The organism is Burkholderia sp. Bp8998 (genome assembly GCF_003854235.1).
Classification (GTDB): Bacteria; Pseudomonadota; Gammaproteobacteria; order Burkholderiales; family Burkholderiaceae; genus Burkholderia.
Map to the genome: position 1 here is coordinate 1 of NZ_QTQF01000038.1, position 56,852 is coordinate 56,852.

49 protein-coding genes, 2 tRNA genes and 3 pseudogenes (1 of these 54 running past the window's edge) are annotated in these 56,852 nt (G+C 67.1%); 35 read left to right on the forward strand and 19 right to left on the reverse strand.

Translation table 11 applies throughout. The features are described from left to right. From DIE06_RS29445 to phoR, 7 genes and pseudogenes are all read left to right on the forward strand, one after another. Positions 1-246, forward strand: a pseudogene (locus DIE06_RS29445) (phosphate ABC transporter substrate-binding protein PstS); the annotation flags it as partial. Between the two features lie 94 nt (positions 247-340). After that, positions 341-1,327 carry a phosphate ABC transporter permease PstC gene (gene pstC, locus DIE06_RS29450; RefSeq protein WP_124664425.1) on the forward strand — a complete coding sequence of 329 codons (987 nt, stop codon included), beginning with the start codon at positions 341-343 and terminating at the stop codon, positions 1,325-1,327. Beyond that, positions 1,324-2,217, forward strand: coding sequence for a phosphate ABC transporter permease PstA (gene pstA, locus DIE06_RS29455; protein WP_124664426.1), 894 nt, complete (start codon positions 1,324-1,326; stop codon positions 2,215-2,217). The genes pstC and pstA overlap by 4 nt, the downstream gene beginning before the upstream one ends. Positions 2,218-2,232: 15 nt before the next feature. After that, a complete protein-coding gene (gene pstB, locus DIE06_RS29460; protein WP_057927907.1) occupies positions 2,233-3,081 on the forward strand; it encodes a phosphate ABC transporter ATP-binding protein PstB in 849 nt (282 codons plus the stop codon). Between the two features lie 18 nt (positions 3,082-3,099). Beyond that, entirely contained in the window at positions 3,100-3,804 is a 705-nt protein-coding gene (phoU, locus tag DIE06_RS29465) for a phosphate signaling complex protein PhoU (RefSeq protein ID WP_124664427.1), read from the forward strand. 30 nt (positions 3,805-3,834) lie between these two features. Further along, positions 3,835-4,536: a phosphate regulon transcriptional regulator PhoB gene (gene phoB / locus DIE06_RS29470; RefSeq protein WP_006750313.1), complete on the forward strand. Its 702-nt coding sequence runs from the start codon at positions 3,835-3,837 to the stop codon at positions 4,534-4,536. Positions 4,537-4,593: 57 nt separating this feature from the next. Further along, on the forward strand, positions 4,594-5,913 hold the full coding sequence (phoR, locus tag DIE06_RS29475) for a phosphate regulon sensor histidine kinase PhoR (protein WP_124664428.1): 1,320 nt from the start codon (positions 4,594-4,596) through the stop codon (positions 5,911-5,913). 116 nt (positions 5,914-6,029) lie between these two features. On the opposite strand, the gene ppk1 is transcribed toward phoR, so the two are convergent. Next, entirely contained in the window at positions 6,030-8,093 is a 2,064-nt protein-coding gene (gene ppk1, locus DIE06_RS29480; protein ID WP_185733502.1) for a polyphosphate kinase 1, read from the reverse strand. Positions 8,094-8,372: 279 nt separating this feature from the next. Here ppk1 and ppx point away from each other — a divergent pair, with 279 nt between their 5' ends. After that, the gene (ppx, locus tag DIE06_RS29485; protein WP_124664430.1) at positions 8,373-9,887 is read left to right on the forward strand and encodes an exopolyphosphatase; all 1,515 of its coding nucleotides are present in this window, start codon (positions 8,373-8,375) and stop codon (positions 9,885-9,887) included. A gap of 53 nt (positions 9,888-9,940) precedes the next feature. On the opposite strand, the gene DIE06_RS29490 is transcribed toward ppx, so the two are convergent. Together DIE06_RS29490 and DIE06_RS29495 are read right to left on the reverse strand one after the other, a co-directional pair. Continuing rightward, positions 9,941-10,372 carry a hypothetical protein gene (locus tag DIE06_RS29490; RefSeq protein WP_124664431.1) on the reverse strand — a complete coding sequence of 144 codons (432 nt, stop codon included), beginning with the start codon at positions 10,370-10,372 and terminating at the stop codon, positions 9,941-9,943. A gap of 158 nt (positions 10,373-10,530) precedes the next feature. After that, positions 10,531-10,607, reverse strand: a tRNA-Pro gene (locus tag DIE06_RS29495). A 174-nt stretch (positions 10,608-10,781) separates the two neighbouring features. Here DIE06_RS29495 and sixA point away from each other — a divergent pair. Then, positions 10,782-11,243: a phosphohistidine phosphatase SixA gene (sixA, locus tag DIE06_RS29500; protein WP_124664432.1), complete on the forward strand. Its 462-nt coding sequence runs from the start codon at positions 10,782-10,784 to the stop codon at positions 11,241-11,243. 159 nt (positions 11,244-11,402) lie between these two features. Continuing rightward, a complete protein-coding gene (locus DIE06_RS29505; RefSeq protein ID WP_059449345.1) occupies positions 11,403-12,209 on the forward strand; it encodes a GNAT family N-acetyltransferase in 807 nt (268 codons plus the stop codon). 209 nt (positions 12,210-12,418) lie between these two features. Here the strand turns inward: DIE06_RS29505 and DIE06_RS38500 are convergent, their stop codons facing one another. Further along, positions 12,419-12,589 carry a hypothetical protein gene (locus tag DIE06_RS38500; RefSeq protein ID WP_162840567.1) on the reverse strand — a complete coding sequence of 57 codons (171 nt, stop codon included), beginning with the start codon at positions 12,587-12,589 and terminating at the stop codon, positions 12,419-12,421. 135 nt (positions 12,590-12,724) lie between these two features. Here DIE06_RS38500 and DIE06_RS29510 point away from each other — a divergent pair, with 135 nt between their 5' ends. Next, positions 12,725-12,916 (forward strand): hypothetical protein, encoded by a 192-nt coding sequence (locus DIE06_RS29510; RefSeq protein ID WP_124664433.1) that lies wholly within the window; start codon positions 12,725-12,727, stop codon positions 12,914-12,916. A 16-nt stretch (positions 12,917-12,932) separates the two neighbouring features. Here DIE06_RS29510 and DIE06_RS29515 read toward each other — a convergent pair whose 3' ends face one another. From DIE06_RS29515 to DIE06_RS29535, 5 genes are all read right to left on the reverse strand, one after another. After that, a complete protein-coding gene (locus DIE06_RS29515) occupies positions 12,933-14,303 on the reverse strand; it encodes an MATE family efflux transporter (protein WP_124664434.1) in 1,371 nt (456 codons plus the stop codon). A 10-nt stretch (positions 14,304-14,313) separates the two neighbouring features. Continuing rightward, positions 14,314-14,640 carry a DUF2288 domain-containing protein gene (locus tag DIE06_RS29520; RefSeq protein WP_059606389.1) on the reverse strand — a complete coding sequence of 109 codons (327 nt, stop codon included), beginning with the start codon at positions 14,638-14,640 and terminating at the stop codon, positions 14,314-14,316. An 84-nt stretch (positions 14,641-14,724) separates the two neighbouring features. Beyond that, positions 14,725-16,344, reverse strand: coding sequence for an acyl-CoA synthetase (locus tag DIE06_RS29525; protein ID WP_124664435.1), 1,620 nt, complete (start codon positions 16,342-16,344; stop codon positions 14,725-14,727). Positions 16,345-16,722: 378 nt separating this feature from the next. Continuing rightward, complete coding sequence (locus DIE06_RS29530) at positions 16,723-17,415, reverse strand: peptidoglycan DD-metalloendopeptidase family protein (RefSeq protein WP_185733503.1); 693 nt, start codon at positions 17,413-17,415, stop codon at positions 16,723-16,725. A 133-nt stretch (positions 17,416-17,548) separates the two neighbouring features. Next, on the reverse strand, positions 17,549-18,460 hold the full coding sequence (locus DIE06_RS29535) for an aldose epimerase (RefSeq protein WP_124664437.1): 912 nt from the start codon (positions 18,458-18,460) through the stop codon (positions 17,549-17,551). A 483-nt stretch (positions 18,461-18,943) separates the two neighbouring features. Between DIE06_RS29535 and DIE06_RS29540 the strand changes: the two genes are divergently transcribed. The 4 genes from DIE06_RS29540 to DIE06_RS29550 all read left to right on the forward strand — a co-directional run bounded on the left by DIE06_RS29540 (position 18,944) and on the right by DIE06_RS29550 (position 21,056). Then, positions 18,944-19,774, forward strand: coding sequence for an undecaprenyl-diphosphate phosphatase (locus DIE06_RS29540; protein ID WP_124664438.1), 831 nt, complete (start codon positions 18,944-18,946; stop codon positions 19,772-19,774). A 176-nt stretch (positions 19,775-19,950) separates the two neighbouring features. Next, positions 19,951-20,027, forward strand: a tRNA-Arg gene (locus tag DIE06_RS29545). A 165-nt stretch (positions 20,028-20,192) separates the two neighbouring features. Then, positions 20,193-20,321: a hypothetical protein gene (locus DIE06_RS39165; RefSeq protein ID WP_260433808.1), complete on the forward strand. Its 129-nt coding sequence runs from the start codon at positions 20,193-20,195 to the stop codon at positions 20,319-20,321. Between the two features lie 114 nt (positions 20,322-20,435). Then, a complete protein-coding gene (locus tag DIE06_RS29550; RefSeq protein WP_185733504.1) occupies positions 20,436-21,056 on the forward strand; it encodes a hypothetical protein in 621 nt (206 codons plus the stop codon). A 363-nt stretch (positions 21,057-21,419) separates the two neighbouring features. On the opposite strand, the gene DIE06_RS38505 is transcribed toward DIE06_RS29550, so the two are convergent. Then, positions 21,420-21,926: a hypothetical protein gene (locus DIE06_RS38505; protein WP_185733505.1), complete on the reverse strand. Its 507-nt coding sequence runs from the start codon at positions 21,924-21,926 to the stop codon at positions 21,420-21,422. A 401-nt stretch (positions 21,927-22,327) separates the two neighbouring features. Continuing rightward, entirely contained in the window at positions 22,328-22,522 is a 195-nt protein-coding gene (locus DIE06_RS29560; RefSeq protein WP_124664440.1) for a hypothetical protein, read from the reverse strand. A 569-nt stretch (positions 22,523-23,091) separates the two neighbouring features. Here DIE06_RS29560 and DIE06_RS29565 point away from each other — a divergent pair. The 8 genes and pseudogenes from DIE06_RS29565 to DIE06_RS39170 all read left to right on the forward strand — a co-directional run. Next, positions 23,092-23,553, forward strand: coding sequence for a (2Fe-2S)-binding protein (locus tag DIE06_RS29565; protein ID WP_124664441.1), 462 nt, complete (start codon positions 23,092-23,094; stop codon positions 23,551-23,553). Then, positions 23,550-25,874, forward strand: a complete 2,325-nt coding sequence (locus DIE06_RS29570; RefSeq protein ID WP_124664442.1) for a xanthine dehydrogenase family protein molybdopterin-binding subunit — start codon at positions 23,550-23,552, stop codon at positions 25,872-25,874. The genes DIE06_RS29565 and DIE06_RS29570 overlap by 4 nt, the downstream gene beginning before the upstream one ends. A 536-nt stretch (positions 25,875-26,410) precedes the next feature. Then, entirely contained in the window at positions 26,411-27,187 is a 777-nt protein-coding gene (locus DIE06_RS29575) for a Crp/Fnr family transcriptional regulator (RefSeq protein WP_124664476.1), read from the forward strand. Between the two features lie 140 nt (positions 27,188-27,327). Beyond that, positions 27,328-29,727, forward strand: a complete 2,400-nt coding sequence (locus DIE06_RS29580) for a bifunctional diguanylate cyclase/phosphodiesterase (protein ID WP_124664443.1) — start codon at positions 27,328-27,330, stop codon at positions 29,725-29,727. A gap of 19 nt (positions 29,728-29,746) precedes the next feature. Further along, on the forward strand, positions 29,747-30,484 hold the full coding sequence (locus DIE06_RS29585) for a TenA family transcriptional regulator (RefSeq protein ID WP_124664444.1): 738 nt from the start codon (positions 29,747-29,749) through the stop codon (positions 30,482-30,484). Between the two features lie 117 nt (positions 30,485-30,601). Continuing rightward, positions 30,602-31,351 (forward strand): winged helix-turn-helix domain-containing protein, encoded by a 750-nt coding sequence (locus DIE06_RS29590; protein ID WP_124664445.1) that lies wholly within the window; start codon positions 30,602-30,604, stop codon positions 31,349-31,351. A 417-nt stretch (positions 31,352-31,768) separates the two neighbouring features. Continuing rightward, the gene (locus DIE06_RS29595; RefSeq protein WP_124664446.1) at positions 31,769-32,749 is read left to right on the forward strand and encodes an NADPH:quinone oxidoreductase family protein; all 981 of its coding nucleotides are present in this window, start codon (positions 31,769-31,771) and stop codon (positions 32,747-32,749) included. A 96-nt stretch (positions 32,750-32,845) separates the two neighbouring features. Further along, positions 32,846-33,100, forward strand: a pseudogene (locus DIE06_RS39170) (nuclear transport factor 2 family protein); the annotation flags it as partial. Positions 33,101-33,128: 28 nt separating this feature from the next. Here the strand turns inward: DIE06_RS39170 and DIE06_RS29605 are convergent. Together DIE06_RS29605 and DIE06_RS29610 are read right to left on the reverse strand one after the other, a co-directional pair. Then, entirely contained in the window at positions 33,129-34,451 is a 1,323-nt protein-coding gene (locus DIE06_RS29605) for an ATP-binding protein (protein WP_124664447.1), read from the reverse strand. Next, positions 34,452-35,180, reverse strand: a complete 729-nt coding sequence (locus tag DIE06_RS29610; RefSeq protein ID WP_124664448.1) for a response regulator — start codon at positions 35,178-35,180, stop codon at positions 34,452-34,454. Between the two features lie 245 nt (positions 35,181-35,425). On the opposite strand from DIE06_RS29610, the gene DIE06_RS29615 reads away from it, so the two are divergent. After that, a complete protein-coding gene (locus DIE06_RS29615) occupies positions 35,426-36,172 on the forward strand; it encodes a MipA/OmpV family protein (protein WP_124664477.1) in 747 nt (248 codons plus the stop codon). 277 nt (positions 36,173-36,449) lie between these two features. Further along, complete coding sequence (locus DIE06_RS29620) at positions 36,450-36,785, forward strand: hypothetical protein (RefSeq protein ID WP_124664449.1); 336 nt, start codon at positions 36,450-36,452, stop codon at positions 36,783-36,785. 290 nt (positions 36,786-37,075) lie between these two features. Here DIE06_RS29620 and DIE06_RS29625 read toward each other — a convergent pair whose 3' ends face one another. Both DIE06_RS29625 and DIE06_RS29630 read right to left on the reverse strand, forming a co-directional pair. Then, positions 37,076-38,347 carry a transglycosylase SLT domain-containing protein gene (locus DIE06_RS29625; RefSeq protein ID WP_124664450.1) on the reverse strand — a complete coding sequence of 424 codons (1,272 nt, stop codon included), beginning with the start codon at positions 38,345-38,347 and terminating at the stop codon, positions 37,076-37,078. 422 nt (positions 38,348-38,769) lie between these two features. Continuing rightward, on the reverse strand, positions 38,770-39,930 hold the full coding sequence (locus DIE06_RS29630) for a porin (protein WP_124664451.1): 1,161 nt from the start codon (positions 39,928-39,930) through the stop codon (positions 38,770-38,772). A 436-nt stretch (positions 39,931-40,366) separates the two neighbouring features. Here DIE06_RS29630 and DIE06_RS29635 point away from each other — a divergent pair, with 436 nt between their 5' ends. Beyond that, complete coding sequence (locus DIE06_RS29635) at positions 40,367-40,960, forward strand: flavin reductase family protein (RefSeq protein ID WP_124664452.1); 594 nt, start codon at positions 40,367-40,369, stop codon at positions 40,958-40,960. Between the two features lie 47 nt (positions 40,961-41,007). Here the strand turns inward: DIE06_RS29635 and DIE06_RS29640 are convergent, their stop codons facing one another. After that, a complete protein-coding gene (locus DIE06_RS29640; protein ID WP_124664453.1) occupies positions 41,008-41,904 on the reverse strand; it encodes a LysR family transcriptional regulator in 897 nt (298 codons plus the stop codon). Positions 41,905-42,001: 97 nt separating this feature from the next. Here DIE06_RS29640 and DIE06_RS29645 point away from each other — a divergent pair, with 97 nt between their 5' ends. From DIE06_RS29645 to DIE06_RS29660, 4 genes are all read left to right on the forward strand, one after another. After that, a complete protein-coding gene (locus DIE06_RS29645) occupies positions 42,002-43,300 on the forward strand; it encodes a CitMHS family transporter (RefSeq protein WP_124664454.1) in 1,299 nt (432 codons plus the stop codon). Between the two features lie 37 nt (positions 43,301-43,337). After that, positions 43,338-44,699 (forward strand): acyclic terpene utilization AtuA family protein, encoded by a 1,362-nt coding sequence (locus DIE06_RS29650; protein ID WP_124664455.1) that lies wholly within the window; start codon positions 43,338-43,340, stop codon positions 44,697-44,699. Continuing rightward, positions 44,699-45,010 (forward strand): hypothetical protein, encoded by a 312-nt coding sequence (locus DIE06_RS29655; RefSeq protein ID WP_124664456.1) that lies wholly within the window; start codon positions 44,699-44,701, stop codon positions 45,008-45,010. The genes DIE06_RS29650 and DIE06_RS29655 overlap by 1 nt, the downstream gene beginning before the upstream one ends. A gap of 268 nt (positions 45,011-45,278) precedes the next feature. Then, entirely contained in the window at positions 45,279-47,108 is a 1,830-nt protein-coding gene (locus DIE06_RS29660; protein WP_124664457.1) for a methyl-accepting chemotaxis protein, read from the forward strand. A gap of 113 nt (positions 47,109-47,221) precedes the next feature. Here DIE06_RS29660 and DIE06_RS29665 read toward each other — a convergent pair whose 3' ends face one another. Together DIE06_RS29665 and DIE06_RS29670 are read right to left on the reverse strand one after the other, a co-directional pair. Continuing rightward, complete coding sequence (locus DIE06_RS29665; RefSeq protein WP_124664458.1) at positions 47,222-48,151, reverse strand: phosphatidate cytidylyltransferase; 930 nt, start codon at positions 48,149-48,151, stop codon at positions 47,222-47,224. A gap of 36 nt (positions 48,152-48,187) precedes the next feature. After that, positions 48,188-48,835, reverse strand: a complete 648-nt coding sequence (locus DIE06_RS29670) for a lysophospholipid acyltransferase family protein (RefSeq protein WP_124664459.1) — start codon at positions 48,833-48,835, stop codon at positions 48,188-48,190. Between the two features lie 449 nt (positions 48,836-49,284). Between DIE06_RS29670 and DIE06_RS29680 the strand changes: the two genes are divergently transcribed. The 3 genes and pseudogenes from DIE06_RS29680 to DIE06_RS29690 form a co-directional block, all read left to right on the forward strand. Then, a complete protein-coding gene (locus DIE06_RS29680) occupies positions 49,285-49,890 on the forward strand; it encodes a CDP-alcohol phosphatidyltransferase family protein (protein WP_124664460.1) in 606 nt (201 codons plus the stop codon). A gap of 77 nt (positions 49,891-49,967) precedes the next feature. Then, entirely contained in the window at positions 49,968-51,737 is a 1,770-nt protein-coding gene (locus DIE06_RS29685; protein ID WP_124664461.1) for a bifunctional alpha/beta hydrolase/class I SAM-dependent methyltransferase, read from the forward strand. Continuing rightward, positions 51,734-52,513, forward strand: a pseudogene (locus tag DIE06_RS29690) (phosphatase PAP2 family protein); the annotation flags it as partial. The gene DIE06_RS29685 and the pseudogene DIE06_RS29690, both read left to right, overlap by 4 nt. 260 nt (positions 52,514-52,773) lie before the next feature. Here the strand turns inward: DIE06_RS29690 and DIE06_RS29695 are convergent. Beyond that, positions 52,774-54,240 (reverse strand): sensor domain-containing diguanylate cyclase, encoded by a 1,467-nt coding sequence (locus DIE06_RS29695; RefSeq protein WP_260433809.1) that lies wholly within the window; start codon positions 54,238-54,240, stop codon positions 52,774-52,776. A 74-nt stretch (positions 54,241-54,314) separates the two neighbouring features. On the opposite strand from DIE06_RS29695, the gene bcsB reads away from it, so the two are divergent. Further along, positions 54,315-56,660, forward strand: coding sequence for a cellulose biosynthesis cyclic di-GMP-binding regulatory protein BcsB (bcsB, locus tag DIE06_RS29700; protein ID WP_124664462.1), 2,346 nt, complete (start codon positions 54,315-54,317; stop codon positions 56,658-56,660). Positions 56,661-56,663: 3 nt separating this feature from the next. Then, positions 56,664-56,852, forward strand: the beginning of a protein-coding gene (bcsZ, locus tag DIE06_RS29705; RefSeq protein WP_124664463.1) for a cellulose synthase complex periplasmic endoglucanase BcsZ. Its footprint extends 1,038 nt past the window's final position; 189 of the gene's 1,227 nt are visible here — the first part of the coding sequence; the start codon lies at positions 56,664-56,666; the stop codon falls past the right edge of the window.

The window sequence follows — 56,852 nt, forward strand, 5'->3', positions numbered from 1 at the left end:
AACCAGCCGGGCAAGGAAGCATGGCCGGTCGTCGGCGCGACGTTCGTGCTGCTGCACGCGAAGCAGGACAAGCCGGAGCAGGGCGCGGAAACGCTGAAGTTCTTCAGCTGGGCGTTCAAGAACGGCGAGAAGGCAGCGGACAGCCTCGACTACATCTCGCTGCCGGCATCGGTCGAGACGGAAATCCGCAAGCAGTGGAAGACGAAGGTGACGGACGCATCGGGCAAGCCGGTCGCCGCGGAGTAAGCAATACAGCGGTTCGCTGCCCGGCCGCGCCGGTCGGGCAGTGTGTGCGGTAAGGCCGGGCGTCACGGCGCCCGGCGATCCATAACAGGCAACCATGTCTGATATTTCCTACACGTCCTCCCGGTCCGCCGACGCCGCGTCGCAACGCGCGCCGAGCCGTCTCGGCGACGTTCTGTTCGGCGGCCTCGCACGGCTTGCCGCGATCGTGACCCTGCTGCTGCTGGGCGGGATCATCGTTTCCCTGATCATTGCGTCGATGCCGACCATCCAGAAGTTCGGCATCGCGTTCCTGTGGCAATCCGAGTGGGATCCGAACTCGGACGTCTACGGCGCGCTCGTGCCGATCTACGGCACGATCGTGACGTCGCTCATCGCACTCGTCATCGCGGTGCCGGTCAGCTTCGGCATCGCGCTGTTCCTCACCGAACTGTCGCCCGTGTGGCTGCGCCGCCCGCTCGGCATCGCGATCGAGCTGCTCGCCGCGATTCCGTCGATCGTGTACGGCATGTGGGGCCTGCTCGTGTTCGCGCCGATCTTCGCCCAGTATTTCCAGAAGCCGATCGGGCAGCTCTTCAAGGACGTCTGGGTGCTCGGCCCGCTGACGGCCGGCCCGCCGATCGGCATCGGCATCCTCGCGGCCGGCGTGATCCTCGCGATCATGATCATCCCGTACATCGCGTCGGTGATGCGCGACGTGTTCGAAGTCACGCCCGTGCTGCTGAAGGAATCGGCGTACGGGATCGGCTGCACGACGTGGGAAGTGATGTGGAAGGTCGTGCTGCCCTATACGAAGACCGGCGTGATCGGCGGCGTGATGCTCGGCCTCGGCCGCGCGCTCGGCGAAACGATGGCCGTGACCTTCGTGATCGGCAACACGAACCTGCTCGACAGCGTGTCGCTGTTCGCGCCGGGCAACAGCATCACGTCGGCGCTCGCGAACGAATTCGCGGAAGCGCAACCGGGCCTGCATACGTCCGCGCTGATGGAACTGGGCCTGATCCTGTTCGTGATCACGTTCATCGTGCTGTCGATCTCCAAACTGCTGCTGCTTCGTCTCGAGAAGGGAGAGGGCAAGAAATGAGCGAGCCCATCATGAATTTCCCGGGGCCGAACGGCGCCGTGCTCGATGCGATGCGCAACCGCCTGCAGCGCAAGCGCAAGGTGACCAACGCGATCGCGCTGACCGCGTCGCTCGGCGCGATGGCATTCGGCCTGCTGTGGCTCGTGTGGATTCTCTACACGACGGTGCATCTCGGTGTCGGCGGCCTGTCGCTGCAGCTGTTCACCGAATCGACGCCGGCACCGAACACGGAAGGCGGCGGCCTGGCGAACGCGATCGTCGGCAGCCTGCTGCTGTGCGGTTTCGGCACGCTGGTCGGCACGCCGATCGGCATCCTCGCGGGCGTCTACCTCGCCGAATACGGCCAGAAGAACCTGCTGGCGAGCACGATTCGCTTCATCAACGACATCCTGCTGTCGGCGCCGTCGATCGTCATCGGCCTGTTCGTGTACGCGATCGTCGTCGCGAAGTCGGGGCGCTTCTCGGGCTGGGCCGGCGTGATCGCGCTCGCGCTGCTGCAGATCCCGATCGTGATCCGCACGACCGAGAACATGCTGAAGCTCGTGCCGAACGCGCTGCGCGAAGCAGCCGTCGCGCTCGGCACGCCGAAGTGGCGGATGGTGCTGAAGATCACGCTGCGCGCGTCGATCGGCGGGATCGTGACGGGCGTGCTGCTCGCGGTTGCGCGGATCGCCGGCGAAACGGCGCCGCTGCTGTTCACGGCATTGTCGAACCAGTTCTTCTCGTGGGACATGAGCCAGCCGATGGCGAACCTGCCCGTCACGATCTACAAGTTCGCGATGAGCCCGTTCGCCGAATGGCAGTCGCTCGCATGGGCGGGCGTGTTCCTGATCACGCTTGGGGTGCTCGGACTCAACATCCTGGCGCGTTCGATCTTCTCGAAAAAGTAACGGCGGAGCAATCCGATGAATATGGCAGAAAGCCACCTGAATCCCGTCGAGCGCACCGCAGCGCCCGCAGGCACGCAAGACGCGGCGCATGGCCGTCCGCTGGCGCCGCTGAACGCGAAGATCGAGGTCAACAACCTCAACTTCTTCTACAACAAGTTCCACGCGCTGAAGAACATCAACCTGCGCATTCCCGAAGGGAAGGTGACGGCGTTCATCGGCCCGTCGGGTTGCGGCAAGTCGACGCTCCTGCGCACGTTCAACAAGATGTATGCGCTCTATCCGGAGCAGCGCGCGGAAGGCGAGATCCTGATGGACGGCGAGAACCTGCTGACCACCAAGCGCGATATCTCGCTGCTGCGCGCGCGCATTGGCATGGTGTTCCAGAAGCCGACCCCGTTCCCGATGTCGATCTACGACAACATCGCGTTCGGCGTGAAGATGTTCGAGAAGCTCACGCGCTCGGAGATGGACGACCGCGTCGAGTGGGCGCTGACGAAGGCCGCGCTGTGGAACGAAGTGAAGGACAAGCTGAACCAGAGCGGCTACGGGCTGTCCGGCGGCCAGCAGCAGCGTCTGTGCATCGCGCGCGGCATCGCGATCCGTCCGGAAGTGCTGCTGCTCGACGAGCCGTGCTCGGCACTCGACCCGATCTCGACGGGCCGCATCGAGGAGCTGATCGCGGAGCTGAAGAGCGACTACACGGTCGTGATCGTCACGCACAACATGCAGCAGGCCGCCCGCTGCTCGGACTTCACGGCCTACATGTACCTGGGCGAGCTGATCGAATTCGGCGAAACCGAAAAGATCTTCATCAAGCCGGTGCGCAAGGAAACGGAAGACTACATCACCGGCCGTTTCGGCTGATGACGGAGAACCACAACCATGTCGGATAAACATCTGTCGAGCCAGTTCGACGCGGACCTGAATGCCGTGTCGTCGAAGGTGCTGGAAATGGGCGGCCTCGTCGAGTCGCAGATCGTCGGCGCGATGCACGCGCTGAACGAATTCGACCGCGAGATGGCCGAAAAGGTGATCGCGGCCGAGGAAACGCTGAACGCGATGGAAGTCGACATCGACCAGGAGTGCGGCAACATCATCGCGCGGAGGCAGCCTGCCGCGCGCGACCTGCGCCTTCTGATGTCGATTTCGAAAACGATTACGAACCTCGAGCGCGCCGGCGACGAGGCCGAGAAGATCGCGAAGCGCGTGCGCCGCCTGATCGACGAGCCGGCCGCGCGCACGGTGAACATCGCCGAGATCAAGGTGTCGGGCGAGATGGCCGTGACGATCCTGCGCCGCGCGCTCGACGCGTTCGCGCGCCTCGATACGGTGGCGGCCGCGCAGATCGTCAAGGACGACAAGGAAATCGACCTGGAATTCCGCGCGTTCGTGCGCAAGCTCGTGTCGTACATGCAGGAAGATCCGCGCACGATCTCGGTCGGCCTCGAGTACCTGTTCATCGCGAAGGCGATCGAACGGATCGGCGACCACGCGAAGAACATCGCCGAATTCATCATCTACATCGTGAAGGGCACCGACGTGCGGCACCAGCCGCGCGACACGCTCGATCGCGAAGCCAACAGTTAATCGACTCCGTAAGGAAGAACAGAGGTGCCGATGCCCAGCAACATTCTCGTCGTTGAAGATGAGCCCGCGATTTCCGAACTGATCTCGGTGAATCTCCAGCATGCCGGTCACTGCCCGATCCGCGCGTACAACGCGGAGCAGGCGCAGAACCTGATCAGCGACGTGCTGCCCGATCTCGTGCTGCTCGACTGGATGCTGCCGGGCAAGTCCGGCATCGCGTTCGCGCGCGACCTGCGCAACAACGAACGGACCAAGCACATCCCGATCATCATGCTGACCGCGCGCGGCGACGAGCAGGACAAGGTGCTCGGCCTCGAGATCGGCGCGGACGACTACGTGACGAAGCCGTTCTCGCCGAAGGAACTGATGGCGCGCATCAAGGCCGTGCTGCGCCGCCGCGCGCCGCAGCTGACCGAGGACGTCGTGTCGATCAACGGGCTGCGCCTCGATCCGGCCACGCACCGGGTCGCCGCGCACGGCGACGGCAGCGAGATCAAGCTCGATCTCGGCCCGACCGAATTCCGCCTGCTGCATTTCTTCATGACGCATCCGGAGCGCGTGCACAGCCGCACGCAACTGCTCGACCAGGTCTGGGGCGATCACGTGTTCGTCGAAGAGCGCACCGTCGACGTCCACATCAAACGATTGCGCGCGGCCTTGAAACCGGCCGGCTGCGATGCGATGATCGAGACCGTGCGCGGCAGCGGCTACCGGCTCGCGAAGCACGCGTAACGTATCCGGACATGCCGTGTGCCACGGCATGCCGTTCATTCTTTCGGGCGCTGAATCATGAACATCATCTGGGCGCGCTTTCTCGTGTCGCTCGTGCTGCTCGTGCTGATCAGCGTATTGGTCGGCGTCTTCGCCGGCCCGGCCGCGGGCTTCGGGTTCGCGGCCGTGATGCTGGTCGCGCAGGGCTTCTTCAGCACCTTCCATACGCAACGCCTGTGGCGTCTGCTCGATGCGCCCGTCTACGGCGAGGTGCCGAGCGCGCCGGGCATCTGGGGTGAAATCTACTACCGGCTGCACAAGCTCGCGAAGCAGTGGCATGCGCAGGTCCGGCAGGTCGAGCAACAGCATTCGCGCTTCATCCAGGCGATCCAGGCGTCGCCGAACGGCGTCGCGATGCTCGACGACCATGACCAGATCGAGTGGTGCAACGCGATCGCCGAGGTGCATTTCGGCCTCGATGCGAAACGCGACCTGCGCCAGCACATCACGAACCTGGTGCGTCATCCTGAGTTCGTCCGCTACCTGAACGCGCAGCATTACGACGAGACGCTCGTGATGCGCGGAATGGGCGACGCGCGGCAGAACGTGCTGGAAGTGCAGGTGTTTCCGTACGGCGAGAACCGCAAGCTGCTGCTCACGCAGGACATCACGGAAATCGAGCGGACCGACGCGATGCGGCGCGACTTCGTCGCGAACGTGTCGCACGAACTGAAGACGCCGCTCACCGTGCTGTCGGGTTTCCTCGAGACGATGCGCGAACTGCCGCTGAACGAGGAAGATCGCGCGCGCTATCTCGAGATGATGGAGCAGCAGGCGTCGCGGATGCGGCACATCGTTACCGATCTGCTGGTGCTCGCGAAACTCGAGGGCGAAAGCAAGCCGCCGATGGATCACGCGATCGACATGCGCGCCGTGTTCGACCATCTGAAGGAGGATGCGCAGACGCTGTCGAACGGGCATCACGAGATCGCGTTCGCGATCGACGAGACGCTCGGCGTCACGGGGGCGCAGACCGAGGTGTTCAGTGCGTTCGCGAATCTCGTCACGAACGCGATCCGCTACACGCCGGATGGCGGCAAGATCCTGGTGTCGTGGCGGCGCGAGGGTACGCAGGGCGTGTTCTCCGTCACCGACAGCGGCCTTGGCATTCCGGCCGCCGACCTGCCGCGGCTGACCGAGCGCTTCTACCGCGTCGACCGCAGCCGCTCGCGCGATACGGGCGGCACGGGGCTCGGTCTCGCGATCGTCAAGCACGTGCTGCAGCGGCACGACTCGCACCTGTACGTGCAGAGCGAGGAAGGGCGCGGCAGCACGTTCACCGCACGCTTCCCGGCCTCGCGGATCATCGCGATCCGGCCGGCCGCGTTCGAGGCGTGAGCGCATAACGCGAATCGGCTGCCTCGCGTCGGCATCCCGCCGGAAACAAAAACGCACAGCCCGAGGGCTGTGCGTTTTTGTTTGTCGTATGACACGCGAAACCGCGCGCCGCGTGCCTACGAACAGAACTTCGCGAGCAGCCCGAGCTGTGCGTTGCGGATCGTCTTGCCCGCTCGGCGCCGGCGGTAGTGTCCGTCGCTGAGCATCTGCCAGGCCGACTGGTTGTCGCCGAGGCAGACCGACAGCCCTTCGGCGATCACGCGGCGCTTCAGCTTGCGCTCGCGGATCGGGAACGCGACTTCGACGCGGCGGAACAGGTTGCGGTCCATCCAGTCGGCGCTCGACAGATAGACGTCCTCGGCGCCGCCCGCGTGGAAATAGTAGATGCGGTGGTGTTCGAGGAAGCGCCCGACGATCGAGCGCACCGTGATGTTCTCCGACAGCCCCGGCACGCCCGGCTTCAGCGCGCACACGCCGCGCACGATCAGGTCGACCTTGACGCCGGCTTGCGATGCTTCGTACAGCGCGGCGATCACCGACGGCTCCAGCAGCGCGTTCATCTTCGCGACCACGCGCGCGCGCTTGCCGGCACGCGCATTGTCGATCTCCGCACGGATCGATTCGATGATGCGCGGATGCAGCGTGAACGGCGACTGCCACAGCTCGTGCAGCGTGAGTTCGCCGCCGATCCCGGTCAGCTGCTGGAAGACGTGGTGCACGTCCTCGCAGATCTTCTGGTCGGCCGTCATCAGCCCGAAGTCGGTGTAGAGGCGGGCGGTGCGCGGGTGATAGTTGCCGGTGCCGAGGTGCACGTAGCGGCGCAGCGACGCCTTGCCATCCTGCACGACGCGCCGCACGATCAGCATCATCTTCGCGTGGCACTTGTGGCCGACCACGCCGTACACGACGTGCGCGCCGACGGCTTCGAGCTGCGACGCCCAGTTGATGTTGGTTTCCTCGTCGAAGCGCGCGAGCAGCTCGACGACGACGGTCACTTCCTTGCCGTTGCGCGCGGCTTCCATCAGCGCGTCCATCAGCGGCGAGTCGGTGCCAGTGCGGTAGATCGTCTGCTTGATCGCGACGACGCTCGGGTCCTTCGCGGCCTGCTGCAGCAGTTCGAGCACCGGCTGGAAACTTTCGTACGGGTGGTGCAGCAGGATGTCGCCGTCGTCGATCGCGTCGAACATCGTCGGCGCGTTGACGATCGCGGGCGGGATCGATGCGGTGAACGGCGCGAACTTCAGGTCGGGGCGATCGACGAGATCGGGGATCTGCATCAGCCGCACGAGGTTTACGGAGCCGGACACGCGATAACAGTCCTTGTCGCCGAGCACGCTTTCCTCGAGCAGGCGTTGCACGATATGCGCCGGCGTGTCGGCCGACACTTCGAGCCGCACCGCGTTGCCGAGGTGGCGCGCGGGCAGTTCGCCCTGCAGCGCGACGCGCAGGTTGGTGATTTCATCCTCGTCGACGAACAGCTCGCTGTTGCGCGTGATGCGGAACTGATTGCAGCTCTTCACGACCAGTTGCGGGAACAGTTCGCCGACGAAGCGCTGCATGAACGAGCTGAGCAGCACGAAGCCGTGCTCGAAGCCCGACAGCGCCTGCGGCATGCGCACGACGCGCGGCAGCGCGCGCGGCGCCTGCACGATGCCCATCACCGCCTGGCGGCCGAACGCGTCGCGGCCTTCGAGCTCGACGACGAAGTTCAGGCTCTTGTTCAGCACGCGCGGGAACGGATGCGCCGGATCGAGGCCGATCGGCGTCAGCACCGGCAGCAGTTCATCGAGGAAGTAGCGGCGCGCCCATTCGAGCTGCTCGTCGTTCCACGCGTCGCTCGCGTGGAAGTAGATGCCTTCCTGTTCGAGCGCGGGCAGCACGGTTTCGTGCAGCATCGTGTACTGGCGGTGCACGAGCCGTTGCGCGCGCTCGACGACGAGATCGTAAGCGTGCTGCAGCGACATGCCGTCGGGCGTCAGGGCGCCGGGGTTGTCGCGAATCTGTTCCTGAAGGCCGGCCATCCGGACTTCGAAAAATTCGTCGAGATTGCTGCTCGTAATGCAGATGAAGCGCAGTCGCTCGAGCAACGGAACGTGTGGATCGGCCGCCTGGGCCAGCACGCGCTCGTTGAAACCGAGGATGCCGAGTTCACGATTGAGAAGCGGATAACGGACGGACATCGGCAGAGTAGGGGGTAATTCAGGCGATGATTCGAAAGGACGCTCGGAAACTCTCACGGTACGATGACGTGCTGATGACGATGGTGTATTTATATCGGGAAATTCTACGCCGGAACCATTTCGTCGCATAAATGTTTCGGCCATATACAATCCACCCGTGTACATGCCCGTGAAGCGTGGCAACGGCAAGCGTTCCACGCTTAAAATGTCGCCTTTGATTGATCGTCCAGCGAGGCCGGAGCGGCTGCCGCGGGCGAACGCGCACGGAGCCCCCTTCTGATGGTTACATCCCCCCACTTGCTGGCTGCCGTCGATCTCGGCTCGAACAGCTTCCGGCTGATCGTCGGGCGCGTCGAGGAAACGCCGGCGGGCAGCCAGATCTATCCCGTCGATGCGCTGCGCGAGCCCGTTCGACTGGCCGCGGGCCTGTCGAGCGACAAGCTGCTCGACCGCGCGTCCCAGGAGCGTGGCTGGGAGGCGCTCAAGCGGTTCGGCGAGCGCCTGCGCGATTTCCATCCCGATCATGTGCGCGCGGTGGCGACCAACACGCTGCGCGTCGCGAAGAACGCGGGCGAATTTCTCGGCGAGGCCGAAGCGGCGCTCGGGTTTCCGATCGAAGTGATCGCGGGCCGCGAAGAGGCGCGCCTGATCTATGCAGGTGCCGCGCATTCGGTGCCGGCGAGCGCCGGCAAGCGGCTCGTCGTCGACATCGGCGGCGGCTCTACCGAGTTCATCATTGGCTCGCATTACACGCCGATCGTGATGGAGAGTCTCTATATCGGTTGCGTGAGCCATAGCCGTGCGTTCTTCCCGGCCGGCAATGTCGACGAATACACGATGCGGCAGGCCGAACTCGCGGCCAAGCGCGAGATCCAGATCATTTCCAGCGAGTACAAGAAAGCGGGGTGGGACCAGGCCATCGGTTCGTCCGGTACCGCACGTGCGCTCGCGGAGCTCGTCGAGGCGAACGGTTTCAATGACGCGGGCATCACGCACGGCATTTCGCGCGGCGGCCTCGAACGCCTGAAGCGCGCGCTGATCAAGGCCGAGAACGTGAACCGGCTGAAGCTGATCGCGCTGAAGCCCGATCGCGTGCCGGTGCTCGCCGGCGGCCTCGCGATCATGCTCGCGGTGTTCGAGGAACTGGGCGTCGACTATGTCGACACCACCGACGGCGCGCTGCGTCTCGGCGTGCTGTACGACCTGCTCGGCCGGGCCCAGCACGAGGACATGCGCGCGGTGACCGTCGAGGGCTTCACGCGCCGCTACGGCGTGGATCGTCCACAGGCCGAGCGGATCGCCGCACTGGCCGTGCGGTTTTACGACGAGCTCGACGAGTCCGACGACGAAGCACGCGAGGAAGGCCGGATGTTCCTCGGTTGGGCCGCCGCGTTGCACGAGATCGGCCTGTCGATCTCGCACAGCTCGTATCACAAGCATTCGGCGTATATCGCGAGCAATGCCGACATGCCGGGTTTCTCGCGCACCGACCAGGCGCGCCTGGCCGCGCTCGTGCTCGGTCATGCGGGCAAGCTCGGCAAGCTGTCGCAGGCGCGCGACGTCGAATGGCCGCTGCTGTTCTGCCTGCGACTCGCCGCGCTGCTGTGCCGGCGCCGGACCGATGCCGGGCTGCCGGACATTTCCGTGTCGCAGATGAAGAAGGGCGGGTATGAAGTGCGCCTGCCGGGCGCATGGGTCGAGCAGAACCCGCTGACCGACTACAGCCTCAGCCAGGAAGCGGCCGAGTGGGAGAAGGTCGGCATTCCGTACCGCGTGGTTTATACGGGCGCATAACGCGCCGGCACGGCGGCGGCGCGCTCGCGCCGCCCCGTCTTCTTGCGACGCGCTCAGTCCGAGCACACGATCGCGGTCAGGAACGGGAATGCCTGCTTGACGGTCGCCTCGCTGCCGGCCTTGCGCACGGCCTGCTCGACCGCGTTCTTCGTGCCGCGCACCACGACGCCGTACGCCCAGCTGCCGATCGGCGTGCCGTCGCCCGGCTGGAAGATCGGATCGTTCGCCTGGTAGCCGAGCACGACATAGACGCCGAAGCCGTAGGCGGTCAGAGGGCGGTTCGTGCGGAACGCGTTCACCGAATTCGATTCGACGTGCATCGGCTCCGACTGGATGTCTCCGGCCGCGAGCAGCGGCGCGACGAATTTGTGGCCATTCGAATGGCAGTCGAGCGCGTCGTCGAGCGACTTGGCCGACGCGGCGCCCGACGCGCCGAGTGCGAGCAGTGCGCCGAACAGGGCGGTCTTGAAAACGGGGTTTTTCATGCGCGGTTGCGGGTTGGTCGCGGACATTATCGCGTGTTCCCGCAAGTTTCGTGCGCGGGCGGCGGATGGCGCGGCAGCCGGTGGTGGACGCGGGTGGGGCGGACAAAACGAAAAAGGGCTGCAAGCGCGATGGCTTGCAACCCTTATCGTGTATATCGTGGTCGGAGCGATAGGATTCGAACCTACGACCCTCTGATCCCAAATCAGATGCGCTACCAGGCTGCGCTACGCTCCGACGAGCCAGAGATTCTATCGTCTAATGGGGGATCGGGTCAATCACGTTATGCATACGACATGCGTGATCATGAACTGGTCACGATTGGCGACAATTCCGAGGGTGACAATTCGACTAATGATCGTCCGGCCCGCATGGGCGACCGGATCGTTCGCCGAAGCATGGAGAGACATCATGATGAACCTGATCCTGTGGCGCCACGCCGAAGCCGAAGACTACGCGGCAAACGACCTCGCACGGCAATTGACCGCCCGCGGGCGCAAGGAGGCGCAGGCCATGGCCAAATGGCTGCGCAGCCGGCTCGAGTCGAGCAGCGTGATCCTCGTGAGTCCGGCGGCGCGCACCGTGCAGACCGTCGAGGCGCTGACCGACCAGTACCGGACCATCGATGCGCTCGCGCCGGGCGGCAGCGTCGACGACGTGCTGGCGGCCGCCGGCTGGCCCGACGGCATCGCACCGACGGTCGTGATCGTCGGACACCAGCCGACGCTCGGCAGCGTCGCCGCACAACTGATCGCCGGCAATGACGACAGCTGGAGCATCAAGAAGGGCGGTATCGTGTGGCTCGCGAGCCGCACGCGCGACGGCAACCGCCAGGCCGTGCTGCGCGCGCTACTCACGCCGGACCTTGTCTGACGGGGCTTGAGGGCATTGATCATACGGTTTCGCAGGCTTTCTGCTAAAGTCAATTCGGCGACACGTCATTGAATGGACACGGTCGTGCCACAGAACGGTAACGACCGGTTACTACATTGGCTGGCATGTCGTCCTATTCCTTACGACCAGGAAAGCCTAATGCGAGAACTGCCGACGCCTACGCTCCCTTTTGCCTCGCTTCCCCTCGATACGTCGCGGCGGCACCTGCCGCGCGCTGCTGAAACCGTCACATCCGAGTACCGTCTGCGTGCCGCCTGGGCGCGCACGGAAGACGAACTGCGCGAGGCCCAGCGCCTGCGCTACACCGTGTTCGCCGAAGAGATGGGCGCGCAGGTCAGCGGTCCGTCCGGTCTCGACGTCGATCCGTTCGATGCCTATTGCGACCACCTGCTGGTGCGCGATCTCGACACGCTGAAGGTGGTCGGCACGTACCGCGTGCTGCCGCCGCACCAGGCCGCGCGTGTCGGCCGTCTGTATGCGGAAGGCGAATTCGACCTGTCGCGCCTCACGCACCTGCGCGGCAAGATGGTCGAGGTCGGCCGCTCGTGCGTGCACAGCGACTACCGCAGCGGCGCCGTCATCATGGCGCTGTGGGGCGGTCTCGGCGCATACATGATGCAGAACGGCTACGAGACGATGCTCGGCTGCGCGAGCGTGTCGATGGCCGACGGCGGCCACTACGCGGCAAACCTGTATCAGTCGCTGCCGGCCAACTCGCTGACGGCGCCGGAATACCGTGCGTTCCCGCATACGGCACTGCCGGTCGACGAACTGCAGACGGGCACCGTCGTCGCGCCGCCGCCGCTGATCAAGGGCTACCTGCGCCTCGGCGCGAAGATTTGCGGCGCGCCGGCGTGGGATCCCGACTTCAACTGCGCGGACTTCCTGACGCTGTTCCGGCTGTCGGACATCAACGCCCGCTACGCCCGGCATTTCCTGGGCTGAGCCATCCCGAGCGCGGCTGCCTTCTGGGCGCGCACGCAAGCAAACGCCGTCGCACGGCAGTCTGCCGCGCGACGGCGTTTGGCCATTCCAAGGATCGTGTCGTTCCGGCCCTGTTAATTCGAACGATACGCGCTGACCACCGTGCGGGCGGACGCACGTTCTCGGCGGGCTGCGCAGGCGGCGGCCCGGACGACAGGGCGGGCGCTTGCCTAGTGCTTGCGCCGCCAGTCGAGCAGGTGGTGTTCGGCCATCCAGTGATGGATCATCCCTTCGCCGCCGTGGCTGCGCTTGTATTCGCGCGACTCGAAATAGGACAGGGCGACGAGCACCATCAGGCCGATGAACAGGCCGATCAGGCCGGCAATCTCTTCAGACGACATGGCAGCCTCCTTTCAACGGCACAGCGCCATCGCTACATGGTAGGACATGCGCGGGACGACCCCCAACCCGGAATTCCGCTAGACTCGGCGCGGTCCTGGCGCGCGATGGGCGCGCCGCTTTACGGAGCCTTCCCGATGACCCGTTTCATGCTGGCCGTGCTGGCCGCGTCTCTTCTTGCCGGCTGCGCCAGCGATCCCCGTCAGGCCCGTCGCGGCCACCCGCCGCAAGATCCGGCCGATTACCACGGTGTGCCGACCGACATGACGCCGCCGTCAATGCTCGGCGAACCTGCGCCGTCGGCGCCCGCAGCTGCGCCCGCGCAGTAACGACGCGGATCGCGCGTCAGGCGCCGGTCGTGGAGGCGTCGGCGCCGATTCGCCGCATCAGCGCGGGCAGGTAGCGCGCGAGCGTTGCGCCGCGCGCGACCATGAACAGCAGTAGCGCGAACCACAGACCGTGATTGCCGAACGGGCCGACGGCCGCCAGCGTCGCGGCGATGAAGATCGCGAACGACGCGACCATCGCGCGCATCAGCGATTGCGTCTGCGTCGCGCCGATGAACACGCCGTCGAGCAGGAACCCCCACACGGACACGATCGGCGAGATCGCCGCCCACGGCAGGTATTGCAGCGCGACGGCGCGGATCTCGGCCTGGTCGGTCAGCCGCGCGACGATCCAGCCGCCGGTCGCCCAATAGACGAGCGCGAACAGCAGCGCGCCGAGCGCGGACCACAGCAGCGTCACGCGCACGGCCTGCCGGAAGGCGCTGCGGTCGCGCGCGCCGGCTGCGGCGCCGACGAGCGCCTCGGCCGCATGCGCGAAGCCGTCGAGCCCGTACGCCATGAAGGTCTGGAAATTCAGCAGCAATGCGTTGGCCGCGAGCGTCGCGTCGCCCTGTCTGGCGCCGAGGTGCGCAAACCAGCCGAACGCACCGAGCAGGCACAGCGTGCGCAGGAAGATGTCGCGATTGAGCGCGATCAGCCGCTTGAGCGCCGCACGGTCCGCCAGCGCCCGGGCGGCCAGCGGCGCGAGACCGCGCGGCCGTAGCCGCCACAGCATCCAGGCGCCGAGCGCGAAGCCGCACGCGTCGGCGGTCGCGGTCGCCGCACCGATCCCCGCAATGCCCCAGCCGAAGCCGTACACGTACAGCAGCACGGCACCGATGTTGACCGCGTTGATGAAGACCTGCGCGACGAGCGCGAGCCGCACGCGCTGCATGCCGAGCAGGTAGCCGAGCACGACGTAGTTCGCGAGTGCGAACGGCGCGCTCCAGATTCGCGCATGGCTATAGGCCAGCGCCGTCGTGCGGACGGCCTCGCTGCCGCCCAGCGCGGTCAGCGCGAACGACAGCAGCGGCACCTGCAGCGCGAGCACGGCGGCACCGAGCACGAAAGCGACGATCAGCGCGCGCAGTACGTTCAGCCGGATGCCGGTGGCGTCGCCGGCGCCGTGCGCCTGCGCGACGAGGCCGGTCGTGCCCATGCGCAGGAAGCCGAAGCCCCAGAACACGAAGTTGAAGAACAGCCCGCCGAGCGCGACGCCGCCGAGATACTGCGCACCGTCGAGGTGACCGGCGACGGCCGTGTCGACCGCGCCGAGAATCGGCTGGGTCAGGTTCGCCAGGACGATCGGGAAGGCGAGCGCGAGGACCCGCCGGTGCGAGACGGCGGCCGAGCCGGCGCCGGCCCCGTGCGGTAATGCGGATTCGGACATGACGGACGCGTCAGGCGCGTTCCTGCACGCAGACCCATGGCGACACGACGACCGCCCACAGCTCCGGATTGCGCGCCGCGAAGTCGGCGGCGGTTTCCGCCGGCATGCGCGCGACGAGGCCGGACGACAGCCAGCGCGTGACCTGTTCCGCGTCGTCGCCGGCGATCGCTTCCGCGACGCTGACGAGATCGAGATCGCGCGCGACCGACAGCAGCTTGCCCTGCGCGAAGAAGCGCTCGAGATCGCACCAGTCGATCTTGGCGGTTTCGCCGAGGAGTTTGGCGTAGAGCGGGCTGTGCGACGCGCCCGCGGCGGATTCGTGTTGGTCGGAGGACATCGGTGGTGTGCTGGAAAGACGGCGTGGGCGCCACTATAAACCATCCGGGCGATCGGCCGGCCGCCTGCTGCTGCCGCGGCCGGTTCACGCGTCGCGCAGCGCGCGGCGCACGATCTTGCCGGTCGCCGTCATCGGCAGGCCGTCGACGAACGCGATCGCGCGCGGGTACTCGTGCGCGGCCAGGCGCGTGCGCACGTGCGCCTGCAGCGCCCGGACGAGCGCGTCGTCGCCGACATGGCCGGGGTTCAGCACGACGAACGCCTTGACGATCTCGGTGCGTGTCGGGTCGGGCACGCCGACGACCGCCGCCATCCGCACCGCCGGATGCGTGAGCAGACAGTCCTCGATCGGCCCCGGGCCGATCCGGTAGCCGGCGCTCGTGATCACGTCGTCGTCGCGGCCGACGAAGCGCACGAAGCCGTCGGCGTCGATCATGCCGGTGTCGCCGGTGAGCAGGTAGTCGCCCGCGAACTTGTCGCGCGTCGCGGCGGGATTGCGCCAGTACTCGATGAACATCACCGGGTCGGGGCGGCGCACCGCGATGTGCCCCTCGACACCGGGCGGCAACGGTGTGCCGTGCGCGTCGACGATCGCGACCGTATGGCCGGGCACGGCCTTGCCGATCGCACCGGGCTGCGCGTCGAACAGCGCGGCGCACGACGACAGCACCATGTTGCATTCGGTCTGCCCGTAGAACTCGTTGATCGTCACGCCGAGCGCGTCGCGCCCCCAGGCCGTCAACTCGGTGCCGAGCGATTCTCCGCCGCTCGCGACCGATTTCAGCGCCAGTGTGTGGCGCTCGCGTGGCGCGGGCACCGTGCGCATCAGCTTCAGCGCGGTGGGTGGCAGGAACGCGTGGGTCACGCCGTGCCGCGCCATCAGCGCGAACGCGGCTTCGCCGTCGAACTTCTCGAAGCGGTGCGCGAGCACGGGCACGCCGTGATGCCATGACGGCAGCAGCACGTCGAGCAGCCCGCCGATCCACGCCCAGTCGGCGGGTGTCCAGAACAGGCGCGCGTCGCGCGGGAAGCACTGCTGCGACATCTCGACCCCCGGCAGGTGGCCAAGCAGCACGCGATGCGCATGGAGCGCGCCTTTCGGCTTGCCGGTCGTTCCGGACGTGTAGATGATCACCGCCGGATCGGCGGCGGCGGTGTCGGCCGGCACGAAGTCGGGCGATTCGGCCGCGAGTGCGGCGTCGAAGCGCAGCACGTCCGGCGCGTCGGGCGCATCGCCGCCGATGCAGTAGCACGTGCGCAGCGCCGGCAGTTGCGCGCGCAGCGGCGCGATCTTCGCGTAACCGGCCGCATCGGTGACGAGCGCGGCGGCTTCGCTGTTCGCGAGCCGGTATTCGAGCGCGTCGGCGCCGAACAGCGTGAACAGCGGCACCGCGATCGCGCCGAGCTTGTACGCGGCGAGATGGGCGATCGCCGTTTCGGGGCCCTGCGCGAGGAAGATCGCGATCCGGTCGCCGCGTTGCAATCCCGCACGCGCAAAGCTGTTCGCGAGCCGGTTAGAAGCCTTCCTCAGGTCGTCGAACGTGATGCGCGATACGTCGCCTTGCGCCGTTTCGTGGATCAGCGCGAGCCGTCCGCTGCCGTCGGCCCACTTGTCGCAGACGTCCACGCCGATGTTGTAGCGGGCCGGAACGTCCCACTGGAAGCGGGAGAGCAGGTCGTCGTAGCGGTCGGCGGCGGGCAGCATCGCGAGTCTCCTGGGCGGCGATCGTCGGCATCGGTCGATGGATTACATCGGCATTTCACGCGACCGAAACCACAATGGCGTCTGATAGATAGGGAATGTGCGGACTCGTGCAACGGGTGCGGCTCAGTGCACGATTCCGCAATGACGCATAAGATCACGACAAAACAGTGATGTGACCATGGATTTGCTTCTGATAGCTGCGGGGTTCAGCCTGTTCGGAATCGGTGCGCTGGTGGTGTTCGCCAGCCGCGTCGATCCGCTGTCCGGCCGGTTCACCGGCCGTCTGCGCAAGCGCTGACACAACCTTCCCGATCTCCCCCGCGACGACATGCGATGCATGCCGGCATCGCGTGTCGTCCCGTGTCGACGGCGGCGCGCTCAGCGCGCCGGCAGGTAGCGTGCCGGATCGATCGAGCGGCCGCCGTAGCGCAGCTCGAAATGCAGCGCGATGCGATCGCTGTCGCTGTTGCCCATCTCCGCGATCGTCTGCCCCTGCGTGACCGGCTGGCCTTCCTTCACGAGCAGCGCGCGGTTGTGCGCGTAGGCCGTCAGGTAATCGGCGTTGTGCTTGAGGATGATCAGGTTGCCGTAGCCGCGCAAGCCATTGCCCGCATAGACGACGGTGCCCGGCGCGGCGGCCAGCACCGGCGTGCCCGCGGCGTTCGCGATATCGATGCCCTTGGATTTCGAGCCGTCGAAGGTGCGCACCACGCTGCCGGCGGCCGGCCAGATCAGCGCGATGCCGGAGGCCGGCTTGACGGCCGATTCGACCGGCGCGGAAGGCGCGGAGCGGCTGCGGCCCGCGCTGCCGGTGCCGGTGGTCGACGCCGTCGTCGTGCCGGGCGGCGGCGCGACGCGCAGCACCTGGCCGACCTCGATCGCGTCGGGGTTCGTGATCTGGTTCCAGCGCACGATGTTCGCCGTCGACGTGCGATTCTCGCGCGCGATCTTGTAGAGTGTGTCGCCGCGCTCGACGCGGTAGTAACCGGGGCCGACGGGGGCGGAGCCGCACGCGACGAGCAGCGCGGCGCAGGCGGCCGCGAAGAGCCGCTTCGTTGTTGTTCCGATCATTGAACCTCGCAAAACCCTGCCACGCGCCGCGCGGCAGGCGATACAAAACGTCCGATTTTAACGGGTTCGACCCGCGCACCGCAGTTTCGGGCGGCGGGCGTGGCCGGCGCGCACCGGTTCGGTGCGGCTGTTGTCAGCCAGCGAGCGGCAGCACGCGAATTCGCAGCGTGGCTGTTTCGGTCGCGCCCGGTGCGAGCGTGCGCAGCCCGAGACCGTTGTGGATCGCGTCCGGCAGGCCGAGCCACGGCTCGACGCAATAGAAGTCCGATTCCGGTTTCTCCGTCCAGGTCGTGACCGCGTACCACGGGATCGAGCCCGGTACGTCGAGCGCGATCTCGATCGTGCGGCGGCGACCCGGCATCACGATGCGCACCGGTGTGGACGGCGCGCCGTCGAGGCAATGGAAGCGGTCGAGGATGTCCGGATCGCCGAGGCTGTACGACGCTGCGCCGGTCTCAAGCGGGCTGATCGAGCCGTCGGCGCGCTGCATGCAGCGGCGCGTCGGCGGCAGCTCGAGCGTGGTTCCCGCGCGCTCGCCGTGCGGCAGCGCGAAATAGAAATGGTGGCCCGCGTAGTAGGGCAGTGACGTGTCGCCGCGATTGGTCGTGGTGAGCGCGACGTCGAGCGTGTGCGCATCGGCGAGCCGGTAGGTCGTTTCGAACTGGAAATCGAACGGATAGCTGTCGCGCAGCGTGTCGTTCGCATCGAGCGTCATCGACAGCGCGGCGCCGTCGGCCGACGGTTGCGCCGCGAACGGCAGGTCGCGCGCGAAACCGTGCATCGGCAGGTCGCGGACCACGCCGGCGGCATCACGCCAGCGGCCCAGTTCGCCGTCGACGCGATGGCGGCCGAGGAAGGGAAACAGCAGCGGATTGCCGCCGCGCACGCGCGCGAGGTTGCTCCAGTCGGCCGTTTCCGGCCAGAAGATGACCGGCTCGCCGTCGACATGCCACGACAGCAGGCGGCCGCCGAATTGCGGGGCGACCCGAACGAGCGACGGGCCGGCGTGGAGTTCATGAATGTCGTGCTGCTGGAAGATCGGCATGGCGAATCGGGATGAACGGGTGGGCGGGAGTGCGATGGCGCGCTCCATTATCGGGCTGCGAGGCGGTCGGGGAAAACCCTTCTCGGGAAATTGCGAGTTTTTCAGACTGTCGACGGTCTGGATAATGCCTGTAAACCGGTGATGTTGCCGGGTCATGACACTTCGTGGAGGGGGCCATGGATCTGGCAATGGCAATGGGAATCGCACTGTTCGGCATGTTCACCGGCAGCACGGTATTGTTTTTCTATCAGCTCGGCCGCTGACGGCAATTTCTGCCGGAATCGCAAGGCCCGCCATGCAAATGGCGGGCTTTTTGCTTTCTGCTCGCTTACAAAATGCAAGCGTTTGTGTGCATTGCCGCAATAAGCAGCCAAATGCCTTGGCGCAGTAATCCTGGCTGGGCATAATCGGGGCGCGTTTTTCGGACGCGCGATGCGTCGTCCGCTTTTCTACCCGATTGATCTCCACTAAAAGGACCGACGCGTGAGTCTCTGGTTTCTGGTATTCCTGAGCGTCCTGCAGGGCGTCACCGAACTCTTCCCCGTCAGCAGTCTCGGCCACACGCTGCTCGTGCCCGCGCTGTTCGGCATGCACATCGACAAGCATGCGCCGCAGTTGCTGCCGTTCCTCGTCGCGCTGCACCTCGGCACCGCGCTCGCGCTGCTGTGGTATTTCCGTGCACGCTGGATCGCGCTGATCAGCGGTTTCTTCGCGCAGCTCGGCGGCCGCAAGAACGACGACGGACACCTGATGTGGGCGCTGATCATCGGCACGATCCCGACCGGGATCGTCGGCCTGCTGCTCGAGAAGCGCATCGAGCGCGTGTTCCACGACCTGCGGATCGTCGCGATCGCGCTGATCATTAACGGCGTGCTGTTGTGGATCGGCGATCGGATCCAGCGCAGCCGTGCGCACCAGCCGCCCGAGAAGATGACGTTCAAGCAGGCGTTCTTCGTGGGCCTCGCGCAGATCGGCGCGCTGATTCCGGGTTTCTCGCGCAGCGGGCTGACGATGATCGCCGGCAATGCGGCCGGGCTGACGGCGGAGAAGGCGGCGGAATTTTCGTTCCTGCTCGGCACGCCGATCATTTTTGCCGCGGGCGTGCTCGAACTGCCGAAGCTGTTCCATGCGCGCGACCAACTCGCGGACGCACTGCTCGGCGGCGTGCTGACGGCGATTGCCGCTTATCTGAGCGTGCGGTTCCTGATGCGCTATTTCGAAGGGCGCGGGCGGCTGGCGTCGTTCGGTGTGTATTGCGTGATTGCCGGGGTGTTCTGTCTCGGGTGGTTCATGCTGCATGCGCAGCCGGTTTGATGGCTGCAGCGCCGCTCGCGCGTGATATGACGCGATGATCGGGTATAATTTCGGGCTCGGCTTCATGCCGGGCCCGTTTCGTTTCGGGGGTTCGAGTTCGGTTTGTGCCGTGTCGTGCTCGAAGCCCTTCGCGTCAAATGCGGTCCGGGTTGTGTGGCCGTGCCTTTCTCCCTCGACCGCCCTTAGCTCAGTTGGATAGAGCAACGGCCTTCTAAGCCGTAGGTCACACGTTCGAATCGTGTAGGGCGGGCCAGTAGAATCAATGGGTTAGCTGACTTTTTCGGAGTTGCCCTCTATCTAGTCCATTTCCGTGTAGGCGCCATGTAGGTGAATCGGGGTAACGCTGATCTATCTCAGTCCACTTCAATGGGCGATCCGTGCGGGATCGACGCTATTTGGACGCGTGCTAAGGTGCTTCATGGACAATCATCAGCCGAGCCGAGAACACCTGCTGATGCTCTCTGCACTCGCTCCAGATCGGCATGGCAAGATCAAGTCTTCGATGCCGGAACAGGTGGGAATCCAGTTGCAAACTGACGCAGCCTGATCTGAGCGGCGCCCTGTACGGTACCGCTCAGCTTTTCGTCGTTGGCTCACGGCGCGATAAAATTCACCACTTGAGGCAATCGCCTTCGCACGTCGACAATACGACGCAGGGGATATGACAAAAGACCAATCACCACAAGAACGCATCGCTGCCGCGAGGCAGCTTTATGCCGTATTGAAAGAATATCTCGATCGACCGACCTGGACGCCGATCGAAGGCGCTCTCATCGTGTCGGGCATGTATGCACCGGCGGGGTGTACGGAACTCCCACGCGATGGGACCGGCCTCGATGGCCGGCCGTATAAAGGGGACGTCGTCGACCGTTGGATCAAGGCTCGCGAAATCATGCGGCTATGGGAATGGCGCTGCCGGGATGACGAGGAAGCCGGCACCGTGACGCCGACTCAGCTTGCGCCCTACGAGTTCCTCGAATGGTGCCAGGATCTTGATGTTGAGACGGAATGGATGCGCCTCATTTTTGACGTCATCAGCGGCGGCAAGGTGCAAACAGATCAACCGGATTTGATTCCGCTTGCTGTTGCCGAATATGCTGGCCAGGCCGTAGACACGATCAGCGCAATCCACGCCCTTTCAGGACAGGTATCGAGCGAGTCATCAGTGAGCGTTCCAGTGCCGAAGAAGGTGGAAAAGAGCGCGCCACGCGTCCCGATGCCGATTCCTGCAAACCGGGATCACGTGTCCACGGAAGAGTTGGCGGCCACGTGCACGAATTGACGCCCGGGTCGCGATGCACGACAGGGCACGGTTTTTCGCCAACATCTACCGTGACGTGGACAAACAAACCTTTCAGTACATGCGCGGCTATATCAGCAAGATGGAGCGGGGAGTACGCGGCGCAAACCACTTTCATTGCTGCTTTTTCCTCGACGCCGACCGGCCAGCGCGCGTCACGACGAGTGCGGTGATTGACGTCATCTGCCGCCGGTGGTTACGCGCAACCCAGGGTAGGGGCCTCGTGTTTAGCTGTCACTCGCCGGATTATCAACAACAACTGAAAAGGCAGGGGCGATGGGCGTTGGATACGCTTGCCGGTCATAACGAGCGTCAGGTGACGCGATTGACAGACTATCTGGTCAGTTATTTCGCTCGCGACAAAGACCAGTCCATCCACGTCAAGCCAGCAGCCAGATCAAGGGCTTTGACGATGGCGGTGGGCCGGGGGACGGTAAAGCGTTCGTGTTGACAGATCTTCCACCCGGGCCGAGCGGGAGGCCTCGGCTGTATGGCCAGCGCGTTCGAATCCTCCCGTTGTAAGTTGCCTTCATATGGGGCCAGACGGGCCTTTTCCGCGCTTGCTTCGCCTTCCGACGGACTCGGTATTGACAGCGATTCGGCTTGGGCAGCCTTGATCGCTTCATCGACGCCGGCCTCGAACTCGTCACATACCTTGCCGAGCAAGTCACCGAACTCATCGTCGGACTGGCCCACCGCATTGGGGATGTTCTTGTCCGTCCAGTGTCTCAATAGATCGTGATAACACGCGGAGACAGCAGCTTCGTCTCCGAAGATTGCGCGGCCGCCGACGCGCGCACGTGCGAGCGTTTCATGTTCAGGCAGCGTAGCCAGGTTGACACGACTATCCATTGCCGCTCCCCTCATCGTCAGCACGTTTGAAACCGCGCGCCAGTGCGCGCCTCCTCCACCGCTCTCGAAGTGACCATTCCGCGTGGCCGCCGATCTCGGACATTTGTTCGATAGTCTTCAGCGTGTCGGACGCATGGTGCAGCAACTGTTCGAGCCCATACGGCTGGAATCCTCCCGAGCGCGCCTCCATTGCTCACCTCGTAGCCGACCAACGCCGCGACGTTGCCCAGCGCCTCGCTGAGATTGCCCGCCATCATTTTCGTCCCGTCCGCGGCCCTTGCGAGCCATTCGAGTTCGGCATCCGGCAAGGCCCCGATTTCCGAGTCCATTCGATGCCAGAAGTATCTGAGCAATCCCGCAGTGTCGGCGGGGATGCTCCTGCCCCGCCTTACGCGATACCGCTATTCGGCGCCCGGCTCCGCAAAGCTACGGCCACTGCTGCTCAAGAGCTTCTTCACGTCCGCCACCGGCCACAACAATCTGCGATTCGGGAGCTTCGTCGGCCTGATGCCGAGATAGGTGCCGTCCACGGAGTGGCGCTTGCGGATCGATTGGGGCTCGATGGCCAGGATGAGCGCCACAATGGTTTGCCACACAAAACCTCGAGCATGCCGAGTGGTTTAGTGAGGAAATGCAGTATTCGGAGCGATCGTCGGAATAGCGCGTTACCACCGATCCCTTCCTGAATCCCTTCTTGTAAAGAGCGCGCCCGGCCAGGTGCTGCCACATAACCGCGCGATCGGCCTGAATCCAGTCGACTGAAACGTACCTGGCGGCGCGCTGCTGCTCGTCGGATGAAGCGGGCGATGGACGGCAGCGTCCGTCCGTCGACAAGACGGGCACCACCGCATCGCGCTGCGCCAAAGCGGTTCAACCGTATCGATACCCCGCCCCCCCGAATCTTCCAACCCGCCCCGATCCGACGACAAACCGCAATTCGTCTGATAATACGTGCGGCGATCCACGCGAACGAGCAATCGTCCGACACCCGCCGAATCGTTGCACAGGCAACCAGGCGGCAGCATCACAGCGATTGCGTCGTCCCGCGACACAATCCGGAAACGAAACGGCGTCAGGCCAACCTGGTCGTTCGGAATGTGCCCAGCGCCGTTCAAATCCCCACACGACGCCCGCGCGACGCGGCGCCGCCAACAGGAGGTGAACGATGATCACGCTGACCGTCAACGGTAGCGAACAGCATTTCGACGGCAATCCCGACATGCCGTTGCTCTGGTATCTGCGCGACGTCCTCGGCCACACGGGCACGAAGTTCGGCTGCGGAATGGCGCTGTGCGGTGCGTGTACCGTGCATCTCGACGGCGTGGCGATCCGCGCGTGCATCACGCCCGTCGCGGTCGCCGCCGGCAAGCGCGTGACGACGATCGAAGGGTTGTCGACGCACCTGACCCACCCGCTGCAGCAGGCCTGGCAGGAACTGAACGTCGCGCAATGCGGCTACTGTCAGTCCGGTCAGATGATGCAGGCCGCCTCGCTGTTGAAGACGAATCCCCATCCGAGCGACGCCGACATCGACGATGCGATGTCCGGCAACATCTGCCGCTGCGGCACCTATACGCGCATCCGCGCGGCGATCCGGCTGGCGGTGCGCCGCGGAGGTGCCGCATGAGCGCGCCGGCACTCTCCGTCCACAACGAAAGCCGCCGTGCATGGCTGCTCGGCTTCGCGTCCGGCGGGCTGCTGCTAGCGTTCGGCGTGCCGTCGCTCGCACGCGCGGCCGCGCCGGTGCAGCCGCCGGTCAGTCCGAATCCGCAGTACGGCGGTGCGGGCATGCCGCACGGGTTGCGCGACGATCCGAACCTGTTCGTCGCGATCGCGCCGGACGGCACGGTCACGGTGACCTGCATCCGCTCCGAGATGGGACAGGGCGTGCGCACGAGCGTCGCGCTCGTGGTCGCCGACGAACTGGGCGCGGACTGGGCGCGCGTGAAGGTCGCGCAGGCGGTCGGCGACGAGCCGCGCTACGGCAACCAGAACACCGACGGCTCGCGCAGCCTGCGTCAGAGCTTCGCCGCGCTGCGCCACGCAGGCGCGGCCGCGCGCACGATGCTCGAGCAGGCCGCGGCGGCGACGTGGGGCGTCGACGTGCGTCAGGTGAATGCGACGGTGCACGAGGTCGTCGATACGAAAACCGGGCGCAAGCTCGGCTTCGGCGAACTCGCCGCGAAGGCGGCCGCGCTGCCGGTGCCCGATACGAAAGGCGTGCCGTTGAAGGCGCCAGCCGAGTTCCGCTATATCGGCAAGGGCAAAACGGCGCTGATCGACGGACGCGACATCGTCGGCGGCCGCGCGCATTACGGGATCGATACGCGGCTGGACGGCATGCTGTACGCGGTCGTCGCACGTCCGCCGGCCTATGGCGATACGGTCGCGTCGTTCGACGCGTCGGCGGCGGAGAAACTGCCGGGTGTCGTCAAGGTCGTGCAGCTCGCGTCGACACCGCTGCCGTCCGGGTTCCAGCCGCTCGGCGGCGTAGCCGTGATCGCGCGCGACACATGGACGGCCATCCAGGCGCGCGCGCAACTGAAGATCGACTGGAAGCGCGGGCCGCACGCAGGCTACGACTCGGCCGCCTATCGCAAGACGCTCGAAGCGGCGGCCGCGCAGCCGGGCGACGTGATCCGCAACGACGGCGATACGGCCGCGGCGCTCGCGGGCGCCGCGAAGCGGGTGCGCGCGACGTACTACATTCCGCATCTCGCGCACGCGACGATGGAGCCGCCGGCGGCCGTCGCGCGCGTGTCCGACGGACGCTGCGAAGTGTGGACCTGCACCCAGGCGCCGCAGACGACGCGCGACGAGATCGCGAAGGCGCTCGCACTGCCGGCCGAGCGCGTAACGGCCAACGTGACGCTGCTCGGCGGCGGCTTCGGCCGCAAGTCGAAGCCCGACTACGTGGTGGAGGCCGCGCTGCTGTCGAAGGCGGTCGGCGCGCCCGTCAAGCTGACGTTCACGCGCGAGGACGACATCGCGCACGACTATTTCCACGCGGTGTCGCTGGAAGCGTTCGAAGGCGGCCTCGACGCGGCGGGCAAGGTCGTCGCGTGGCAGCATCGCACGGTCGCGCCGTCGATCCAGTCGACCTTCAAGGTCGGCGTCGTGCACGAGCAGCCCGGCGAACTCGCGCACGGCATCGCGGATCTTCCATTCGCAGTCCAGAATGTTCGAATCGAGAATCCGGCCGCGGAAGCACACACGCGGATCGGCTGGTTCCGTTCGGTGTACAACATTCCGCACGCGTTCGGGATTCAGAGCTTCGTGTCGGAGCTCGCGCACGCGGCGGGCCGCGACCCGAAGGATTTCCTGCTCGACCTGATCGGGCCGGCGCGACGTTTCGAGCCGCACATCGCGGTGAAGAACGTGAACTACGGCGAGGATCCGGCGTTGTATCCGGTCGATACCGGCCGGCTGCGGCGGGTAATCGAGACGGTCGCGCGCGAAGCCGGATGGGGGCGCAAGCTGCCGAAGGGGCACGGGCTCGGGATCGCCGCGCATCGCAGCTTCGTGTCGTACACGGCGGCCGTGTGCGAAGTGCTGGTCGGTGCCGACGGCGCGCTTGCGGTGCCGCGTGTCGACATTGCGATCGACTGTGGGCCGCAGGTCAACCCGGAGCGTGTGCGCTCGCAGCTCGAAGGTGCGGTGGTGATGGGGCTCGGCATCGCGCTGCATGGCGAGATCACGTTCAAGGACGGGCACCCGGAGCAGAGCAATTTCAACGGCTTCCAGGTGCTCCGGATGAACGAGGCGCCGCGTGAAATCCGCGTGCACCTGGTTGCGCCGGACGACTACACGACGCCGCTCGGCGGCGTGGGTGAGCCGGGCCTGCCGCCGGTCGCGCCGGCGCTGACCAACGCGATCTTCGCGGCGACGGGTACGCGGATCCGCAGCCTGCCGGTCGCGGACCAGCTCGCGAAGTCGAAAGCGGGGTGATGCGGTGTTGCGCGCCGGGCCGAGTCATGGCTCGGCGCGTGCATTCGCTCGCGCCCCCGGCCATTGCGCGCAATCCATTCATGCATCTTATTTGCATCGGCATCGACGCACGAGCGCCCGCCCCGGGCGTGCGCGCGATCACGGCACTCACACCTGCCGCCCGGGAAGTGTGAGATAGCCCACACTTCCCTCATTCTTTTCGATTCGAGAATGATTTTAATTTTCAATGTAAATCGCATTGTCGCGTATTGACATTCATCCGTCATTTTCAATGATTAATCGAGCGATCCGATTTATATCGACCGAGTTTAAATTGCCGATTTCTGATTGACGCTGCAAGCATCTTCGCGCGGTGATCCAAACTGTCAAATTACTTCATGTAACAAAAGCGGAGGGTCGCGAACGGTTGGCTGCGTGATACCTTTTTGCTCAATGTCACCGCGATGAAAAGGCGGAAAACCGTAAAAGCCGGTGCGGTGAAAACAGCAGGAAGGTTCGGTGGCCGAGGGGCAGGAATACAACGTACGAGGTGCGCCGTGATACATCAGGCCAACAACGTCATCGAGTTGCCGCATGCACTTGATGCCAGTCATTTCCTGTCTGCGCTCGACGGAATTAACCGTTCGAAATTGGCGCCTCATTTGATGCTTTCGAATCTCAAGACCGGTCAGGTGCTGTGCGATGCCGGCGAGAATCTGGAGGCCGTCTATTTTCCGGTGACGGCGGGTATTTCCCTGCAATACACGGCAGGCGGCAAGACGGCACTCGGCGTGACGGAAATCGGCCGCGAAGGCATCGTGTGCGACGACGTCATCGGCAGCGAGATGCAGCGCCGCGTCGTCGTCTATCGCGGCGGGTTCGCGTATCGGCTGTATGCGCGCCATTTCGCCGACGCGTGTGATGCATCGGCGGCGATCCGGCGGCAGGTCTTCGTGCGGATGCAGCTCGTGTTGTCCCAGGCGTCGCAGGTCATGTTCTGCAGCCGCCATCACGTGATGCGGCATCAACTGAGCCGCTGGCTGCTGATCGCCTACGAGCGCTCGCGCAGCATCGAAATCCCGGTCACGCACGGCATGCTGGGGCAGATGCTGGGCGTGCGCCGCGAAACCGTCACCGATACCACGCGGCAGCTCCACGCGCTCGGCCTGATTCATCAGCATCGCGGTGCCATCGTGCTGACGGATCTCGCCGGTCTCGAACGGCAGGGCTGCGATTGCCATCGGGTCGTCCGCGACGAAACGCGCCGCATTTTCGCGACCGATGTCGGTACGGATGCCGGTGCCGAGTTGTCGCGTCGTGTCCGCACGACTTAGTTGCGGGGGCCGCGTCGTGCCGCGGTTGTATGCGCGGCGGCGCGTCGCGCGCCGGGAAAGGAGAGATGCCTGACGCAGGAAGTGCGGTGACGCGCCAGGCAGGCGGCATCGAGAAGAATCAGAAAAGCAGTCATTCAGGTATGGAAAACATTTCGAAACTCCAGAGTCAGCGCAGCTCGTTTCACGTGTGGCCATGGAGTCCGGCGCTCGGCATCCTGCCGATCGTCGTCGTGATCGTCGCGCTGGCCGGGTTCGTCGCCGTCAGCCTGATCGTGATCATGTCGTTGCGCGTGTACGTCGGCGGCGAAAGCAGCTGGTCGAAGGCGCAGAAGGACGAGGTCATCCTGCTGAGCCGCTATGGGCAGACCGGCGACGAAAAGCTGTTCGACGATTACCTGGCGGTCGACCGGACCCTCGCCTTCCTCGGCGTCGCGCGCCGCGCGATGACCAGCGTGCCGCCGGACCACGGCGTGGCGCGCCGGGCGCTGATCGAGGCGGGCATCAATCCCGTCGATGCGGCGGCGGTGGTGTGGTTCTACCCGATCCTGAGCAGCTTCGCGCGCCTGAATGCCGCGTTGCAATACTGGGAGGATGCGGACCGGCAACTGGTCGACCTGCGCGAGGTCGCCAACGCGCTGCGCGAGTCCGTGCATGCGGACGACGTCCGCCGCACGAGCCGCCTGAACCGCGCGATCTGGGACCTCAACGCGCACATCGAACCGCTGCCGAAGCGCTTCTCCGACGAGCTGAGCGCCGAATTCCGCTCGGCCGTCATCCAGCTGTTCCTGTCGTACATCGTGGCCTCGCTCCTGATCATCCTGCTGTCGGTGCGGTGGGCGAGCCGCGCCCAACGCCAGCAGGTGTCGATGCAGACCGAGCTCGACCGGAGCCAGGCGTTCGCGGAAGCCGCGCTGCGCTCGGTCGCCGACGCGATCGTCACGATCGGCCTCACGCGCGGCATCGAGACCGTCAATCCGGCGGCCGAGCAGCTGCTCGGCACGCCGTCGCGGCTGTGCGTCGGCAAGCCGATCAACGACGTGCTGGACCTGATCGACACGTCGACCGGCATGTCGATCAAGCTGCTCGCGTCGCTCGTCAACGGCAGCGACCACACGTTCACCCGCGATCTCGACCTGATTCGCGTGTGCGGCTCGGCGGTGTCGGTCCGTGCGTCGCTGTCGAGGATGGACAATGCCGCGGGCAGCTGCGTCGGCTACGTGCTGATCCTGCGCGACATGACGCGCGAATACCAGCTGATCGAGAAGCTGACCTGGCAGGCGTCGCACGATGCGCTGACCGGCCTCGTCAACCGCACGGCGTTCGAGCGGCGCCTGGGCGACGCGCTGACGCAGCGCGGCGGCGGGATGTTGCTGATGCTTGACCTCGACGGCTTCAAGGAAGTCAACGACGTGTGCGGGCACGCGGCCGGCGACGCGCTGCTGCGCGACGCTACAGCGGTGTTCGCGGGTTGTCTCGACGGCGACGACGTGTTCGGCCGGCTGGGCGGCGACGAATTCGGCATCCTGCTGCCGGCCGGCCGCAACGGCGCGCCGGACGGCGGCAAGGCGGAGCGCATCCGCGCGAGTCTCGAGGACTTCACGTTCCTGTGGGAAGGCGAGCCGTTCAAGATCAGCGTGAGCATCGGCGTGCTGGATCTCGCGTGCCGGCCCGAGAGCGTCGAGAAGGCGATGCAGATGGCCGACATCGCGTGCTACGTCGCGAAGGATCGCGGCCGCAACCGCGTGCATGTCGCGGATTCGCGCGACATGCATTCGGGCCGCCAGGCGTATCACATGCAGTGGAGCCGGCGCGTGAAGACGGCGCTCGAAACGAATGCGTTCCAGTTGTATGCGCAACGTATCGTGCCGATCCAGCCCGCGCTCGGCGTGCAGGAGCGCGCGGAGATCCTGCTGCGGATCCCGGACGCCGACGGCAAGCTGATCTCGCCGGTCTTCCTGCCGGCCGCCGAGCGCTACGGCCACATGACGATGATCGACCGCTGGGTCGTGCGCACCGTGATCCGGCGCCTCGCGCGGCTCGAACAGCGCCGGTACGTCGAATACAACGTGAACCTGTCGGCGATGTCGATCACCGACGAGCGCTTCGTGGAGTTCGTGATCGCCGAGCTGTCGGCGTCGGGGCTCGACCCGTCGCTGCTGTGTTTCGAGATCACGGAGACGAGCGCGGTCCGCAACCTGGAGGTCGCGTCGCGCTTCATGTGCGAGTTGCGCGACCTCGGCTGCCGCTTCGCGCTCGACGACTTTGGTGCCGGCATGTCGTCGTTTTCCTACCTGCGCCAGTTGCCGGTCGACTATCTGAAGATCGACGGCAGCCTCGTGTCGACGATGACGTCCGACAGCATCAAGCGCGGCATCGCGTCCGCGATCAACGACATCGCGCACGTGATGCAGTACCGCACCGTCGCCGAGCACGTCGAGAACACGGCGACGGCCGAGATGCTCCGTGCGCTGGGCGTCGACTATTGCCAGGGCTATTACTTCAGCCGCCCCGCGCCCTGGCAGGAAGGGGGATTCCATTGAACAAGCGAGGAACGAACGCATGAGTGCTCCATTTGAACTGACCGGCGACCTGATGGACCTGACGAGCTATCCGGCCTGGCTGCGCGACGTGGTCGGCGCGACCGACGAGCTGAAGGCGCGCGTTCGTGCGCATCCGGTGTTCGCGGCGATGGGCGGCGGGACGCTGCGCGCGTCACAACTGCGCGCATTCTTCGTGACCGGCTGGGCGGTGGTCAGCCAGTTTCCGGAATACATGGCGATGAACCTGGTGAAGACCGCCGCCTATCGGTCGCGCGGCGACGAGAAGGCGCGGCGCTATCTGATCCGCAATATCCGCGTCGAGCAGAATCACGTCGATCACTGGGCCAACTGGGCCGCCGAGTCGGGTGTGTCGATCGACATGCTGCTGCGCGGCGACGCGCCGTTGGCCGGATTCTCGCTGAGCCACTGGTGCTGGAAGAGCGGCAGCACCGGCGCGCTCGCGCCGAGCATCGCCGCGACCAACTATGCGATCGAAGGCGTGACGGGCGAGTGGAGCGCGCTGTTGTGCGCATCGCCGTACGAACAGCAGTTCGATCCGGCCGTGCGGCATCGCGCGATGCGCTGGCTCAGGCTGCATGCCGACTACGACGACCGGCATCCGTGGGAAGCGCTCGACATCGTCGCGACGCTGCTTGGCCAGTCGCCCGCGGCGCGCGACGTGCGGGACGTCGAGACGTCGATCCGCAAGAGCCTGAGTTATTTCCTGACGAGTCTCGATTGCTGCATGCATGTGTAGTCACCGACGCCGCGCGCTCGCGGGTTCGTGCACGCCGTGCCCGACCGGTCCGGTCGGACGGCGGGGCGTCGTGACGTCGCGATGTGCTGTGCGGGCCGTCGTGCTGGACGATTTTCCATGGCCACCCACGTTCTCGTCGTAGAGCCCGATCCGCGCATGCGCGACATGATCCGCGCGCTCCTGCGCGGCTGCCAGATCGATACGTCGGCGCTCGACGACGCATCGCAACTGCTGTCCCGCGTGACGGCGGCACCGCCCACCCTGATCGTGCTGCGGGTCGAACGGCCGGCCACGGCGATCTACATGGCGCTCGGTGCACTGCGGCGCGCCGGTCACGACATGCCGGTGATCGTGATCAGCCGCGACGCGCAAGTGGTCGACAAGGTCGTCGCGCTCGAGATCGGCGCGGACGACTACGTGGTGGAGCCGTTCGAGCCGATGGAACTGGTCGCACGCGTGCGCAGCGCGATGCGCCGCTACGTGCCGAACCGGTCCGGGCCGCCGCGCGGGCCGGGGCATGCCGAAACCTATGCGTTCGGCGATATCGAAGTGAATTTCGTCACGCGGCGCGCCACCCGTGCGGGATACGACCTCGGGCTGCGTGCCAGTGAATTCGCGCTGCTCGAACTGTTCATCGCGCGGCCGATGCGCGTCCTGTCGCGCGCGGAGATCCTCGCGCTGCTGGGGCTGACCGTGGCCGGGCGCTCCGAGCGCGGGCTCGACGTGCTGATCTTCCGGTTGCGCAACCTGGTCGAGCAGGCGGTCGGCAACTATCGCTATATCCGCACCGTGCGCGGGAAGGGCTACATGTTCGTTCCGCTCGGCACGCTGGCGGACGACGACGCGAACCCGCCGCCGAATGCGTGAGCGGGGCGGGCCGCGGGCATCGCGCTCCGGCTCCGCTGTCTCCGCGCGTCAAGTACCGGCGCCGACCGGCCTGCTCATCCCTCCATCGCCCCGATCCTTCATCGGGACGACCCGCCATTGTTGTTTTAGAACGACCGTGCTAAATTTCCCGCCAGCACTTGCAGTCACCGACCCAATCACCCGGTGCCGGCATCGGCACCAATGGGCGCGCCGGCGCGCGGCCCCGACCCGAAACCTGCTGTCGAGCGTCGATACGACGACGCTCGACATGCGCGACGCGTGGTTCTGAGCGTCACGTTGCACGGATGATGGACGGTGTCGCGACGCGCGCCGGTGCGCGTGCGCCGCGTGCCGGTCGCGCGGGCGCGTCCCGCTGACGTATCGATGCGCGGGCAGGCCGCGCGAGGAGAGACGAACATGAAAGCCCTGTTGTGTACCGCATTCGGCCCGATCGACCGCTTGCGCATCGACGACGTCGCGATTCCCGAACCGGCCGCCGGTCAGGTGCGGATTCGCGTCAAGGCGGCGTCGCTCAATTTCCCCGATGCGCTGATCGTCCAGGGGCTGTACCAGGTGAAGCCGGCGCTGCCGTTCTCGCCCGGCGCGGAATTCGCCGGCGTGATCGACGCGGTGGGCGACGGCGTGAGCGCTTGGCGGCCGGGCGACGAGGTGGTCGCGTTCACCGGTCATGGCGGCTTCGCCCAGCACTGCGTGGCCGACGTGCACCAGATCGCGGCGCTGCCGCCGGGGATGACGTTCGAGCAGGGCGCGGCACTCGTGCTGGCCTACGGCACGTCGCTGCATGCGCTGCAGCAGCGCGCACGCCTGCAGCAGGGCGAGACGCTGCTGGTGCTGGGCGCGGCCGGCGGCGTCGGGCTGGCCGCGATCGAGATCGCGAAGGCGCTGGGTGCGCGCGTGATCGCGGCCGCGTCGAGCGCGGACAAACTCGCGCTGTGCCGCGAAGCCGGCGCAGACGACACGATCGACTATGCGACCGAGGACCTGCGGCGCCGCGTCGACGAACTGACCGGCGGACGTGGCGCGGACGTCGTCTACGATCCGGTCGGCGGTGCGTACACCGAGGCGGCGCTGCGCGCGACCGCATGGCGCGGCCGGTTCCTCGTGGTCGGTTTCGCCGCCGGCGAGATTCCGAAGATCGCGCTGAATCTCGCCCTGCTCAAGGAGCGCGACATCCTCGGCGTGTTCTGGGGCGACGCGGTGCGTCGCGATCCGGCGCAGCACGCGGCGAACATGCGCCAGCTCGCGCAGTGGTTCGCGGCTGGCAAGATTCGGCCTGCGATCACCGAGCGCGTGCCGCTGTCGGCTGCGGCCGACGCAATCGCGCGGATGGCGAACCGGCAGGTCAAGGGCAAGGTCGTGATCCTGCCGGACGCATGATCGCGCGGTTTTCCGACGGCGCTGCGGGGCGGCCCGGTCGGGCACCGTCCGCGATCGTCGATCGTTCTTTGCGTGACGTTATCGGAGTCGCCGAGCATGCAACCTTTATCGAATCTGCAACCCGCCGTCGCGAAATCGCTCGAGGCCTGGCACGCGATGCTCGCGCGCAAGGATTTCGGCGAGCTCCATACGATCGTCCATCCGGACGCCGTGTTCCGCTCGCCGATGGCATTCAAGCCGTACGGACCGGCGCCCGCGCTGTTACTCGCATTGCGCACGGTCGTCACGATCCTCGAGAACTTCGAATACCATCGCCAGTTCGCCGATGACGACGGCACGAGCGTCGTGGTCGTACTCGCGCGGTCGCGACGATCATCCATCAGCACGCTGGCGCATCGTCCCGAAACGCCGGCAACGCGCGCGATGGCAGCGTCATCACGAAGCGTGCACCGCCGAGCGGCGAATCCTCGAGCCGCACGTTGCCGCCGTGCACGAGCGCGACGCGGCGCACGATCGCGAGCCCCAGGCCGAACCCGCCGGTCTGCCGGTCGCGGCTCGAGTCGAGCCGCTGGAACGGCTCGAACACGCGCGCGCGGTCGGCGGCCGGAATGCCGGGGCCGTCATCGTCGACGCTCAGCACCAGCGCACCGGACGCGTCGTGCGTCGCGGACAGCAGGACCGTGCGCGACGCATAACGCGCGGCGTTGCGGATCAGGTTAAGCAGCGCACGTGCGACGAGTTTCGGATCGCAGACGTGGGCCACGGACGTACCGGTCGTCGATACGACGAGCGTGAGGCCGCGATCGGCGACATCGTTCGCGACGTTGCCGGCGACGCTGTCGATCAGCGCGTCGACGACGACGTCCATTGGCGAGAGTTCGCTTGCGCCTTGTTCCAGCCGCCCGATCGTCAGCAGCTCGGTCACGAGTTCGTCGAGTTCGCGCACGTCGCGCCGCAGTTCGTCGCGGCGTTCGCGCATCCGGACGCTGTCGTCGGAGTCGGCGAGCAGCGCGAGGCCGAATTCGAGGCGGGCGAGCGGCGTTTTCAGCTCGTGCGAGATGCCGTGCATCATCTCGCGCTGCTGCTGGATCGACGCTTCGATCCGCTCGGCCATGTCGTTGAATTGCTGCGACAGCTCATAGATGTTCGACCGCCCGGACAGCTTCACGCGCGTCGACAGTCTGCCCGCGCCGAACGAGTGGGCGGCGGCCTGCAGCTTGCGCAGGTCGCGCCAGTGGTACGAGATCCACAGCGCGACGGCGATGAGTGCCGCGAGTGCTGTCATCCCGTATGCGTAGATCTGGATGTCGAGGTCGGCCGGTGCGATCGGGCGGGCATGCAGGACGGAGCCGTCCGCGAGCGGCATGTAGTAATTCCTGCGGTCATAACTGATCGCGATCCGGCCGGCGTCCAGATCGCGCAGCGGCGCGCCGCTTAGCCGGGCGCGGGCGTAGGCCATCGTCACGAAACCGAATCGCTCGTTGCCGTGCAGCGCGAGTTCACGTAGCGCGAGGGAGCGCTTCCCACCTGGATGACGTTCGAGGTAGTCGTTCAGCACGAACGCGTAAGTGGTCAGCGCGTTGCGCTGTGCCTGCGCGATGCGCTCGTAGAAAATTCTGTCGAACGACCATTGAATGAATATGATCGCCGCGGCACAGCACAGGATCACGATGAGGTACAGCTTGATCAACGAGCGCAGCATTCAGTCATCCCACGCAGAAGGGCTGAACAGGTAGCCGCGGCCCCAGATCGTCTTGATCCGTTGCGGCTCCGACGAAGCGTCTTCGAAGCGTCGGCGCAGCTTCGAGATGCCCGAGTCGACCGAGCGGTCGATTCCGTCGAATTCGATCCCGCGCAGCTGCTTCAGGATCGCGTCGCGACTGAGCACCGTGCCGGCCGCGCGGGCGAGGATCAGCAGCAGATTGAACTCGGTGGTTTTCAGGTCGACGAGTTCGCCGCGCCACGTGACCGTGCGGTTCGGCGCTGAAATCGCCAGTTCGCCGAACACGAGCTCGTGCGCCGGGGTGTCGGCGTGCGGCGCCGATGCCGCCGGCTGCGCGCGACGCAGTAGTGCGCGAGCCCGCGCCACGAGCACCCGCGGCTCGATCGGCTTCGTCACGTAGTCGTCGGCGCCGATTTCGAGGCCGGCGATCTGGTCGTAGACGTCGGCGCGCGCGGTCAGGATCAGCACGGGAACGTTGGTGAACGCGCGCATGCGCCGGCAGACTTCCATCCCGTCGAGATGCGGCAGCATCAGGTCGAGTATCACGAGTGCAGGCCGGTGTTCGCGTACCGCGGCGACCGCGAGATCGCCGCGGCGCACGACCGTCACCTCGAATTCGTAGCCGTCGAGGTATTCGCGCACGAGACGCGCGAGGCGGTCGTCATCCTCGATCAGCAGCACGCGATGTTTGAGCGGATTGTCGTTCATGGGTCTCCTCGAAATGCACGCGTCGTTCCTCACCTTGCAGGCGGTGCGGCGCGTGGCACGCGAATTCTATCTGCCGTTCCCAAGGCACGGGGCAACGCATGACAATCGGGAACATTCGAACACAATTGAGCACACATTTGCCGCAGATTCCGGACAGTCGCGCGGAACGGCCGAACCTAGACTTCGGGCTCCTTCACTCTCGTCCAGATATCGTGCGTCCATCCCTCCGCTCCTTGCGCTATTGCATGCCGCTTGCCGGCCTCACGCTCGCCACCATGGCTCACGCCGAAAACCAGTACGCGATATCGCTCGGCGGCGGCTTCGCACCGCGCTACCAGGGGAGCAACCAGTATCGCGCGGTCGTCGGGCCGTCGTTTTCCGCGATGTTCGGCAATGGCTTCTTCATCGATACCAACGCCGGCGCCGGCTATCGCCTGAACCTGCCCAACGGTGCGTTCGTGTCGGCCGCGCTGGGCTACGACGCGGGCCGGACCGACGAAAACCGCTTCGGCCTGCCGGGATCGGACCACCTGAAGGGTATGGGCCGGGTTCCGGGATCGGTGCTCGTGGGCTTGCGCGCCGGCGTGAAGCTGCTGGATGGCGGCGAACTTGGTATCGCGGTCGACGCGCCCGTCACGCATGCGTCGCGCGGCTTGTCCGGCCATGTCGATCTCGCGGTGCCCGTGTTCCAGACCGGACGGCACACGCTCGTCGCGACGGGCAGCGTGCACGCAGGCACGGGACGCTATATGCAGACGTTCTACGGTGTGACCGACGCGCAGTCGCTGGCGAGCGGGTTCAGACCGTATTCGACGAGTGGCGGGGTCGACAGCGCGACGCTGTCGCTCGCGTGGAACTGGGACGTATCGCGGCACTGGTCGGTACGCACGACCGGCGGCTTCACGCGCTTGCTCGGGCGTTATGGCGACAGCCCGATCGTGCAGACGCGCAGCAACTACTATGGAATGGCCGGCGCGACGTACAAGTTCTGAACGAGGCGCCGACCCGCATCGCGCATGCGGGATGCCGGCGCCGGTGGCGCGGTTGCTGCGGATCGCGTGCGGTAACATGCACGCGGGTCCGGGGCGACGCCGGGCCTGCGACACAGGTACGCCGAAGCGGCCTGGCCGCGTCGCGCAGTGCCGCCGTTCGCCGGCCTGCATCCGCCGGGATGCGGCTCGCGCCGCGCGGAATCGATCATGCACGAAAATGTCCGGCAGCTCGCATCATGCGTCGCATGGACGGCCGGGCCGCGTCAGGGAGAAACCGATGAAGAACACGATCGCGATGATCGTTGCACTCGTTGCGAGCGCAACCTTTGCAGGATGTGCGGACATGAATACGAAGCAGCCGAACGCCACCGCCGGCGGCGCGGTAATGAGTCCTCCGCCGTCGGGCGCCGTGGCGGCGTGCAACGCGGATGCCGCCCCGGACGATGCGCTGATCGGCAAGACCGAGGCCGATGCGGCCGCGCTGCTCGACGGCTGCCTGTGGCGCGTGCTCGAGCGCGACGGCAAGTCGTTGCCGGGCACGATGGATTACCGCGCGGAGCGCCGCGATCTCGGCATTCGAGACGGGAAGGTAATCTGGGTGCGGCGCGGGTGATCGAAGCGGCCGGCGGGGAGGCGGTGCGATGAGGATCGGGCCGTGTGAACCGTCACGCCAGGCGTGATCGCGGCGGTTGCCGTGGAATTCGCGCGATCGCCGGCCGCGGTCCGGCCTGATGTGCGTTGCGAATTCCGGACGATCTACGCCCCGCCGTCGGCGCGCGTATTTCGGCGTGCACTGCATGAATTACCGGCCATGCATGAGCAACATGATCGCGCCCGAACTTGCGCCGACCCCGACGAGATGATCACCGCATCGCGCACGCGAAACCGGCGTTCGCGTGAGCGTTACTTCGAGATGTACCAGAGCGCGTCGGCGCTCGTGCGCGTGGCCGGCGTCGCCGTGGCGGGTGCCGGCGTCGGCGCGGCCGGCGGCGGGGTGCTCGACGTGACCGCGGTGGGCCAGGTGGCCGGCGCGTTCGATGAGGTCGACACGGGCGCGGTATTCGCCGTATTCGCCGTATTTGCCGTGCTCGCGGTCGATGCGGATCCCGACGTCGATGGCGTGTTCAGGTACCAGAGCGCATCGGCGGACGCCGTGCGCTTGGCCGACGCCGACGCGTTCGCGGCCGGCTGTTTCGCGGCAGGTCTCGCGGCAGCCGTCGCGGTCGCGCCCGAGCGCGACATTCCCACTGCCGCTGCCGCGCTCGCTCCGGCGCCTGCCTGCGCCGTCATCCCGGCCGCGCCGCGCTGCGCGCGCGCCTCGAACGGCCCGAGCTGGAAGATCAACGTTTGCGCGGGACGCGTCAGAACGGCATACGGGAACTGCAGCTCCCACGACATCAGCACGCGGCCCGACGACGTCTCGGTGAAGATCGCCGGCACGTGTTTCATGTCGCTGAACTGCACGTAGATCCTCGCGCCGTCGTCGAACACCTGGGTCGGCTTCGCCTGGTCGGCGCCGGTGACGGTCCAGCCGAAGTTGTACGTGCCGGCCGGGCCTGCAGGGCCGCCTTGCGGCGGCGGCGGGGCGGCCGGTGCGAGCGTGCGCGCACGCGCGGCGGGCGGTGCCGACACGCTCAGGCTCGCGAACGGGTTGTACGCCTGCACCTGCTGCGGCGGCGTGAAGGAGGGGGGAAGAATGGGCATGGGAGTATCCGGCGAATCCGGCAGGGTCCGGATTGCATCATAGACCTTGTGGGCATACGCGAGGCGCTTGTCGGGCGACGCGGCGTTGTACGCGCCGATCGCGTTCCAGTTGGCGCCGAGCTGGCGGATGTTCTGCGACAGGATCCATGCGCCGACGTATGCATTGGTGCACGCATCGAACAGGCTTTCCCGCGTGATGCCTTCGCGCGCGAGCGTCGGCAGCCAGGTGCTGTTGATCTGCATCAGTCCGATGTCGACGGTGCCGTTCGTGTTGGTGTTGACGGCGTTCGGATTCATCCCCGATTCGACCTGCGCGATGCCGCGCAGCAGGCTCACGCTCACCTTCTGGAACGTGGCCGCGTCGTCGAGGCAGTCGGCCCGCGCGTACCCGTGCAGCGCGCACCACAGTGCGATCGCCGCGGCGAGCTTCGGCATGGCGTGGCTGATCGAACGGGCAATATGACGCGGCATGGCAGGATGGGGCGGAATCCGGCCGCCCGGTGCAAGGAAATTACGCAGACGCGAAGTGTGCCATAGCGCGCACTCAAATGGCGCGCGTCAAACTTTCCTTTGCATTTGCCGGCGCATTTGTCGCGTATTTTTCCCGGCGCCGGTATCGACGCGCGACAGGATGGAATCGGTAAAAAAGGCTGATTTTCGCGCGCATGCCGGCGGGCGGCCGCTGTCGCGATAATGACGCCGTGCGTCAGTTGCGCCGGGAATGCGGCAATGAATGGCACAGCGAAAGGGGATAAAGAATGCGTCCGTGCGGTGCGCGGGCTGGAGAAACGACGACGGTGGCCGTAGCCGCCGTGTCGGTGAATCCTCGATTCGCCATCCGACACGATCGATCGACCGGCCGCGCAATGCCGCGCGCAGCCGGCCCTGGCCGATCAGAAGCGGTGCCGCAGGCCGAGGTTGACCATCGTCTGCGCACTCGTGCCCGCATAGCCGTACGAACCGATCGATGCCTGCGCGGCCATCGCCCCGCCGTTGCCGTCGCCCGTCTGGCCGCTCGCGTGCTGGTACGCGGCGGTCAGGTACACGTCGGTGCGCTTCGACAGCGTGTAGTCCGCGCCGGCCGACACCTGGTGATAGGTCGCCGACGTATCGCCGCCCGAGCGCGTATAGCTGTAGCCGACGCCGACGAGCAGTGCGTTGGTCGCCTGGTAGTTCACGAAACCCTGCCCGGTGTTGTAGTGCTCGTTCGAGATGAACACCGAGCTTGCATCGCGGCGATATTGCGCGTTGCTGTAGCCGACGCCGAACGTGAATGGACCGGCGACGTACTGGCCCGCGATGCGTGCGATGCCGATCGAATGCGCGCTCGCATAGCCGGTGTTGATCGGACCGTCGAAGGTACCGTCCGACGAGCTGGTCCAGCCGTTGCGCAGCCGGTTCGACGCGGGGCCGTTGGTCGCGTGGAAGTAGCCGCCCGCGACGCTGAACGGCCCGTTGTTGTACGACACGGCCGCCGAATACGACTGCGCGGCGCCGGTGCTGCCGGCGATCCCGCCGAACGAGTACATTGCCGCGAACTGCAGGCCCGAATACACGGCCGACGTGTACTTCACCGCGTTGTCGACACGGAAGCTGTTGTCGTAGTTGTCGACGTCGCCGGGCGTCGCGAACACGCTGCCGAGATAGTTGTCGGCGGTGATGCCCTGCACGAGGTCGACGAGCGGATCGTACTGGCGGCCGAACGTGAGCGTGCCGTAGCGGTCGCTGGTCAGCCCGACGAACGCCTGCCGGCCGAACAGGCGGCCGCCCTGGCCCTGCCGGCCGCTGCTCGGGTCGAAGCCGTTCTCGAGCTGGAACAGCGCCTTCAGGCCGCCGCCGAGATCCTCGGTGCCTTTCACGCCCCAGCGGCTGCCGGAAAGGTTGCCTGCGCTGCTGTTGCCGAGCATCCACGCATTGTCCTTGCCCTGTGCGTGATTCACGTACGTGATCGACGTGTCGATCACGCCATACAGCGTGACGCTCGACTGCGCATGCGCGGTGGGTATCGCCGCGAACGACGCGAGCGAAATCAGCGAGAGGGTCGTGCGTTTCATGTCTTCTCCTGGCGATTGGCTTGCTTTCCTGAACCGGAATGGCAGGAGACTACAGAGGCGCCGACGAACGGCAAAAACGGAATTCTCCGATGTGACCAAAAGCAGACAGGTGCATGCTGCGGCAAGGTCCATTGAGAGATTCACATTATTGAGAATTGTGTATCAATCGATTTGGATTTCGCGGCGGCGCGATTATCGTATTGCCGGAATCGCGATAATTCCGTGCGAATTTCGGCCGGGTTGCGATGACGGCGCGTTCGTCTTCGATTCATCAATTCATTATTTAACGAATCGAATCGCGTGATGCGGGCCGAGTATGGTATTGCGCGCGTCGCGCGACGACGAGCGCGCGACGCCCGATGCGGCGGCGATCGGCATGGAGTGCGAGAATGCGGCCTTCGGCCGGCGTGCGTCGTGCCGCTCACAGGGAATCCGCATGGACAGTCACATCGCTCCGGTGGCGCTGAAGAAAGCCTACCGTCTCCTCAATCACGGCCCGACCGTGCTCGTGTCGGCCCGTCACGACGGCGTCGACAACGTGATGGCCGCCGCATGGGCTTGCGCGCTCGATTTCCTGCCGCCGAAGCTGACGGTCGTGCTCGACAAGTCCGCGAAGACGCGCGAGCTCGTCGAGCGCAGCGGCACGTTCGTGATCCAGGTGCCGACGGCCGCGCAACTGCAGCTCACGCATGCGGTCGGCAGCCACAGCCTTGCCGACCGGCCGGACAAGCTGCGCGAGGCGGGTGTCACGCTGTTCGACGTCGAAGGCCACGACCTGCCGTTCGTCGCCGGCTGCTCGGGCTGGCTCGCGTGCAGGCTGATTCCCGAGCCGCACAACCAGCAGACCTACGACCTGTTTATCGGCGAGGTGGTCGGCGCGTGGTCCGACACGCGCGTGTTCCGCGACGGCCACTGGTATTTCGAGTCGGCCGATCCGGCGCTGCGCAGCCTGCACTACATCGCGGGCGGCAACTTCTATGCGATCGGCGAATCGCTGCAGGTCGATCCGGGCCAGCCGGACCCGCAGTAAGCATCAAGCATTCGGCCGGTTGCCGGCCGTCGTTCCGGGCGCGCGGTTCACGCGCGCTTTTTCAATGCCGCCAGCATCACGTCGGCGAACGCCTGCGCGACGCGCGACAGCGTGCGCCCGCGCTTCGCGACGAGCGCGATCGGCCGCACGAATGCCGGGTCGTCGATCGGCTTCGCGACGAGGTCGGGCTCGGCGCGCACCTCGCGCGCGGTCGCCGGCAGGATCGTCACGCCGAGGCCGCCGCGGACCATCGCGACGGCCGTCATCATGTAGGTCGGTTCGCACGCGATGTCGGGCGTGCAGCCGGCGGTTTCCAGCGCGGCATCGACGACGCTGCGCACGCTCGTGCCCTGCGCGGTCAGCACGAGCGGCACCGCGGCGACGTCCGCGGTGCGCACGCGCCGCTTGCGCGCGAGCGGATGATCTTTCGGGCACACGGCAACGAGCCGGTCGGCGCCTGCATACAGCACGTCCAGCGACGCGTCGAACGCATCGCCGCCGGTCAGGCCGAGATCGGCTTCCTCGTTGCGCACCAGCGCGGTGACGAGGCTCGCGACGCCGTCGCGAATGTCGAAGCCCGCGCGCGGCACGTCGCGCCGGAACGACTGGATCAGCTCCGGCAGCAGGCTCGACGCGAAGGTCGGCAGGCACGCGAGCCGCACCGTGCCGCTCGTGCCTTCGCCGAGCGCACGCGCATCGCGCAGCACGCGCTCCATGTCGTCGAGCGAGCGCTGCAGCAGCGGCAGCAGCTCACGCCCGGTCTGCGTGAGCGCGACGCTGCGGCTGTTGCGGTCGAACAGCCGCGCGCCGACGATGTCCTCGAGCCGCCGGATCTGCACGGTCAGTGCCGGCTGCGACAGATGCAGCCGCGCGGCGGCGCGCGTGAAGTTGCCGGCATGCGCGACGGTGACGAACGCGCGAATGTCGCGAAGGTTCAGATCCATAACGGTTCGTGATTGCTGCGATCAAATCATTTCAATTGTGCTATCGCTGCGCCGACCTTACGCTCGTCTCCAATAAAAGACAAGGTAGGAGACACGGATGCTGCCGTTACTCGGGCTGGGCACGATCGTCGTGCTGCTGGCCGCGATTCTGTCGAAGCGCATGTCGCCGCTCGTCGCGCTGATCATCGTGCCGATCGCGGCATCGCTGATCGGCGGCTTCGGGCTGCATACCAGCAAATTCGTGATCGACGGGCTGAAGGGCCTCGCGCCCGTGGTCGGGATGTTCGTGTTCGCAATCCTCTATTTCGGGACGATCACCGACGCCGGCACGCTCGACCCGATCATCGACCGCATCCTGCGCGCGGTCGGCACGCGGCCCACGCGGATCGTGATGGGCACGACGCTGCTCGCGCTGCTGATCCACCTCGACGGCTCGGGCGCGGTCTGCTTCCTCGTGACGATTCCCGCGGTGCTGCCGCTCTACGACCGGCTGAAGATGGACCGGCGCGTGCTGGCCGCCGCGGTGTCGATGGCCGCGGGGATCAACTTCCTGCCTTGGACGGGGCCGATGATCCGCGCGTCGGCGTCGCTGCACCTGCCGGTGTCGGCGCTGTTCAATCCGCTGATTCCGGTGCAGGCGATCGGGCTCGTGTTCGTGTTCGGCGTCGCGTACTGGCTCGGGCGGCGCGAGGAAAAGCGGCTCGGCCTGTCGCGCGACGATGGGTCGATTCCGCTGCCCAAGCGCGAGCTGACGGCCGACGAGCAGGCACTGCGCAGGCCGCACCTGTTCTGGTTCAATCTCGTGCTGACGCTCGTCGTGCTCGGCACGATGGTCGTGATGGGCGAGAAGATCCCGCCCGCGATCATGTTCATGGTCGGGCTGTGCGTCGCGCTGATGGTGAACTACCCGGACGTCGACATGCAGAGGAAGCGCATCGACGCGCATGCGCGCGCGGCGCTGATGATGGCCGGCATCCTGCTCGCGGCCGGCGTGTTCACCGGGATCATGCAGGGCAGCGGGATGCTGAAGGCGATGGCGCAGGCGGCGGTCGGCTTCGTGCCGCCGTCGATGGCCGGCCACATTCCGGTCGCGCTCGGCCTCGCGTCGATGCCGCTCAGCATGCTGTTCGATCCCGATTCGTTCTACTTCGGCGTGCTGCCGGTGATCGCGGAAGTGGCCGGCCAGCTCGGCGTGCCGGCCGTGCACGTGGGGCAGGCCGCGCTGCTCGGCCAGATGACGACCGGGTTTCCGGTCAGCCCGCTGACGCCCGCGACGTTCCTCGTCGTCGGCCTGTGCGGCATCGAGCTGGCCGAGCACCAGAAATTCACGTTCCCGCTGCTGTTCGGCGCCTCGATCGTGATGACGATCGCGTGTGTCGTGCTGGGCGTTTTCTGATTTTTCCCGGCGTGGCGCGCCGGATGACGGTACCGACATGACAGCAAAGCCACCACACCAACGGCGCGTGCGCATCGGCGCGGGCGCCGGCTACTCGGGCGACCGGATCGAGCCCGCGGTCGAACTGGCCGAATACGGGCAGCTCGACTATCTCGTCTTCGAATGCCTGGCCGAGCGCACGATCGCGATCGCGCAGCAGGCACGGCGCAAGGATCCGTCGCTCGGCTACGATCCGCTGCTCGATGCACGGATGCACGCCGTGCTGCCGGTGGCGGCCCGCAAGCGCGTGCGGATCGTGTCGAACATGGGCGCCGCGAACCCGCGCGCGGCCGCGCGGCGCACCGCGCAGATCGCGCGGTCGCTCGGCCTCGCGGGGCTGAAGGTCGCGGCGGTCGAAGGCGACGACGTGCTCGACGTCGTGCTGCGCGGTGCGTTCCGCTTCGAGGAGTCGGGCGATGAGGTCGCCGCGTATCGCGACCGCATCGTGTCCGCGAACGCGTATCTCGGCGCCGCCCCGATCGTCGACGCGCTCGCGGCCGGCGCGGACGTCGTGCTGACCGGGCGCGTCGCCGATCCGTCGCTGTTCGCCGCGCCGCTGATTCATGCGTTCGGCTGGCGGATGGATGACTGGGACGCGCTTGGGGCGGCGACGGTCGTCGGCCATCTGCTCGAATGCGCGGGGCAGGTGACGGGCGGCTATTTCGCCGACCCCGGCTACAAGGACGTGCCGAATCTCGCGCGGCTCGGATTCCCGATCGGCGAGGTCGCGGCTGATGGTTCGGTCGTGATTACCAAGGTGCCGCACGCGGGCGGTCGCGTGAGTGCGGCGACCTGCAAGGAACAGCTGCTGTACGAGATTCACGATCCGGCGCGCTACCTGCAGCCCGACGTCGTCGCGGATTTCACACGCGTCGCCATTGTGGAGGAGGCACCGGATCGCGTGCGCGTGACGGGCGGGCGCGGGAGCGCGTGCACCGAGACGCTGAAGGTGTCGGTCGCGTACGTCGACGGCCATATCGGCGAAGGGCAGATCTCGTATGGCGGGCCGGGTGCGCTGGCGCGTGCGCGGCTCGCGCTCGAGATCGTCCGCGAGCGGCTCGCACTGACGGGCGTGGCCGCGACCGAACTGCGCTTCGATCTGATCGGTGTCGATTCGCTTTACGGCGACGCGACGCCTGCCGCGTGCGGCGAGCCGGCCGAAGTCCGTGTGCGGGTGGCCGGCCGTGCGGCGAGCGCCGCCGAGGCCGCGCGGATCGGCAACGAAGTCGAGACGCTGTATACGAACGGGCCGGCCGGCGGCGGCGGCGCGTTCAAGTCGACGCGCGAGGTGATCGCGGTGCAGTCGGTGCTGATGCCGCGCGCGGCCGTGACGCCGTCGTTCTCTTTCGTGGAGGCCTGATGCAACTGCGTGAACTGGCGCATGCGCGCACCGGCGACAAGGGCAATACGCTGAACGTGTCGGTCATCTGCCGCGATCAGCGTCACTATGAACACCTGCGCGCACATCTCGATGCGCCGGCGGTGAAGGCGTGGCTCGCGGGCATCGTGCACGGCGACGTCGTGCGCTACGAGCTGCCGGCGCTTGCCGCGTTCAACTTCGTGCTGCGCGAGGCGCTCGGCGGCGGTGTCACGCGTTCGCTCGCGCTCGACGCGCATGGCAAGTCGGTCAGCTCGGCGTTGCTGGCGATCGAGGTGCCGGAGCCGGCGTGACGACCTGACTTCATGGGCGGGTTCGGTGACAAGGGCCCGGCGCCGGAAGGGGAGCGGTCCCGGTATGCGCCCCGAATCCGGCGGGCTTCCATCCCGCCCGGCGCGTTAGTCCTTCGGGGCATTGATCCGCGCGGCCGCGACCAGGCATTCCATTTTTTTGAATGGTCTGACCAGTCGAACCTCAAGTTGCATCACGACCGGTCGTTAATTCGGTTGCGTACTCATTTGACTGTTCGATAACAACGCGCAACCGGAGATCGCCGTCATCATGCTGTCATCAATTCGCGCCCGGATCGTGGCGACCTGCGTCGCCATCGTCGTCACGGCACTCGCCGTCACCGGTGGCCTCGTGTACGCGGTCGTCAAGGGACACAACGACGAAACCATCGACCAGAACCTGCGTTCGGTCCTGGCCGGCCACGCGCTGGCGCTCGACGAGTGGGTGGCGAGCCGCGCCCAGCAGACCCAGGCGCTCGCAGATACGCTGCCGATCGGCGAAGCCGATCCGCTGCCGGCACTGACGCTGCTCGGCAAGTCGGGCGGGTTCCAGGTGCTGACGCTCGGCCTGCCGGACCACACGGCGTTCTCGAACATCCCGCTCGCGTCCGGTTACGATCCGACCGCGCGCCCGTGGTACAAGCAGGCGGTCGAGGCCGGCCGGCTCGTCGTCACCGCGCTGTACCAGGACGCGTCGACCGGGAAGCCGGCTTTTGCATTCGCGGTGCCGATCATGCGCGGCGGCGCGCTGAAGGGCGTGCTGGCGGCGAGTCTCTATATGGAACGCGCGAGCGCGATCGTCGCGTCGATGCACCCGACGCCCGCGAGTTTCGCGTTTCTCGTCGACCGCGGCGGGCGCCTGATCGCGGGCGCGAAGACGGACCTGATCATGAAACCGGCCACGCAGCTGTCACCGGAACTGACGCCCGACCGTCTCGCCGGCCTGCAGGGCGCGACCGAGCCGGTGGCGATCGCGGTGGACGGCGTGACCAAGTTGCTCCGCGCGCAGCCGATCGCCGGTACGGACTGGTCGCTCGTGATGGCGCTCGACCGGTCGGACGTGACGGCCGGCATGCGGGCCGTCGCGACGACGACGCTCGTGGCGATCGTCATCGTGGCCTGTATCGCGGCCGCGCTCGTCGGCGCGCTGACGAACGCGGCTTTCAAGCGCGTGCTGTTGGTGCGCGATGCGCTGACCGACGTCGCGAGCGGGAGCGGCGACCTGACGAAGCGGTTGCGGGCGGACGGCAACGACGAGGCTGCGCAGATCGCGCGTGCGTTCAACCTGTTTGCGGAAAAGATCTCGGCGATCCTGCTGCAGATCCGCGGGTTCAGCGAATCCGTCAGCGTGGCGAGCGCGGAGATCGCGCAGGGCAATCAGGACCTGTCGAGCCGTACCGAGCATGCGGCGTCGAGCCTGCAGGAAACCGCGGCAGCGCTCGAGGAGATCGCCGGCACGGCGCGCAACTCGGCCGATGCGGCGACGCAGGTGAACCGGCTCGCGGAATCGGCGTCGGGCGTCGCGATGCGCGGCGGCGAGGTGGTGAGCCAGGTGGTCGCGACGATGGGCGAGATCACGGCGGCCTCGAACGAAATCTCGAACATCATCGGCGTGATCGACGGCATCGCGTTCCAGACCAACATCCTCGCGTTGAACGCGGCCGTCGAGGCGGCGCGCGCGAACGAGCACGGGCGCGGCTTCGCGGTCGTCGCGGGCGAGGTGCGCACACTCGCGCAGCGCAGCGCGCAGGCCGCCAAGGAAATCAAGCAGCTGATCCAGGCGTCCGTCGACAAGATCGAGGGCGGGTCGGGGCTCGTGCACACGGCGGGCGCAACGATGGACGAGATCGTCGAGGGGGTGCGCGGCATCACGAGCGTGATCGCGGAAATGACGGTGGCCGCGAACGAGCAGAGCACCGGCCTCGCGCAGGTGAACCAGGCGGTGTCGCAGCTCGATCACTCGACGCAGCAGAACGCGGCGCTCGTCGAGGAGTCCGCCGCGGCCGCGGCGCTGTTGCGCGAGCAGGCGGCGCAGCTCGCGCAAACGGTCGGCGAATTCAAGCTTGCGCGTCCGCAAGCGGCCGATACGGCGCCGGCGTGATGCGGCTCGCGCCGGGGCCGTGATGAAGCGGAAACGGCGAGGGGCGAACGGCGTGCGCGACGGGTATTGAGCGGCCCGGGCACGGCACCGGGCGGCGTCGCGCCGCCCGATCATCACACGTACAGGTAGCGCACGAGGTGGAAGAACACCGGCGCCGCGAAGCAGATCGAGTCGACGCGATCGAGCATCCCGCCGTGGCCCGCGATCATCGAGCCCCAGTCCTTGGTGCCGAGCGAGCGCTTCACGGCCGACAGCACGAGGCCGCCGACGAAGCCCGCGATCACGATCGCGAGCGAGATACCGAACGCCGCGCCGAAGCTGAACGGCGTCACGCGATACAGCGACGCGCCGCACAGCGTCGCGAGCAGGCCGCCGCCGATGAAGCCTTCGACCGTCTTCGACGGCGACAGCTGCGGCGCGATCTTGCGCCGTCCGAACAATTTGCCGACCACGTACTGCAGCACGTCGCTGATCTGCACGACGAACAGGAAGAAGAACAGCAGCAGCGCGTTCTGCCCGACGTAGTGCGGAATGTCGAGAATCAGCACGGCCGGCGCGTGGCTCAGCCCGTACACGCACACCATCAGCGCCCAGTTGATCTTCGCGTTGCGGCTCAGGAATTCGCGCGTGTCCTGCGTGAGCGCCGACACCAGCGACATCGCGAAGAACAGGTGCACCGGCACGAAGATCGAGTACATCCCGTACCAGTTGATCCCGAGCAGCAGGTACTGCACGGGAATCGCGACGAAGAACGCGATGAAGAGCGTCGTATGGTCGCTCGCGGTCGTCGGCGTGAGCGTGATGAATTCGCGTAGCGTCAGGTACGACAGCAGCGCGAACACGAGATACGTGATGTTGTTGCCGAGGCTGATCGCGATGACCATGATCGCGATCATCGCCCACCACGCGCGGATGCGCTGGTTCAGGTTGACGATGGTCGCGCTGGTGCCGCCGCTGCGCGCGCCGAGGATCGCGCCGATCACGGTCGCGAGCACCAGCACGCCGGTGACGCCCGCGACCAGTTCCCAGAAGAGAGTTCGCATGAAGAGGTCCGGAAAAGGGAGAGGAGGGCGCCGCGTTCAGCCGGCCGGCCGCTGCGGCGGCGCGAGCGCGACGATCGCGTCGCGCATGCGGGCGAGGAAGGTCGGCTTGTCTTCGCCGGCGCCGAGCGCGTCGTTCGCGCCGAAATGCACCTTGCAGATCAGCGGCACGGGCCAGATCGCGCCCTTCGGCATGATGCGCTGCAGGTTCTCGAGATAGACCGGCGCGAGCGCGACGTCCGGAAACTCGGTCGCGAGATGGAACAGCCCGCTCTTGAACGGCTGCGGCAACACGTCGGCGCCGCGCGTGCCTTCCGGGAAGATGATGATCGAGTGGCCTTGCCGCAGCGCGTCGCGCACCGGATCGAGCGGGTGGCCGCCCCGAGGATCGCCGCCAGATTCGCGGTGACGGTCGATCAGCACGACGTTCAGCAGCTTCTGCGCGATGTGGCGCTTCAGGTCGCCGCTGTCCCAGTAGTCGCGCGCGGCGACGGGCCGCACGACCGCGCGCACGTCGCGCGGCAGCGCGGCGAGGATCGCGAGCGTGTCGATGTGGCTCGTGTGGTTCGAGAAGTAGATCTTCTGCGTCGGGGAAGGTGGCGCCTGATGCCAGACCGGATACGCGCCGGCGACGAGCCGCACGATCGACAGCAGGAAATCGCGCTGCCAGACGTTCAGGATGTTCATCGGCGCCGCGCCTCCTGCCTGCATGCCCGCGCGGCCGCGCATGCGCGGCGGGCGGAATCCCGGAATGCCGGCGCGGCAGGATGCGCGCCGGACGGCCATTGTTCAAGTTTTTTCAAATTCGTGGCTGCCTGTCGCAGGGCCGCGATGATCGGACGACTCGCCGCGGACGTTGCGTCGCGGCAAAAGCGCCGGTCGGCGGCGTGATAATCGGCTGTTGCACGAGCGCCCGGTCACAGTTCGAATGAATTGCTGCGTTCACGGGCCAGCGGATTATCGCGAGTTTCCATCAAAAACGCCAGATTGCGCGGCGCGGTGCGAAGCGGGCCGCGGCTTGACGCATCGGGGCCGCTCGGCGACGATGACGACCACCTGTCAGCCGCCTCGGGTGGTTGCGCCGCCCGGGGCATGGCGGCTGGAAACGTGTCCGAACGTGCCGAATGAATAAAACGATGAGCCTTTACGCACTCAAACCGAAATTCCAGAACCGTCTGCGTCCGTTCGCGGATTCGCTCGCCGAACGCGGCGTCACCGCCAACCAGGTCACGCTGTTCGCGGCCGGCGGCTCGATCGTCGTCGGCGCGCTCGCGGGGCTCGGCGTGTTCGCCCGCGTGCTGTTCCTGCTGATCCCGATCTGGCTGTTCGTGCGGATGGCGCTCAACGCGATCGACGGCATGCTCGCGCGCGAGCACGGGCAGAAGAGCACGCTCGGCGCGTACCTGAACGAGCTCGGCGACATCGTGTCCGATGTCGCGCTCGTGCTGCCGTTCCTCGCGATTCCCGCGTTCGCGCCGGCAGACGTCTGGCTGTTCGCGCTGGCGGCGGTCATCGTCGAATGCGCGGGGCTGATCGGCCCGCTCGCCGGCGCGACGCGCCGCTACGACGGCCCGTTCGGCAAGAGCGACCGCGCGCTCGCGCTCGGCGCGTTCGCGCTGTGGATCGGCTTCGGCCTGCCGGTCGGCAGCGTCGCCGCGTGGCTGTGGCGCGTGCTGATCGTGCTGTCGATCGTGACGGTGGTGCGGCGCGTGCAGGCCGGCGTCGCCGAAGCGGGCGGCTGACGGCGGCTGACCGCGGTAGCAGGACCGGCGCCGGAGGGCGGCGCCGCATGATTCGAATAACGAAACGAGAGAAACGCATGACCACACGCACGGCCCGCGAGGCCGACTTCATCACGCACGACGGCGAAACGCTGTTCTATCGTCACTGGCCCGCGACGGGCCCGCGCTGCCGCGGCGCGATCGTGCTGCTGCATCGCGGCCACGAACATTCGGCGCGCGTCGCGCACCTCGTCGACGAGCTCGACCTGCCGGACTTCGCGTTCTTCGCGTGGGATGCGCGCGGCCACGGCCGCTCGCCCGGCGCGCGCGGCTACAGCCCGAGCGCGGCCGCGTCGGTGCGCGACCTGCAGACCTTCGTCGAGCATATTCGCGACACGCACGGCATCGCGATCGAAAACATCGCCGTGATCGGGCAGAGCGTCGGCGCGGTGCTCGCGGCCACCTGGGTACACGATTACGCGCCGCCGATCCGCTGCCTCGTGGTCGCGTCGCCGGCATTCCATATCAAGCTCTACGTGCCGTTCGCGCGGCCGGGGCTGCGGCTGATGCACAAGCTGCGCGGGGTGTTCTACGTGAACAGTTACGTGAAGCCGAAATTCCTCACGCACGATCCCGAACGGATCGCGAGCTATGCGGCCGATCCGCTGATCACGCGGCCGATCGCCGTCAACATGCTGCTCGACCTGCACGACACGGCGCAGCGGATCGTCGCCGACGCGGCGGCGATCACCGTGCCGACGCAACTGCTGATCTCGGGCGCCGACTGGGTCGTGCATCGCGGCCCGCAGGACCGCTTTTTCGAGCGGCTCGGCGCCGCGCGCAAGGCGCGCGTCGTGCTGCCCGGCTTCTATCACGACACGCTCGGCGAGCGCGACCGCGCGCAGGCGCTCGCGCCGCTGCGCGCGTTCGTGCTGCGCGAGTTCGATACGCCGAGCCCGCGCGTTTCGCTTGCCGACGCCGACCGGCGCGGCGCGTTCCACGACGAATACGCGGCGCTTGGCCGGCCGCCCGCGAATCCGTTCGCGCGTGCTTACTGGGCGATCACGCGCGCGGGGCTGAAGGCCGGCGGCGCGCTGTCGGACGGCATCGCGCTCGGGCTGCGGCTCGGCTTCGATTCGGGCTCGACGCTCGACTACGTGTACCGCAACCACGCGCAGGGCCGGCTCGGCGTCGGCGCGCTGATCGACCGCACCTATCTCGATTCGCCGGGCTGGGTCGGCATCCGTCAGCGCAAGGTGCATCTGCAGGAACTGATCGGCGCGGCGATCGGACGGCTGCGCGGCCACGGCGAGCCGGTGCGGATCGTCGACATCGCGGCCGGGCACGGACGCTACGTGCTCGACGCGATCGCGACGGCCGCCGAACGCGACGGCGCGGCGCCGGACGACATCACGCTGCGCGACTACAGCCCGCCGAACGTCGAGGCCGGGCGCGTGCTGATCGCACAGCGCGGCCTCGAGCCGATCGCGCGCTTCGAGCGCGGCGACGCGTTCGACGAGGCGTCGCTCGCGACGCTCGAGCCGCGCCCGACGCTGGCGATCGTGTCGGGGCTGTATGAGCTGTTCGGCGAGAACGCGCTGATCGAGCGATCGCTGCGCGGGCTCGCGCAGGCGGTGCCGCCCGGCGGCTATCTCGTCTATACCGGGCAGCCGTGGCATCCGCAGCTCGAATTCATCGCGCGTGCGCTGAACAATCATCGCGGCGACGCGACCTGGGTGATGCGCCGTCGCTCGCAGGCCGAGATGGACGAGCTCGTCGCACGCGCGGGCTTTCGCAAGCTCGACCAGCGGATCGACGAGATGGGCATCTTCACGGTCAGCCTCGCGCAGCGGGTCGACGCGTCATGAGCGCGCTCGGCGGCGGCGCGGGCGGCAGTCTGGCCGAGCCGGCGGCCGGCGCGCGCGACGCGTCGTTGGCGCTGCGCGTCGGCTGGCTCGCGGCGATGGGCGCGGTGTTCTTCTCCACCTACGGCTTCGCGAACTGGCTCGCCGCGCGCCGCGCCGTGGTGCCGACCTTCGCGTTCGGCTGGGAACACGCGATTCCGTTCGTGCCGTGGACCATCGTGCCGTACTGGTCGATCGACCTGCTGTATGCGCTGTCGTTCTTCTTCTGGACCCGCCGCGACGATCTGCTCGATCACGTGAAGCGGCTGTTGACCGTGCAGCTGGTGTCGGTCGCGTGCTTCATCGCGCGGCCGCTGCGCTTCGGCTTCGAGCGGCCCGATGCGGGCGGCGTGGCCGGCGCGCTGTTCACGCTGCTGATGGGGTTCGACAAGCCGTTCAACCAGGCGCCGTCGCTGCACATCGGCCTGCTCGTCGTGCTGTGGGCCGTCTATGCGAAGCATCTGCGCGGCACGGCGGCGCGCATCGTGCTGCATCTGTGGTTCGCGGCGATCGGCGTGTCGGTGCTGACGACCTACCAGCATCACGCGATCGACGTGCCGACCGGTGCGGCCGTCGGCTGTCTGGCGCTGTTCCTGTTTCCGTTGCGTGACGACGCGGGGCGGCTGCCGGGTGCCATCCGTTCGCCGTCCGCTGCCGGCCGCGCGCTTGCGCGCCGCTATGCAGCCGGTGCGGCACTGGTCGCGCTCGTGGCGCTCGACTGCGTGTCGCGCGCGCCGGGGACGATCGCGCGCGTGCCGCTGGCCGCGATCAGTACCGGGTCGGAGATTGCCGCGTTGTGGTACGCAGTGCGTATCGAGATCCACCGTCGAGATGTACTGCTACGCCGCCCTCAGGAAATTCGAATGGAACCTCTCGGAGAGAACTGAAAACCGATCCCAATTGACAGCGGGAGTCATATCAGCCGTGCGTGCTTGGCTCTTCGGCTCGGGCGGCCGCGGCGCGGGACGGCGCAAATGCGCCGCGCATCCCGCGTTATACGTCAAGCGTGCGCCACCCGCTGCGTCCGCGTGCGCTTCACCTCGTACATCGCCTGGTCCGCGTGCTCGATCAGCGCGTTCATGTCGGTACCGTCGTCGGGCAGCATCGCGATGCCGACACTGACGCCGAGCCGTAGCGGATGCCCCTCGAATTCGAACGGTTCGCCGACCTGCCGGGCGAGCCGTGCGCGTTGCGCGTCGACGTCGTCGCGGCCGCCGACGTTCGGCAGGATCACCGCGAACTCGTCGCCGCCCACCCGTGCGACCGTATCCGAGCGCCGCACGGCGCCGAGCATCCGCGTGGCGATCTCGCGCAGTGCGGCATCGCCAGCTCGGTGGCCATAGCCGTCGTTGATCGGCTTGAGCCCGTCCATGTCGATGTTGAGGATGCCGAGCCGGCCGTTCGCGCGCAGCGCCGTATGCATCGACTGGCGCAGGCGGTCGTAGAACAGCGCGCGGTTCGGCAGGCCGGTGAGCGCGTCGTGCGTGGCGCGCAGGTAAAGCGCGTTCGCCTCGTTGCGCGCCGCGTGGAACATCGCGGCGGCGATCAGGTCGGCCGTGAGCCGCAGCGTGCCCGCATCGGCGGCCGAGAAACCGTCGACGTCCGGCGACATCACCTTCAGCACGCCGACCGTCGTCTCCGCATGGGTGAGCGGCATCACCAGCATCGAGCGCAGTCCGACGCGGCGGCATGCATCGCGATCGACGCGCGGGTCGGTTTCCGAATCGATGCAGTGCAGCAATTCGCCGCGCGTCACGCACAGGCCCGACAGGCTGCCCGAGCGGCGCAGCCGCAGCCCGAGCATCCCGGCGGCGGAGCCCGACGCGGCGCGGTACACCATGTCGTCGCCTTCGGCGAATTCGACCGCCGCACCGCTCGCGCCCGTGAGCTGCGGCACCTGCTCGGTCACGTAAGCCATCACGCCGCCGAGATCGAGGCCGAGTTTCGCGATTTCGGTCTGCGCGGCGATGATGCGCAGCAGCGTGTCCGGGGGCGGCGTGGCGGTGTCGACGATTTGATCCAAGTCAGTTTTCCGTGAAAAAAGCCCGGCACGCGTCGCGGGCTTGAGGTAGCATACGCGCCGCTCACGCGGCAGCGCGTTCCGGGCGGCCCGCAAGGGGTCGCATCCGGCATCCGGCATCCGGCCGATTCGGCGGCGCGATGGCTCGCCGGTCCGGCAGCGCCGGCAGTATGCCGGTCGGCCCGGCCGGCAGCAACCGTGCAATTCTTGCCATTCAATCGCCGCGCGCAGTATTTCCGACCGTATCGAGTGGTTTTTCGCTTCGTCAGCACGAATCAGGGTGAATTTCGTCCTTATTTTGAGATAGTGTGACGAATGTGCGAGCGCCGGTGCCAGGCGCGCGCACAGTCTGACGGGCCGGCAGCAGAAGAGCGCGCCGCGTCGTTTCGTTTCGATAAATGCATTCAGGCCAGATTTTGAGGGGAAGCAGTGGGGATGTGCACTCACGGGCATAACTGCTTTGTGCGCGCCGGTTGCGGCGCGCTTGATCACCGGACGACCACGACGATGCAGGGCCGCGCATGAAGCCGGCCGCGTCGTTGTTCGTCCTGTCGCTTGCCACGTTCGGCGCGTTCCATGCGGCCGCGCTGTCGGCCGCACCGATGCCGGTCGCTTCGGCGCCTGGTTCGGCGCTTGCTTCGGCGTCTGCCGACAGCCCGGCCACGCCGGCGCTTGCCGGCGGCGCGGCCGGGCCGCCGCTCGCGGCCGCGCCGACCGCCGCCAGCGCGGCGTCCGCCGGCCTGCCGGCAATGATCGTGCGCCTGCCGTTCGCGTCGCTCGGCGCGTTCGATCCGGTGCACCTGCGCGGTGCCGACGATGCGCGCACGATCCATGCGGGCGTGCGGCTCGACCGCGTGGTCACCGGCGCGCGGCTGCGCCTGACCTACGCGTATTCGCCGTCGCTCGTGTTCCCGATGTCGCACCTGAAGGTCTCCGTGAACGGCGAGGTGGTCGCGACCGTCCCGTTCGACGCGACGCGCGCGGGCCGCACCGTCACGCAGGACATCCCGATCGATCCGCGCTACTTCTCCGATTTCAATCAGATCGGCCTGCGCCTGATCGCGCACTACTCGCTCGATCACTGCGAGGATCCGTCGAGCTCGGCGCTGTGGGCCGACGTGAGTCCGACCAGCGAGCTGATCCTCGACGAATCGCCGGTGCGCCTGCCGAACGATCTCGCGCTGCTGCCCGCGCCGTTCTTCGACCGGCGCGACAACGGGCTCCTGCGGCTGCCGTTCGTGCTGCCGGCGTCGCCGGACTCGGCGACGCTGCGCAGCGCCGGCGTGCTCGCGTCCTGGTTCGGCGCGCAGGCCGACTACCGGCAGGCGCGTTTCCCGGTCGCGGCGACGCTGCCGGCCGACGACCAGGCGGTGGTGGTCGGCACGGCCGCGACCTTGCCGGCCGGTCTCGCGCTGCCGCCGGTCGGCGGCCCGCTGCTCGCCGTCGCCGACAACCCGGCCGCGCCCGGCCGCAAGCTGCTGGTCGTGACGGGCCGCACCGCGGCCGAGGTCGACGATGCGGTCGCGGCGCTCGTGCTGGGTCGCGCGGCGCTGTCGGGCCCGGCGGCGACGGTCGCGCACGTCGATCTCGGCGCGCCGCGCAAGCCGTACGACGCACCGCGCTGGTTGCCGGTGAACCGGCCGATCGCGTTCCGCGAACTGGTGTCGGATCCGCGCGAACTCGAAGTGCGCGGCACCTCGCCGGATGCGATCCGGCTGAACCTGCGCGTGCCGGCCGATCTCCATTCGTGGAACGGCTCGGGCGTACCGATCACGCTGCGCTACCGTTACACGGCGCCGACCGTACAGGACAACTCGACGCTCGCCGTCGAGATCAACGAACAGCTCGTGAAGTCGTACCGCCTCGGGCCGGCCCATGCGGAAGACGCGCGCGGGCGGATGCAACTGCCGCTGCTTTCGGTGCCGGAAGGGCGCGTGACGAGCGATGTCGACATTCCTGCGTTCCGTGTCGGCAGCGGCAACCAGCTGCAGTTCCGCTTCACGCTCGATTCGCAGAAGACGGGGCTCTGCTCGAGCACCGCGACCGAGCCGCAGCGCGCGGCGATCGATCCCGATTCGACGATCGACTTCTCGCACTTCGTCCACTACGCGCAATTGCCGAACCTCGCGTTCTTCGCGAACAGCGGCTTCCCGTTCACGCGCTTCGCCGACCTGTCGCAGACGGCGGTCGTCATCCCGGACCGGCCGTCGCCGCAGGAGCTCGAAGCCTACCTGACGATGCTCGGCCACATGGGGCAGTGGACCGGCTTCCCGGCGCTGCGCGTGCAGGTCGCGCGGCCCGGCGACGTCGCCGCGCTGGCGGGCCGCAAGGATCTGCTCGTGATCGACGGCTCGCCCGCGTCGCCGCTGCTGTCGCACTGGCGCGCGGCGTTGCCGCTGTCGATCGACGAGCAGGCCGGCACGGGCGCGACGCGTGTCGCGTTCTCGGTGAAGGAGCGCTGGCGCAACGGCGTCGGCATGGCCGACGGCGGCGCGCATATCGAACAGACGGGCTCGCTCGCCGCGCTCGCCGGGTTCGAGCTGCCGGGCAGCCATGGCCGCAGCGTCGTGGCGCTGACGGCGACCGACCAGGCGCGTCTGCCCGACCTGCTCGACGTATTCGAGAAGCCGGGCCTCGTGTCGCAACTGCAGGGCGACCTCGCGCTGGTACGGCCGGGGCAGGTCGACAGCCTGCGCGTCGGCGAACCTTACGTGGTCGGTTTCGTGCCATGGTATGCGCGTGTCTGGACGCACGCGGCGCGACATCCGGTGGTGCTCGGCGTGGTCGGCGTCGTCGCGGGGCTGTTGCTCGCGCTCGGCGTGTTCAGCGTGCTGCAGAGAATCGCCGCGCGCCGCCGGGGGATGTAACGGATGGCGTGGGCATTCGCAAGGCGACGGGCCGCGCGGCCGGCGCGGCGGGTCGGCACGGCGCTCGTGCTGGCCGTTGCGGCGGCGTGCGCGGCGGCCGGAACCGCCGGGCACGCGCAGGCGGCGCAAAGCGGCGCGGCCGACGGGCAGTGCGGCGCGGCATGGCCGCGCTGGGACGCGTTCAAGCGCGAT

Bases quoted from the DNA above. Each gene is read 5' to 3' on its own strand.
- DIE06_RS29595 (WP_124664446.1), top strand. From the start codon at position 31,769: ATGAAAGCCCTGTTGTGTACCGCATTCGGCCCGATCGACCGCTTGCGC.
- DIE06_RS39165 (WP_260433808.1), top strand. From the start codon at position 20,193: ATGGACAATCATCAGCCGAGCCGAGAACACCTGCTGATGCTCTCTGCA.
- DIE06_RS29655 (WP_124664456.1), top strand. From the start codon at position 44,699: ATGCAACTGCGTGAACTGGCGCATGCGCGCACCGGCGACAAGGGCAAT.
- DIE06_RS29630 (WP_124664451.1), bottom strand. From the start codon at position 39,930: ATGAAACGCACGACCCTCTCGCTGATTTCGCTCGCGTCGTTCGCGGCG.
- phoU (WP_124664427.1), top strand. From the start codon at position 3,100: ATGTCGGATAAACATCTGTCGAGCCAGTTCGACGCGGACCTGAATGCC.
- DIE06_RS29530 (WP_185733503.1), bottom strand. From the start codon at position 17,415: ATGATCGGAACAACAACGAAGCGGCTCTTCGCGGCCGCCTGCGCCGCG.
- pstA (WP_124664426.1), top strand. From the start codon at position 1,324: ATGAGCGAGCCCATCATGAATTTCCCGGGGCCGAACGGCGCCGTGCTC.
- DIE06_RS29625 (WP_124664450.1), bottom strand. From the start codon at position 38,347: ATGCCGCGTCATATTGCCCGTTCGATCAGCCACGCCATGCCGAAGCTC.
- bcsB (WP_124664462.1), top strand. From the start codon at position 54,315: ATGAAGCCGGCCGCGTCGTTGTTCGTCCTGTCGCTTGCCACGTTCGGC.
- ppx (WP_124664430.1), top strand. From the start codon at position 8,373: ATGGTTACATCCCCCCACTTGCTGGCTGCCGTCGATCTCGGCTCGAAC.
- DIE06_RS29520 (WP_059606389.1), bottom strand. From the start codon at position 14,640: ATGTCCTCCGACCAACACGAATCCGCCGCGGGCGCGTCGCACAGCCCG.
- DIE06_RS29635 (WP_124664452.1), top strand. From the start codon at position 40,367: ATGGACAGTCACATCGCTCCGGTGGCGCTGAAGAAAGCCTACCGTCTC.
- DIE06_RS29660 (WP_124664457.1), top strand. From the start codon at position 45,279: ATGCTGTCATCAATTCGCGCCCGGATCGTGGCGACCTGCGTCGCCATC.
- DIE06_RS29605 (WP_124664447.1), bottom strand. From the start codon at position 34,451: ATGCTGCGCTCGTTGATCAAGCTGTACCTCATCGTGATCCTGTGCTGT.
- sixA (WP_124664432.1), top strand. From the start codon at position 10,782: ATGATGAACCTGATCCTGTGGCGCCACGCCGAAGCCGAAGACTACGCG.
- DIE06_RS29645 (WP_124664454.1), top strand. From the start codon at position 42,002: ATGCTGCCGTTACTCGGGCTGGGCACGATCGTCGTGCTGCTGGCCGCG.
- DIE06_RS29615 (WP_124664477.1), top strand. From the start codon at position 35,426: ATGCCGCTTGCCGGCCTCACGCTCGCCACCATGGCTCACGCCGAAAAC.
- DIE06_RS29510 (WP_124664433.1), top strand. From the start codon at position 12,725: ATGACCCGTTTCATGCTGGCCGTGCTGGCCGCGTCTCTTCTTGCCGGC.
- DIE06_RS29665 (WP_124664458.1), bottom strand. From the start codon at position 48,151: ATGCGAACTCTCTTCTGGGAACTGGTCGCGGGCGTCACCGGCGTGCTG.
- DIE06_RS29650 (WP_124664455.1), top strand. From the start codon at position 43,338: ATGACAGCAAAGCCACCACACCAACGGCGCGTGCGCATCGGCGCGGGC.
- DIE06_RS29610 (WP_124664448.1), bottom strand. From the start codon at position 35,180: ATGAACGACAATCCGCTCAAACATCGCGTGCTGCTGATCGAGGATGAC.
- phoR (WP_124664428.1), top strand. From the start codon at position 4,594: ATGAACATCATCTGGGCGCGCTTTCTCGTGTCGCTCGTGCTGCTCGTG.
- ppk1 (WP_185733502.1), bottom strand. From the start codon at position 8,093: ATGTCCGTCCGTTATCCGCTTCTCAATCGTGAACTCGGCATCCTCGGT.
- pstB (WP_057927907.1), top strand. From the start codon at position 2,233: ATGAATATGGCAGAAAGCCACCTGAATCCCGTCGAGCGCACCGCAGCG.
- phoB (WP_006750313.1), top strand. From the start codon at position 3,835: ATGCCCAGCAACATTCTCGTCGTTGAAGATGAGCCCGCGATTTCCGAA.
- DIE06_RS29585 (WP_124664444.1), top strand. From the start codon at position 29,747: ATGAGTGCTCCATTTGAACTGACCGGCGACCTGATGGACCTGACGAGC.
- DIE06_RS29620 (WP_124664449.1), top strand. From the start codon at position 36,450: ATGAAGAACACGATCGCGATGATCGTTGCACTCGTTGCGAGCGCAACC.
- DIE06_RS29535 (WP_124664437.1), bottom strand. From the start codon at position 18,460: ATGCCGATCTTCCAGCAGCACGACATTCATGAACTCCACGCCGGCCCG.
- DIE06_RS29515 (WP_124664434.1), bottom strand. From the start codon at position 14,303: ATGTCCGAATCCGCATTACCGCACGGGGCCGGCGCCGGCTCGGCCGCC.
- DIE06_RS29490 (WP_124664431.1), bottom strand. From the start codon at position 10,372: ATGAAAAACCCCGTTTTCAAGACCGCCCTGTTCGGCGCACTGCTCGCA.
- DIE06_RS29525 (WP_124664435.1), bottom strand. From the start codon at position 16,344: ATGCTGCCCGCCGCCGACCGCTACGACGACCTGCTCTCCCGCTTCCAG.
- DIE06_RS29685 (WP_124664461.1), top strand. From the start codon at position 49,968: ATGACCACACGCACGGCCCGCGAGGCCGACTTCATCACGCACGACGGC.
- DIE06_RS29580 (WP_124664443.1), top strand. From the start codon at position 27,328: ATGGAAAACATTTCGAAACTCCAGAGTCAGCGCAGCTCGTTTCACGTG.
- DIE06_RS29640 (WP_124664453.1), bottom strand. From the start codon at position 41,904: ATGGATCTGAACCTTCGCGACATTCGCGCGTTCGTCACCGTCGCGCAT.
- DIE06_RS29505 (WP_059449345.1), top strand. From the start codon at position 11,403: ATGCGAGAACTGCCGACGCCTACGCTCCCTTTTGCCTCGCTTCCCCTC.
- pstC (WP_124664425.1), top strand. From the start codon at position 341: ATGTCTGATATTTCCTACACGTCCTCCCGGTCCGCCGACGCCGCGTCG.
- DIE06_RS29570 (WP_124664442.1), top strand. From the start codon at position 23,550: ATGAGCGCGCCGGCACTCTCCGTCCACAACGAAAGCCGCCGTGCATGG.
- DIE06_RS38505 (WP_185733505.1), bottom strand. From the start codon at position 21,926: ATGGATAGTCGTGTCAACCTGGCTACGCTGCCTGAACATGAAACGCTC.
- DIE06_RS29670 (WP_124664459.1), bottom strand. From the start codon at position 48,835: ATGAACATCCTGAACGTCTGGCAGCGCGATTTCCTGCTGTCGATCGTG.
- DIE06_RS29590 (WP_124664445.1), top strand. From the start codon at position 30,602: ATGGCCACCCACGTTCTCGTCGTAGAGCCCGATCCGCGCATGCGCGAC.
- DIE06_RS29565 (WP_124664441.1), top strand. From the start codon at position 23,092: ATGATCACGCTGACCGTCAACGGTAGCGAACAGCATTTCGACGGCAAT.
- DIE06_RS29550 (WP_185733504.1), top strand. From the start codon at position 20,436: ATGACAAAAGACCAATCACCACAAGAACGCATCGCTGCCGCGAGGCAG.
- DIE06_RS38500 (WP_162840567.1), bottom strand. From the start codon at position 12,589: ATGTCGTCTGAAGAGATTGCCGGCCTGATCGGCCTGTTCATCGGCCTG.
- DIE06_RS29680 (WP_124664460.1), top strand. From the start codon at position 49,285: ATGAGCCTTTACGCACTCAAACCGAAATTCCAGAACCGTCTGCGTCCG.